We start from the raw sequence: 57671 nt of genomic DNA on the forward strand, positions 1-57671 counted from the left end.
CGTCCGTAACCCGTCCGATTGGTTCGTTTCCGAACCCTTTTCTATCAAAACGCCACTGTAGAATAAAAATCTACTGGTCGGACATTTAACTGCTCGAGACCGCACGATCGGTGGTGACGCCTCGAGCGCGGTTCACGGGCGCACAACGCTACCGCTGTCCACGCGAAGCATCGTCTCAGCGACTCGGTCGAATCAACCGTTCGGACGGCTCAGAGCTCGTCCGCCGCTTTCAATTCGGCGATCAGGTCGTCGACGAGGGAGTCGACGTCCTCGTAGGGAAAATCCCCACCGGCAGTCTTGGTGTTGAGTTCCATCGCGGTCATCGAGAAGTCACCGGACTCGAATCTCGTACTCGGACCGTCGGGGAGCGCCGGCACGAGATCCATCGGACCGGAGACCGGGTAGTCGGCGTTCTCGAACGCATCGATCATCTGCTCACGGAGTTCGGCTTCGTCTGCCATGAGTTCGTGTTTTCGTGCGAACACCAATAACTCTACAGGGATCTGATGGGGCGAGAGTGAATGCCGGTGACTACAGTCGTCGCATGAATTCGGGGAGGATCCCTCGCTCGCTCGAGGCGGTTGCCGCGGCCGGTTCGGCCCCGGGCGGATCGAGCTCCGCATCGCCGGGATTGTCGAACGAGTCGGAATTCGAATCACCGACACTCGAGGAGCCGGTCGACGCGCCGTCGGTTTCAGTTGCGGTCGTGCCAGCTGACCCCGCCGTCGCGGCATCGTTCGATACGCTACCATCGGATTCGGTGTCGGACTCGGCGTCGATGACTGCGTCGAACGCTTCCTCGGACGCCGGACCGAAGTAGTAAGGATCGCCGGGAAGCACGGTCCGAAGCTGGATGTTCGCATAGGCAGCCAGCGCCAGTGCGGGGACGAACAACGGCTCGATTCCGAACAGCGTCGGCCCGGCCGTCAAGATGACGAGAAAGACCGACAGCGGCGAGTAGAGGAAAAAGGCGACGAGTCGGAAGGCGTTACCGACGTAGCCGTCGACGACGTAGGCGTAGAGACCGTACGCGCCGACCAGGAGACCGACATCGGCGTAGAGCCCGACGAGAAGGCCAACGTCGCCGGCGACGAATCCGTGGATGAGGACGGCGAGCGCTCCCGTCAACACCGTCGTTCTGTTGACGTAGGTCTCGTCGAGCGCCATCCCGAATACGAGTACCGCGAGCTGGATCAGCGGTGCTGCCAGCCACCACGGGAGGGAACTGAGGAGAACGCCGAAATACACGTCGATTACACCCACGTATCCGAGTGGAGTCGGGCCCGTACCTTTAACGTTCGTTCCGTTTCGAGACTCGATACGAACCTCACCGGTCGACGGGGAGTGAACGCATGCGTCAGCGGTCGCAGGCAGCGACTTCGTGTCGGCGCTCGGCCCGTCGCTCGTCGCGGCCATCGCTATTCGGCGGAGACGCCTCACCGCTGAATGCCGTTCAGCGGGTGGTCGAAACAGTAATTAGTCAGCGGCGAACAGTATGCTGATATGGCAAAGGATACCGTCAGGTACCCCGACGACGTGGTCACGGAGATCGACGCGCTCGTCGAAGACGGTATGTTCGAGAGTAAATCCGAGTTCTATCGGTTCTCCGCGGAGTACGTTCTCGGTCTGATCGATTCGGACCACGAGGTCAAGACGTTCAACTTCGACGAAATCAAGTCCGAACTCGATATCAGCGACCGCGACCACGCCAAAGCGCTCGGAACCGACGGTGGCACCTTCTTCCTCGACGCCGTGATAAATGTCCGGAAACACGGCCTGCGCGGCAACTACGAGGCCGCCGAACGATTCATCGACACCCACTACGACGAGACCGATCAGGAGTGTATCATCCTCGAGGAACTGCTCGGAACCTACCGCGACAAATCGGTATAGAACGGACTCCTCCCAGATACCAGACCGTACTGCAATCGAGTAGCGGAACCGATCACACGCATCGACTGCCGACTGTTATTTCGTCTGCCGAAACGGCTCGCCGAGCGCCGCCAGATCGACGTGGTCGCGAACGAGCCGAGCCGCGTTATCGTAAGGGGTCTCGCCGGTTGCATCAGTCGCTGCTATCGACGCTGCTGTGACAGCATCCCCGGGCGTCGGCCGATCGACGCCCGCTTCGGCCGCGACGTGATCGAGAAACGCCGTTCGAACCGACTCGTTGTCGAACAGACCGTGCAGATAAGTTCCCAGCACCTGCCCGCGGGCGGCGCTCGAGTCCCCGAGCGGCCGATTCACGTCCTCGAGCGCCCGCGTCCGGCCGGCGTGGATCTCGTAGCCCGACGCGGGACCCGTGGCACCCTCGAGTAGCGGCGATGCGTCCCCGTCGGCGGAAAGCGTCGTCTGCTCGAGGTGTTTGTCACCCTCGAAGCGTGTCTCGACCGGCAGCAGACCCAGTCCCTCGACGACGTCGTCCTCGCCGGTCCCCTCGAGCGCGGCGTTGGTGATCCGCTCGCCGAGCAGTTGGTAGCCGCCGCAGACGCCGACGATCGGCCCGTCGAACCCCGCGAGCGCGTCGGCGAAGCCGGCGTCGTGGAGCGCCAGCAGGTCGTCGACCGTATTCTTCGTCCCCGGAAGGACGACCGCGTCGGCGTCGACGCCCTCGAGCGGATCGGATGTATTGCCGCCGACCGGCACGTAAACCACCGAAACGCCGGGTTCGGCCGCCAGCGCCTCGAAGTCGGTCGCGTTCGAAATTCGAGGCAGTCGGGGCACTGCGATCCGCACTCGGTGGTCCGCTGGGACGCCGTCGTCGTCACCGATAACGCCTCGCTCTTCGGTATCGGGGAGGCCGACGCTGTCCTCCTCGGGAAGCCCGGGGTCGTCGTAGGGGAGCACGCCCAGAATCGGAACGCCGGTCTTCGACTCGATTTCTTCGATTCCGGGCTCGAGCAGCGAGGGATCGCCCCGGAATTTCGTGATGAGCGCGCCGACGATGCGCTCGCGGAGGGCGTCGGGGACGAGTTCGATCGTGCCGTAGAGGCTGGCGAAGGCCCCGCCGCGTTCGATGTCGACCAGCAGGAGGATGTCGGCGTCGGCGAACCGGGCGGTCTCGACGTTCGCGAGATCCCGATCGTGCAGGTTGATCTCGCCGATGCTGCCCGCGCCCTCGGCGACGATCACGTCGTTGTCGGCCGCGAGTCTGTGATACGACTCCTCGGCCGCCTCGCGCGCCCGCTCCCAGTACTCGTCGTAGTAGGTGCCGGCGGGCACGTGGTCGTGGGCCTCCCCCTGAACCACCAGTTGGCTCTCCCCGTCGCCGCGGGGCTTGAGGAGCACTGGATTGCAGTCCGTGGTAGGGGTCGTGCGGGCCGCTCGAGCCTGGACGAACTGGGAGACGCCGATTTCGCCCCACTGATCGTCGGTGGTATCGCTGTCGCCTTCGTCACCGTCGCTGTCGGAGTCACCGCGTTCCCGGCCGTTCGCGTCCGGCCGAACGACGACTCGAGCGTTGTTGCTCATGTTCTGGCCCTTGAACGGCGCGACATCGACTCCGCGATCGGCGAGCAGCCTGCAGAGGCCGGCGGCGACCGTCGACTTGCCGACGTGGCTCGCGGTTCCGGCGACGAGGAGAGTTCTGGTCATCCGCGTTGGGTGGGACTCGAGTAGCGGGGAGTATCGGCCTATCGGTTCAGGTTCAGTACTTCAATTCACCGACCGAGTTTCCAAACACATCGTATCTAACCGATTCGCATTTGAGCGAAACGCTTTTTCACGTACCGGCTGAATTGACGGGTATGGGCACGCCGGATCGAACGTCGACGGGCCTTGAACGCGTTCGAGAGCGATTGAACGTTGTCACCCAGGAGACGCGGTTCGCCCTCGTACAAGACCTTCTGGGCCATCCTGAGGGACTGCCGACGCTGAAAGAACTCGATTACGTGAACCCGAGCAAGAGCCAAACGACGATCCGGCAGCACCTCCAGCAGCTCATCGAAGCCGGAATCGTCGAAGAGGTGACCCTCCCGAAAGATTGTCGGCAAAACGACCTCCCGTACAAGTTCTACGGTATCAGCGAGGAGGGACGGCAGTTCCTCGAGGCGCACGACCTCCTGCGAGCGGAGGAAACGCTCCGCGACATCTATACGCGGGTAGAGAAGACCGACGAGATCGAACGATACGAGACCGCACCGCGACCTGAACGCTAAGTTCGAGCCGAGATCGCAGCGTCTCCGAACCGACTATTCTGCCCGGTACCGCGCGTCCCAGCGCGGTCCGGCGCGACTCGAGAGCACGAGCCCGACGATCCCCAGTCCGATTCCGGCGAGCCCGAGAACAATAGCGAGCTCCATGGACGGCGGGACGACGACGAAACCGGCGACAAGCGTCGGGACGAGCGCGACGGCGACGCCGACGGTAAACGTCATGAACCGGACGGCATCGAAGAGGAACTCGTTGGGATCGAAGCCAGCGATGAAGACGGTCAGACCGTAGTAGTACAGCGCGTAGCCGGCCAGCAGTATGGCCCCGACGACGGCGTCGACGAGCGTCGCGTCGAACCAGAGAACCGCTGTGAGGTAGGGCACCGCGACCGTCGGCGCGCCGACCAGAACGAACGCGATTCGCTTCGCCCGGAAGACATCCGCGATCGAGACGGGGTAGGTGAGGTAGTCCTCGAGCGAGTCGAACTGCGTCAGCCAGTTGTAGGTCGTAAAGGCCGAGAGGCCGAGGACGCCGCCGAAGAAGATCCCGGGTGAGGGCGCGATGCCGGTGATCGAATCGACGACGCCGACGAGCGCGGCCACCAGCGCGAGCAGAATGCTCGCGGAGACGAACGGCTTCCAGACGCCGCCGGAGGAGCGCGCGAGGTCGAGCAGCGTCTTCGTGACGAGGGGTGCGTTATCGATGGGGAGCACGTCACTGAGTCGTGCGAAGCGATCGGTCGCAGTCCGCGAGGGCCGCCCGTAGGTCGGATCGTAGATCGCGAGCGACCCCATCGCGATGACGAGGGTTCCGACGGCCAGCCCGCCCGCGGTGATCGCGGATCCACGCAGCGGAACGAGAACGGACCCGACGAGACCGAGTCCGCCCATCGCCCAGCCGCCGACGACGGCGAGGCCGATCGCCAGCCCGATGGTCCACGTCGGCGTGCCGCGCGTGCGAACGGCGATCAGCGCGACGGTGGCGGCCATTCCGACGGCGAAGACGAGGAAGAGCGAGAGCCAGAACAGCCCGACGTCGAGCAGCGTCGCGGCCGACAGTCCGTCCAGGGCCGCGCTCCCCAGCGCCATCGGCAGTACGAACGCGACACCGTAGAACAGCGCGTCCTTCAGCAGGAACGCACCCAGCAACCGTCGTCTCGAGAGCGGCAGCGTCGTCGACGAGGAGAGCAGTAAGGAGAGCCGGCCGAAGACGTTCTCGAGCATGTCGGAGCCGGCGAAGCCGGCGGTGCCGCTATAGAGCCCGAAGGCGAGGGCGAGGACGTGAAGGCCGCTCACGATCATCCCCGGCGCGGTGCCGGTTTCGACGAGGGCAAACGTCGCACCCACGGTGAGCAGCGCGATCATGAACGGAAAGAGCGCGAAGCGCCAGCCCCCGAACAGCTGGGTGTGCATGCGCCACTCCTCGCGGAAGAGAATCGCGAGCAGCCGTCGGAACGAAAGCCCCGAGTTGGCGTGATTCGAACCCCCTCGAGCCGCGGGCTCGGCTCCGGTTCCGGTCATGCGTCCAGCCCGTCCATCTCCTCGAGCGTCGGCACGTCCCGTGCGTTAGCCCCGTTGACGCGGTCGAGGAAGAGTTCGAGCAGCGATTCGTCGCCCGCGTCGCCGTCGCTGATCGACCGTTCCGTGACGAGCCGGCCATCGGCGACGATGCCGACGCGGGTGCAGATGTCCTCGGCGACGTCGATGTTGTGCGTCGAGACGAAGACGGCGTTGTCGCCGGCCGCGTAGGAGACGAGGAACCGCTTGACTTGCTCCTGGACAAGCGGATCGAGGTTCGCCAGCGGCTCGTCGATGAAGACCACGTCCGGCTCGTGGATGAACGCCTGCGCGATCATCACCTTCTGTTGTTGGCCCCGGGAGAGATCGGTGTGCAGCGTGTCGAGCTTGCTCTCGAATCCCAAACGCTCGGCCCACGATGCAGTCTGGTCGGCGACCCGGTCGGGCGACAGATCGCGGACCTCGCCGACGAATTCGAGGTACTCGCGCGGCGTGAGAAAGCTCGGCGGCGACCCCTGTTCCGGCAGGATGCCGACCCGCCGACGCGTCTCGATCGGCTCCGTCGTCGGATCGGTCTCGAGGACGCGTACCGTGCCGGCGTCCGGTCGGATCTGTCCCGTCAGCGTCCGGATCGTCGTCGTCTTGCCGGCACCGTTCGGTCCGAGAAAGCCGTACAGTTCCCCGCGATCGACGGAAAACTCCATCCCGGCCACCGCTTCGACGGATCCGTAGGACTTCCGCAGCCCGTCTACACGAATTGCAACCATTGAATGAGAAACTATTCTCACGAATTGATAATAACAATGCTGGTAGCGGAACCGACGAGTTGTTGATCCGAACGCGGGTCGCGCGGAATTCCGATCCGAACGCGGGTCGCGCGGAATTCCGATCCGAACGCGGGCCGGCCAGAACTCGCTCGAGGCCGAACACTGCCCAGCCCGCTGTCCGCAATCTTCAACGGTCGGCCGGTCGAACCCTTGCGTATGATCACAGGCGAGCGAATGGCCGCCGTCGATGCGAACGCCGCGGCACTCGGCGTGCCGCGAAAGCAGCTGATGGAATCGAGCGGACACGCGGTCGCCCGGGCGGTTCGGGCGGTCGCGGATCCGGGCGCTCGAGTCGTCGTCGTCGCCGGCCGCGGGAACAACGGCGGGGACGCGTTCGTCGCCGCCCGGTTTCTGGACGAGTACGACGTGACGACGCTGCTGCTCGGTCGCGCGGACCAGATCGGCACCGAAATCGCTCGCGAGAACTGGGACGCCCTGCAGCGGTCCGACTACGACACGCGATCGGTGACCGACTCGAGCGAGTTCGCGTCCGACGCAACTGCGCTCGATCTCGATGAAGCGGACGTAATCGTCGACGCGATGCTCGGAACGGGGATCAGCGGCGACCTTCGGGAACCGGCGGCCACCGCGGCCCGGGCGATCAACGACGCCGCTACGACCGTCGTCGCGGTCGACGTGCCCTCCGGTTTCGACGCCGACGGGGGCGACCACGCGGACAACGCCGTGGAGGCCGACCGCGTCGTCACCTTCCACGACACGAAACCGGGATTGGACGAACTCGCGGCCGACGTCACCGTCGCGGACATCGGCATTCCGGACGCCGCCGAGCGATTCGTCGGCCCCGGCGATATCGACCTCGCGCGACCCGACGGCCGCGCGGGGCGACCCTACATCATCGGCGGCGGTCCCTACACCGGAGCACCGGCGCTCGCGGCACAGGCCGCGCTTCGCGCCAGCGCGGAACTCTCCTTCGTCGCCGCTCCCGAGTCCGTCGCCGGCGAGATCCAGGGCTACAGCGAGGACCTCATCGTCCAGTCGTACGAGAGCGACGTTCTCACGCCCGAGCGGGCCGAGGACCTGCTCGAGACCGCGGAACAGTACGACAACGTGGTCGTGCTGGGCCCGGGGCTCGGAACCGCAGACGAGACGCTCGAGGCGGCCCGGCAATTCCTCGAGTCGTACACCGGTCGCGTCGTCGTCGACGCGGACGCGCTCGAAGTCGTCCCCGACCTCGAGACCGAGGCGACGCTGGTGTGTACGCCCAACCGACGGGAGCTCGCGGGAATGGGCGGGCCGGACGTCGACGATCTGGCCGACGCGGCCGACGAGATCGAAGCGTTCGCGGCCGAGCTGGGTCACGTCGTGCTCGCGAAGGGGGCGAACGACGTCATCACCGACGGCGAGCGAACGCGGATCAGTCGCTCGGGAACTGTGGGGATGAAAGTCGGCGGCACCGGCGACACGCTCGCCGGAATCGTCGCAGCGCTGCTGGAACACGCCGAACCGCTCGACGCCGCCGCAGCGGGGGCCCACGTCAACGGCGTCGCGGGCGAACGGCTGGCGGAAACACAGGCGTTCGGTTTTCTCGCGTCCGATATGCTCGAGGAACTTCCCGCGGTCCTCTGGGGTGGTGCGGATGAGTGAGACCCCCGACGAGCAGCCGACGACAGAGGAGTCCGCGGACGCCGACGATCTCACGCACACCACCGACGATGGCGACGTCCAGATGGTCGACGTCGGCGACAAACCCGACAGCGATCGACGCGCGGTCGCAGTCGGTGAGATCCGCCTTCAGCCGTCGACGATCGAAGCCATCCGAGACGACGGCATCGGCAAGGGCGATGTCCTCGCGACCGCTCGCGTCGGCGCGATCCAGGCCGTCAAGCACACGTGGGAGACGATCCCGATGTGCCACCAGATTCCGATCACCAATGTCGACACCGACTTCTCGCTCGCCGAGGACCGGATCGAACTCCAAGTCGCCGTCGAGACCACCGGGAAGACGGGCTGCGAGATGGAGGCCCTCGAGGGCGTCACGACCGGACTCAACGTCGTCTGGGACATGGTGAAGGCCGTCGAGAAGGACGAGGACGGGCAGTATCCCGACACGGGTATCGAGAACGTGCGGGTACTCGCGAAGGAGAAACAGCGAGCGTGAGCGAATGCGTGGTGCCGACGAAATGGGTTGCAGACGCCGTGCTGTGACCGGCACGAGATCGAGTATCCGATCGTGCAGGCACCGATCGGGAGCGCGACGACCCCCGAACTCGAGAAGGGGCTTCGAACGATATTCAGCTAAAACGATGTCCAGTTGGCGACGGAAACGTCGTCCATCCGCTCGAAGTGGTCGACGTTCGCGGTTAGTAGTGGGAGTCGTTCGACCGCTACAGTTGCTCCGACATAGATATCGTGGAGAGCACGAACGTCGGCGGCCCGATCGTTGCCGGCGGGCAACTCACCGCGGACAGTGAGTACGGCGGCGTCCATGGGTGTGGAAATGGCGGAAGAATGCGGCGCGTACGGGACCGAAAAGCGACCGCACGTCGGCTACAGCAACCGACGGAGTGCGCGCAGCGGGAACGTAATAATTGCGATGACGAGGCTAATCGCTTCTTTGAGTATCGACCGTATTGCGTTGATCATACTCAGGATAACGAGAACGAACGGGTTGTCGATGCGGCCTGCCGACGCAAGCGACGGGGTCGTCCGCAGTTTAATTCCAACTGACACCGGTACGCTCGGCGCACTTGTCGCTGGCTGGCGGGCGACACGGTACGCCTGCATCGACGTTCTCACCGCCTGATCTGTTTCATATGTAAACTACTCGAATATCGCGATGAGAGCATGCGTCGGCGAGAAGGACTTTCGACCACAAGAACAATAATAGTGTATTACTCTCACCCACGACATGGAAATCCGGTCCGCAGTCGTTCTCGCAGCGGGGGAAGGCGCTCGCCTCCGGCCACTGACGGAACATCGGCCGAAGCCGATGCTTCCCGCGGCGACCAAGCCCATTCTCGAGCACGTCTTCGATGCCCTCGTCGACGCCGGTATCACGGAGATTACGGTCGTCGTCGGCTACGGCCGCACCCACGTGCAGTCGCACTTCGGCTCGACGTACCGTGACGCGTCGATCGACTACGTCGTCCAGGACAAGCAACTCGGAAGCGGCCACGCCCTCCTGGAAACCGAATCCATCGTTTCGGGCCCGCAACTCATCCTCAACGGCGATCAACTCGTCGAGCGCGGGGTCATCGAGGACGTCCGCGAGGCACACGACAGCGAGGCCGTCGCGACGCTCGGCCTCGTCCGGGACGCGGACGTCGCCAACTACGGCGGCGTGATCCTCGCGGACGACGGCCGTATCACAGAGATCGTCGAACGACCCCATGACGACCGAAGTTACCACCTCAACGCGGGCGTCTATGCGTTCGAGCCCGAGCTATTCGAGTACCTCCACGGGCCGGAACCGCAGTTCAACGAGTACTCGCTCGTCGACGGGATTACGAACGCGATCGACGCCGACGAAATCGTCCGCGGCGTCAACTCCGACGGGTTCTGGATCGACGCGACGTATCCGTGGGACTTGCTCGAGGTGACGGAGACGCTCCTCGAGAGCGCGGACGGCGTCGAAAGCACGGTATCAGCCGACGCCCGGATCCACGACTCCGCGACGGTCGTCGAGCCGGTCGTTATTTCGGCGGACTGCGTCGTCGGTCCGGGGAGCGTCGTCGGGCCGAACGTCGCGCTCGGCGAGAACGCGACGGTGGGGACGAACGCCGTCGTCGAGAACAGCGTCGTCGACGTCGACGCGCGTATCGGGTCGAACGCGACGCTGATCGATTGCGTTACCGGCCGCCGCGTCCGGATCGGCGCGGGCTCGACCATTGTCGGCGGGCCCGGCGACGTCCGAGTCGGCGATCGCGTCCACGAGAACGAGCGCCTGGGCGCGTTGCTCGCGGATCGCGTTCGCGACGAGGGCGGCGTGACCTACGCGCCGGGAACGATCGTCGGCTCCGACGCCGTTATCGCCGCCGGCGCGTCAGTCCGCGGGACGATCGGCAGTGAAACGGAGGTGCAGTGACGATGTGCGGAATCGTCGGGTACGCGGGGACGGCCGACGGCGCCGACGCCGTCGATGTCATCCTCGACGGACTGTCGCGCCTCGAGTATCGCGGGTACGACTCGGCCGGTCTCGCCGTGCCGACGCCGTCGATGAGGATCCATAAGGCCGAGGGCGAGCTGTCGGCACTCGAGGACGCGGTTCCAAGGGCCGACCTCGAGGGTACGGTGACCGGGATCGGGCACACGCGCTGGAGCACACACGGTCCGCCGTCCGACGTCAACGCTCATCCGCACAGCGACGAGGGGAATCGCGTTGCCGTCGTTCATAACGGCATCATCGAGAACTACCAGCAGCTGCGCGACGACCTCGTCGACGCCGGCGTCACGTTCCGGAGCGAGACCGACACCGAAGTCGTCCCGCACCTGATCGGCCGCGCCCTCGACCGCGGCGCAGAGCCCGAGGAAGCATTTCGGTTGGCGATCGACCAGCTCGAGGGCAGTTACGCGATCGCCGCCGTCTTCGACGGCTCCGAAACGGTGTACGCGGCCCGGCAGGACTCCCCGCTCGTCGTCGGCCTCGGCGAGACCGGCACGTTCCTCGCGAGCGACGTCCCCGCGTTCGTCGAACACACCGACCGCGTCCAGTACGTCGAAGACGGCGATTTCGTTCGGCTGACCGCCGACGGTGCGGTCATCACCGACGCGGCGGGACGCCCCGTCGACCGCGCGACGGAGACGGTCGCGTGGGATCCCGAAGACGCGGAGAAGAGCGGCTACGACCACTTCATGCTCAAGGAGATCAACGAGCAGCCGACGGCCCTGCGGCAGTGTCTCCGGGGCCGCATCGACGAACTCGACGGGACGATCGACCTCGACGATATCGCCGATCTCGACCACGACGGACCGATCCAGTTCGTCGCCTGCGGAACCTCATACCACGCGGCGCTGTTCGGGGCGGAGCGGCTCCGGACGGCCGGCGTCCAGGCACACGCGTATCTCGCCAGCGAGTACGCGAGCGAGCGCGTCCCCGTCGACGAGGGGACCCTCGTCGTCGGCGTCACCCAGAGCGGCGAGACGGCCGACACGCTGCGCGCCCTGCGGGAGGCCGCCCGCGCCGGCGCAACGACGCTCGCGGTGACCAACACGGTCGCCAGTTCCGCCGCTCGAGAGTGCGATCACGCCCTCTACATCAGAGCCGGTCCCGAGATCGGCGTCGCCGCGACGAAGACGTTCGCGAGCCAGCAACTCGCGCTCGCCCTCCTCGCGTTCGCGCTCAGCGACGGCCCGACGCGCGAGGAACTCGAGGCGCTCCGGGATATTCCCGGCCAGGTCCAGACCATCCTCGACACGACGGACGCACGGGCCGTGGCCGAGGCGTACGCCGACGCCGACGCGTACTTCTTCATCGGACGGGGGTATCACTACCCGGTCGCGCTCGAGGGCGCGCTGAAGATGAAGGAGATCACCTACCGACACGCGGAAGGGTTCGCCGCCGGCGAGCTAAAACACGGCCCGCTCGCGCTCGTGACCCAGAACACGCCGGTGTTCGCCATCGTCACCGGCAACGGCGAGACCGCCCGGAAGACCATCGGGAACGTCAAAGAGGTCGAGGCTCGCGACGCCCCGATCGTGGCGATCACCGACGGCGAATCCGACGTAACGCGCTACGCCGATCACGTCCTCGAGATCCCCGCCGTCGGCGATCTCGGCGGCTCGGTGCTCGCGAACGTCCAGTTGCAACTGGTCGCCTACTGGGTCGCGAACCTGCTGGGCCGATCGATCGACAAACCGCGCAATCTGGCCAAGAGCGTGACGGTCGAGTGATCGAGGTTCGATTCGGCCGACCGAGGTGCGATTTGTCTCCCAACTCGAGCGCGGACTCGAATCGGGCTCATTTAAGTAGCCACACCCTCGCACCATCACCGTGAGCCGAATCGACCTCGTCGTCGCAATCCTCGCCGGGATCGTTCAGGGGATCGTCGAGTGGTTGCCCGTCTCGAGCCAGGGCAACCTCGCGCTGTTCCTGACGTTCGTCGGGACGGAAACCGACGTGGCGCTCCAACTGGCGCTCTTTCTACAACTCGGCACGACCCTCTCGGCGACGGTCTACTACCGCGACGACATCGCGACGGTCGTCCGCGCGGTGCCCGGTTGGCGACCCGCGACTGCCTACAGCGCTGAGAACGCCGTCGCGTCGTACGTCGTCGTCGCGACGCTGCTGACCGGGATCGTCGGGATCCCGCTGTACGTGTACGCGGTCGACCTCGCCGGCCAACTCACCGGCGGCGTCTTCATCTCGATCATCGGCGTCCTCCTGATCCTCACGGGAGCTCTCCAGCTCGCCTCGGAGTCGGTGTCGATGGGGATCCGCGACGCGCCGACGCTGCCGGATTCGATCCTGGTCGGGGCCGTTCAAGGCATTGCAATCCTACCTGGAATTTCCCGATCGGGAATCACGACGAGCGCATTGCTGTTCCGGAGCTACGATCCGCCGGCGGCGTTCCGCCTGTCCTTTCTGCTGTCGATCCCCGCGAGTCTCGGGGCGGCCGCTCTCACCGTCACGGGCGCCGGTGGTCTCCCCGGTATCGAACCGGTGCCCGCGCTGGCGGCACTCGGCGTCAGTGCGCTCGTCGGGTATCTCACCATCGACACACTCATGCGGGTCGTTGACCGCGTCCCGTTCTGGGTCGTCTGTTTCGGCCTCGGTGGGCTCGCGATCGTCGGTGGCGGGGTCGTCTCCGTCGTCGTGTGAGAGACGACGCTCCGGCTTGGACCGACATATTCTGATAAGAAGTCCGTATTTTGACGAAGAATGGCCAGAGACGGAAAGTGACTGATGGCAACTGTTAACCCAGATCCTCACACAAGGTAGTAGTGGAGATGACTGAGGATAACGAGAAACAACGGGCAGCAGCAGTCTGTGATAACTGCGGGACTGCCCACGCAGTTCACCTCGGTCCTGACGGTGAAATACGGCCGATCGGAACCGGAAAGGGGCCAGCCTGTACGTGTGGAGATGGCGACCTTCGTATCATGAGCGACGATACGACTGTTCTCGAAGATGTAGACATGTAGTCGCTGTACGGATCGGCTCAGAGGATTGTTCTGCGAGTTGGTTGTACTGACCGGTAACTACGTGTGCGAAGTAACTGCTGAGGTTCTACCAGTTTTAGACTATGTTCGGCGAGTCGTGCTGAAGAGAGGGCACGAATGCAGCACAGATAGAGAGCCGATCTGCGAACTGTTGCACGGTGACGTCGACGACGAGACCGAACGCTCGAAACGCGAACTCGAGGCCGAAGCAGTTGCCTACATCGCCGGACGGTACTTCGGGCTGGATACGAGCGGTTCGGTGTTTCGTCGACGAGATAGTCGAGGATAACTGATTGGAACTCTTAACTGGTGACAGGTTTAGCACCCTCAGCGATAAGGACGGGAGATAGAACGGTCGGCCGGCACAGAGTTCTGCGTGTTCGCTTGGGCACTCAACGGTACCCACTGACGATGAGGAAGAGTCCATAGAGGACACCGAGTACGATAAACACACCACCGCTTACCCCATAGAGCTCTCCTGAGGTATACTCGAATTGATCGCCATATCTCATTATCCCTGCAGATACCAAGAGTGTCAGCCCCGACCCGGTGAGAACTGTTGCAACGTCGAACCCGAACGGGTTCCCAATGTCAGTCATACATGATATAACGCATTGGCTATAAATAGGACTGCTGCTTGAAGGACTACTGAAGCAGACAAGAAGCACGTGTAGTGAGCAGTTGACCCTCGAACCGTCCCCTCCCGGATAGTCTTCTGGCGTCGTCACACGGAGTTCACCGTCGACCTCGTAGAAGTAGCCCCGCTCGAGGAGGCGATCAACGGCCATTTTGAACTGAAGATCGGTGAAGACATCATCGAGAACGGAATCCAGGTCAACAGTGTCAAACGGATCCCCTTGTGTTTCGATCCGCAATGAGAGTTCTATAATGAAGTGCTGGCTTTGAATGAATATATTCGTAATATTCAATCAATTTAGTCTCGACGGTCGTGTTTAGTTTGTAGAATTCTGCCGGACGACGAAGGCTTGGAGCCACGATTCTGCGGTTGATGGTCTGACGTGACTAAAACAGTTTGGGAACGAAGAGGTCCATTATTTTATATTTCTAATGATATGTTCAACAGGGTTCCGATTTCCATGTATTTCATATCGAAATCGGAGCCTGCATCGCCGGAGTGCTATCTGGAGATGTTGTGCTCCATTGAGGAGAAACACAGTGTCTTCGATGTCGTGTTTCTCGGTTAGTTCTCGAAAAAAGAGTTCAGTCAATGCGGTCGTAGTCGTCGAAAGCAGCCGTATATGGAGGACTCTGTTTGTTTCAGGATCGACTGCAGCGTACAGCCAATACTGTTGATTGTCGATCCGAACCACGGTTTCGTCGATCGCAACGTGATTCGGATTCGCGTCAGTTGCTGGCTGTAGATCAGCTTTCTGTACCCAATCGTGAACAGCCTTCCGTTATCGGTTGACTCCGAACTCCTCGAGTTCTCGAATAGTATTCGAAAGCGACAATACAGCAAGATGGAGTCGAATACTCAACTCCATCAGCTGGCGCGGTGCCCGCTCTCGCTCCACAAAACTCAAATCAATCCAGTCGCTACACCCGCTGAGGCGGTCGATTTTTGGCATGGACGCAACAAAACCGTGCCACCTCACTTTTCACGCGTAACGGAACAGTGCCCTCTGGTTCGTCCTCGATAGTGTCATGGTCATTCGATATAGATCGTCCCAAACGGGGCCGGAATTCGAGTACGTGTCCGGCCTTAATGACAAGACGGGTGCGGGTGAGATGACGCTCTGACTCCAGACGTTGAACATTGTGTATCTGACGCTAGAAGAGGCCCCAAGCCGCAAACAGCCGCAGAGATTGCGATCGGTTGTGACCTCACCGAATCACGCGTCGAAAGTGATCTTGGGTATCTGAAAAATAAGGGTCGTGTTGAGCATGTAAGGGACCAGTATCGTGCGGAGCCACCCCGATTGGAGAAAGTAACTCCTATCGTTGAGTTCCTCTTGTGGGTCCCGCGTCGGATTTCTCGTCCGTTCCACCGGGTAGCCGCGAACGCTTAACTCTATACTGAACAGCCAGTTCAATCGGAATGAGGTGAAAATAAGCAATGCACAGATTTTGGCATTCGGAACTACTGTTCAGGGGGGAGGATGTCAAAGGAGTAACGGCGTTTAGTTGTCTCCCAGGTCCCGTTTCAGCGGCCGGGACGATCGTAGATCGTGATTTATGGTCTCTTTGTCCCGCTGGAGATGCACGACCGGCACGAGGGCGTCGTCACGTGGCAGTCACGAACCTGGGAGCGGGAACGGCTCTCTCTTGTGTCCGCTCGTAATCGGGTGTACGATGTCCATACCCTACTTCGATGGCGTTCGCCGAGCGCGAACAGAACGCATAGCTATGTACCGGTAGGGTGAACGCACGGCCGTGACCGACCTGCGTGCGAGTAGCACCGTCTTCGTCGTCGCCGTACTCGTCCTTGCGAGCGGACCCGGCGGCGGCATTACAACCGCGACCGCCGCCGGGTTCGAGTCCGATTCAGTCGTCCAGACGGTACAGCCACCGCTCGCCGTTCAGGCCGACGAGAACAATGACAGCAACGTGACCACCCGGCACGCGAATCCGAGTGAGTACGACGAGTCCGGCGACCTCACGGCGCTGGAACATCGGCTGGCGACTCGCATGACCGACACGCTCGACGAGGGCGCGATCCGACTCAGAGAGGGTGAGTACGATCGCGCCGCCCGCTCCCTCGACGGTTCATACTCTGAGTTGATCGATCAGTACGACGAGATAGCGGCGGAGACCCCGAACGAAAGCCGCAGCGAACTGTTCGAACTTGCGGGCGAGAACCAACGAACCGTGATCAACACGGTCCGGGAGTACCACGAGGTCAAAGATGCGTATGAGGAGGCGCGGGCAGCCGGCAACGAAGAACGGGCGCGATCACTCGCGCGCGAACTCGAGAACCTCGCCGCGACCGCCAACGAGTCGAGCGGCGAGTTGCGCGAGAACTACGACGAACTCGAGGCCGAGACCGACCGGAACCTCTCGGAGGCCGACACCTCGATCGAGGAGGTAAACGAGGAAATTCAGGCTCAACAGACGACGATCCGCGAGACGGAGTTCGTACCGACATCGCTCACGGTCGATGCCGAGCGCGAGGAGATTTCGTTCCGCGAGCCGTTGACCGGCGTCGGACGGATACGGACGGCCGACGGGCGGCCGATCGGGGACGAGACGATCCGACTCGAGGTCGGGAACGAGTCGCTCAGGACGATGACGGACGCCGACGGGTCGTTCACGTTCGAGTACCGCCCGACCGACGATCGGTTATCGACGGAGCAACTCACCGTCGAGTACGTTCCGACCAACGGCTCGGTCTTCCTCGGGAGCGAGACGACCGTCGACATCTCGATCGAGCAGGCCGAACCGACCGTCTCGAACCTCGAGACGACGGACGAGGTCGCCTACGGCGAGACCGCGACAGTCAGCGGTGACCTCCACGTTGACGAGGTCCCTGTCGACGGCGTTTCGCTCGCGGTGACCCTCGGCGACGAGCGGCTCGGGACCGTCGAGACGACGAACGGATCGTTCGAGACGGACGTTCAGGTCCCCGCCTCGGTCGCCGCCGGCGAGCGGGAGTTGGGCGTCCGACTGAACTACGAAGACCGCGCACTCGCCCCGGTGACGGCGACGAACGACGTGACGGTCCGCGAAACCGATGCCGTGATGGACGTTTCGGCCAGTCGCCTGACCGACGAGGGACGAACGGTCGCGGTCAACGGCACCCTCGAGACGGTCGATGGGACGGGGATCGCCGGGCAACCGGTATCTCTCAGCGCGGACGGAACCACGCTCGAGACCGTGACGTCGGACCCCGACGGCTCCGTCTCCGCGACGGTGGAGATCCCCGAGGAGGCCGCGGTCGGTGACGTTCGGATCGTCGCGACGCACGACGGCTCCGGGTCGAACCTCGCGTCCGCCACCGCGGCGTCGACCGTGTCGTTCTCGGCTGCGAACCAATCGTGGATGGGGCTCCCCGCATGGGCGGTACTCGGACTGGGAGTCGGACTGCTCGCCGCGCTCGGACTCGCCGCGTTCGCATGGCGGTCACGCGCTCGCTCCTCGCAGTCGGGCGACCAGCGCGATCCCGAAGTGACGGCGGACAGGCCCGACAACCCGGACTCGAGATCCGAGCGATCGCGGACCGCGACCGCCGAATCGCTGCTCGCGCGCGGACACGACTCGCTCGCACGCGGTCGTCCCGACCGAGCCGTCGAAATGGGGTACGCGGCCGTGCGTCACGCCCTGTCCGGTCGCGTCGATACCGGCGACGCCACCGACGCGCTGACCCACTGGGAGTTCTACCGCCGCTCGGCCGATCGCGGGATCGGCGGGTCCGACGGCGACCGAGACAGCGAGTCCGGCGACTCGGAGCGCGCCCTCCTCCGCCGCGTGACCGAACACTACGAGCGAGCGACGTTCGACGTCGCGGACGTCTCGCCCGAGGAGGCCGAACACGTCCTCGAGACCGGGCGTCGGTTGTGCGATCTCACCGCGACTGACGACCGCGACCCCTCAACTGAGTCGGCCGATCGATAACGGTGTCGCGTATCGCTGTCCTTACCGCCGCGGGCGACCGGGGTTCGGACTGGCTAACTTTCAAAGTCCCCCGTCGCTAGTCGATATCGATGACAGTGTCCGGTACACTGTGGAAGTTGCTCCCGCGATCGGTCCGCGAAACGCCAGCCGACCTCGTCGCCGTCGTCGGCGTGATCGTCGCGACGAACGTGGCCGTCTTCGCACCGATCGTGAGAGAGACCGCCGTCCGAATCCCGCTCGGGCTCGCGTTCGTGCTGTTCGTTCCGGGATACGCGCTCGTCGCAGCACTCTTTCCCGAAGCCGACGATTCAGCCGGCCCCGACAGCGCGACGGACGCCGCTGAGGGTCGCGATCGGTTTCGTACCGAATCGCCGCCAACTGCGATCGGCGGACCCGAACGCGCCGTCCTCTCGCTCGGCTCGAGCGTCGCGATCGTCACACTGGCGGGGCTCGCGCTGAATTACACGCCGTGGGGAGTTCGCCTCGGCCCGGTACTGCTCGCCGTGAGCGGAGCGGCGGTCGGTGCGACGGCGATCGCCGCGGCCCGTCGGCGGGAACTCCCGCCACGAAATCGGTTTCGAGTCCCGTATCGACGGTGGATCGCCGCGAGTCGGACGGTACTACGTGGCCCCGATTCGAGAGCTGATGCAGCGTTGAACGTCTTGCTCGTCGTCACGGTCCTGTTCGCCGTCGGCGGCGTCGGATACTCGGTGGCGACGCCGTCGGGCGGCGAGCGGTTCTCCGAAGTGGCCGTTCTGACCGAGGACGACGGCGAACTCGTCACCGGCGACTACCCCTCGACTATCGGTCTCAACGAGTCCCAGGAACTCGTTTTCGAGATCGACAACGACGAACGACGGCCCGTCGACTACACCGTCGTCGTCGCTCAACAGAATCTCGACGGCGACGGGAACGAAACGGTCGTCGAACAACGCGAACTCACTCGGTTCGAGGCCCAGCTCAATCACGGCCAGACGTGGCGTTACTCTCATAACATCACGCCGGCTGCGACCGGTGATGCCGTCAGGTTCGTCTGGCTCGTGTATCTCGACGGTGACGTGCCGGCGAATCCGTCGCTCGAGAACGCCGATTACTCGACGTACCTGTGGATCGATGTCGATGACGGGGCGGTGTCGTCCGCATAGAGCGGGCTGGCTTCGCACGACCGGTTTCGGTTTCACCGTCTCATACGGGAGCCGTTGTGCTGTTTCGCACCGCTCGCGGACGCTCACGTCCGGTAGCCGAGTTCTTGTAACCGTTCTTCGACGACTGCGGAATCGCCTCGGTCGCGTGAATCGGGCGTCGAATCGGCGCAGTACTCCTTTCGGTCACCGTTTTCCCACACGAACCAGGGAACCTTCACGGTCTCTTCCATGTACACTCCCTGCGGATGCCCCCACTCCCGAATCGGGATCGGAAACGACCGCTCGCCGATAGCGTTGCCGTGGTCCGCGGTGACGACCGTCTTTCCTCGCAGTTCGGCGAGTAACTCTTCGACGGACGGGAGCGTCAAGCGAAGGTTCTCGTCGTACAACGGTCGGATATCCTCGGCGGTGAGATCCAGTTGGCCGGTGAAGACCTCGTTCCAGAACGCGGGTCGCTCGTCGTCACTGTGAAGTTGTCGCTTATCGAACGACGTCTTCGAGCCGATAAACGGATAGTGCGGCTGAATGAAGTGAACGAGGAGACGCTTTTGCGGATACTCTTCGGCGGCCGAGAGCGCGTATTCCGCGACCGTCTCGGGCAGGACGGTCTTGTACTCTTCGTCCCACCCGTCGTCCTTCCAGACGTCGATACGAGCGTGGAACTCCGCTTCCAGTTCGTCTCGATGGCGGTGAAACTGCGGGTTCGCAGTGACGTATACGGTATCGTTCAGGGTCTCGTTCGCAACGTTCGCCCGGAGAAATTCGACAGTGCTCGAGCCGCGCGAGTACCGAGAGTCGAGAGCGCCGTCCCAGTCGACGTGTCGAGCGAACGTGTCGTACCGGCACCCGTCGAGGAGTATCAGATTGTCCCAGTCTTCTCCCAATACCGCGACCCCGTTCCGATAGTGCTCGTCCCCGTGAACGAGGGTGTGATACAGCCGATTCAGGTATCTGGCAGCGTGCTCCGGAGAATCGAGAGCGCGCTGCATCATCGCGAGCGGACGCATACTCCCGTGATGACCGAAATGGGGCAAAAAATCACAGGTCCGTCCGTCGAGTACGGCACCCCTACGAACACGCTCCCATGAGCAGAACACCGTGTACCCGATGCGAGGCGAACTGGCCGAACCGGGACACCGTCACTGACGATCGGCCGGGTCAATCACCCAGAGTTCCGTCTCCCCGTTCTCGTAGACTTTGTTCGCTGCTCGATCGTCCGCTAACCGGGCGTGCTCGGATTCGGTGTACGCGCTTTCGGACCCGTTGTACGGGGCTCGTCGGTCGTGTTCCGTCAGGAACAGGTACTGGGGATACGTTTCGAAGGCGTCCCCCAACCGGTCGTCGTCGTCACCGTACCCAAGCGACGGCGGTGGCTCCGTTTCGGTCCCGCCGCCTCGGAACGGCTGAACGTCTCGTTCGGTCGCGCTACGGTAGCCGAGCGAGTACCAAGCGATATCTCGAGACGTGCTATACGACGCGGTCTCGTACTTGCCGGTCGCCGTCTCGATGGTGTGTGCCGCTCCCGATGCTTCGGAGTGCGTGAGGTGGTTGTGATCCGTGTAGAGACCGCCGACCGCGAGGAACGTGACCAGCAACACGAGGAGAACGCCGATAGCGCCGACGTGTGCGAACCCGCGGCGCTGTTCCCGTCCGTACCGCCGCGATAGGAGAAGGCCGACCGCGAGCGTCATCGCGAGTATCAGATATCGGAACCCCCGAGTCGGGCTCATCGTGAAGTAAAAAACCAATACGATGGCGATCCCGCCGCCGGCGATCAACTGGACGGCGATGTCCAGGTCGCGTCGCTTCGCAGTTCGGTTCGCGACGGCGACGGTGACGGCGACGAAGAACAGACCCGAGAGGAGCGCGTAGACGGCTATCGAACCGTACATCTCGAGGAATTGCACGACCAGTTCGGTCGGCTTCAGCCCCATCGCTTCGGCTTGCTGTGCCTCGGCCGCCGATTTCCGCGTGCGGAGCGCCGGAGCGATAAACTGGACCAAATTGGTCCCGAGCCGCTCGAACCGTGTATACCACGCCGAAAACCCGACGAGAACGAAGAGGAATACCGTCGCGGTCCGTCGATCCGTCGTCGGTGTCGTGCGACGAACCATCCGCGTAAGCCGCGGTGAGACCGTATACGCAACGATGAGGACGGCGACTAACAGGGTCGTGATCGGATGGAAAAAGAGAACGAACGAGGCGAAGACGAGCGAGAGGGCGGTAAATCGCCGCTGCTCTCTCGCACCGCGATGTGACTCCAGCAGATAGAGGAATACCGGAGCAACGAAAAACGAGAGGACGGACGGATGGAGGCTCAGATGGAATCGTCCGAACAGCAACGGGAGCGCACAACCGATCAGGACGATCGATTCCGTTGAGTCGGACGCGACGCGGTCGGCGTAGAGCGACACGAAGCCGAGATACATGCCGAAAAAGAGGAGCGGGACGAGATACCTGCCCTGCTCGAGGGAGATTCCGAACTGCTCGAGAACGGCGAGCAGGATGTGAATCACGGGATACCAGTTATCAGGGCTTATGAACCCAGTGTTCACGATCGTTCGCGCTTCACCGAGATGAAACAGGACGTCCGAGTTGCCGCGGCCGTAGAGCGCGTAGCCGCGGAACAGCGGCAAGCAGAACAGGAGGAGATACGAAACGAAGAGCGGGATCAGGAACTTCCACCAGTAGCGTTTGCGCTCGGAGGTGGCGTCCACGAATATCCCGAGCAACGAACTGACGGCGACGGCTCCGAAGAGTTCCATCGAGTACGCCGAAGTGACTGACGTCTCGTACCCCGATGCCGGTGGCGTCGAGAGGACGTGGATAACCGAGGCGAGCGAGAGGACGAGTGAGAGTCCGAGCAGGAGCCGCTGGAGCCGCCCCTCTCGGATCGCGCTATACCCGCGCATGGATCTCTCCAATCGCGTCGACGAGTTCCGTGGCGATCGCTTCTGCGGTGTTCTCCCGACGAACGCGTTCGATCGACTGCGTGCCGATCCGTCTGCTCACGTCCGGCCGTTCGAAGAGGTGTTCGAGTGGCTCCCGTATCGAGCCCTCGGTAGACGGGTCAACCAGGAACCCGGTCTCACCGTGGTCGATCTGCATCGGCATCCCGTGGGCCGGGTTCGAGATGACCGGCAGGCCCGCCGCCTGCGCTTCCAGAACGACGTTCGGGTAGCCGTCGATGTACGAGATGTACACGAACGCGTCCGAGAGTTCGTACAGCGCTTCGATATCGTTGACGTGGCCCGGCGTGTGAATGCGGTCCCTGACCGGGGGAGATGATACCTCCTCGACGTACCGTACGAGTTCGTCGTAGTACAACCCGCCTCCCGCGATGATATATGCGGTGTCGGGGTCCTCCCGGAGGAGACCGGTTATTTCGTCGACGCAGTCTCGAGCCCCTCGAAACTTCCCCTGGTATCGCAGGTTCGTGACCGTAAGGACGACGTTTTCGGCGTCGGGCGTGCACGCTGCCGTTCGCTGCTCGCCGGGCTCGAACCGGTCGACCTCGATATGCGGTGGAACGACCTTGATCCGGGATCGCGGACACGAGGTGTTCTCGTGCGTTATCTCTCGTAACTCTTCGGAGACGACGATATACCCGTCTGCCAGACGATACGTGATCGCGTTCAGAACCGTGAGACCGCGGAAACTGAGATAGCCGAAATAATCCCGCCGCCGTAACTGCTCTCGTCGCTTCTCGGTGCGTTGTCGCCACAGGTCCCCTCCGTGACGGATCACGACGGGCGTATCGTAGACCATCCCGAGAAGGATCGCGACGAATCCGACGAGGTCCGCTCCGTTCGCCAAGAGGACGTCCGGCCGCTCGCGTCTGATCGTGTGAGCACCCGTGAGCAGCATCGTCTTGTACCGGTCGAACCCGTTTCGGTCCGCGACGGAGATGTAGTCACACCTCCCGCCGAGGGTTTCGAACGGTTGTCGGAACTTCTCTGCTCGGTGGGCCGTAAATCCCAGTACGTTCATGTGTTTCGCTCCAGATTCCGCACCGGATGTCGCCACTTCGGAACCACTTGAGTACGCCGAGAGACGAGACAATTACGTTTAGTGTTTTCCCCGCATCATTCCGCGAGTACGAGTTACGGACATGATTCGATTTCGGTAGGAACGGCTTTCCGTATCAGCAGTCATCTCTATCGGCCATTTCCTTTATACCGGCGTTGCGTTACGGCCGACAGCAAAATGCCATTCCTTCGCGACCCTGTTCGGGCACCTCCCTTTGACGTCGGTAGAATGGGTATCCGGTGAACGATGAAGATCGGTCAAACCTCGCTCGTCTACTACGGGACGACGGTCGCGGCCACGGTGATCGGGTTCCTCTCGACGGTGTACTTCGCTCGAGTGCTCGGTGCGGAGAGATACGGCGTCTACACGCTGGCGATAGCGGTCGTCCTCTGGTTGAAGATAGGGGGACAGTTCGGGATCACGACCGCGGTCACGAAACGCCTTAGCGAAGGGGACGAACGGGGGGCATTCGTCGTCGCCGGTGCAGTGATGCTCGCGGTTCCGATCGCGGCGCTGTCCGCGGCGATACTCCTGTTCAGAGAACAGCTGAACGCATACGTCGGCGTGCAGGCCGCGAGCCTGATCGTGTTGCTCTTTTTCGCCAGTCTGTTCTTCGAGTTCGCTATCGCCGTGCTGAACGGGTACCGCCTCGTTCACGTCTCGGGTTTCGTCTCTCTGGGTCGAAAACTCGGTCAGGCCCTGCTACAGGTCGGACTCGTCGCCGTCGGATACGGGCTGATCGGCATGTTCGTCGGCTACGCGGTCGCCGGTCTCTGTGCCGGCGCGATCACGTTCGTTCTGTTCTCCGTGAACTACGGCATTCCGAGGCGACGTCACTTCGTCAGCGTCTTCGACTTCGCCAAATTCTCGTGGCTCGGTTCGCTCCGGGCGCGCTCGTTCAGCAACGCCGACATCCTCGTACTGGGTGCGTTCGTGCCGTCCGGGTTGATCGGTATTTACTCCGTGGCGTGGTCGATCGCCAAACTCCTCGATATCTTCGGCTCCTCGATCAAGGCCACGCTCTTCCCGGAGATGAGCAAACTCTCGGCCGAGGACGAGACGGGGACGATAGCCGACCTGGTCAACGTCTCGATCGCGTATACGGGTCTCTTTCTGATCCCCGGGCTCTGTGGAAGCGTCTTACTCGGTGATCGGATCCTAGGGATCTACGGTGACGAGTTCGCCGCCGGAGCGACCGTTATGTGGATCCTCGTCGCGGCCGTTCTCATTTACAGTTATCAGCGCCAACTGGTAAACGCCCTCAACGCCATCGACCGCCCCGACCTCTCGTTCCGAACGAACATTGCGTTCGTAGCGAGCAATATCGTACTCAACGTCGTGCTGATCTCTCTCTACGGCTGGACCGGTGCCGCGGTCGCGACCGCGCTCTCGGCCGTGATCGGGTTCGCGTTGGCAGCACATTACCTCAACGCGGAACTCCCGCTGACGATCCCGGGACGGGAAATAGCGTATCAGTGGCTGTCCGCCGGCGTGATGTCCGCCGTCGTCTACGCGGGGACCCGTCTCGAAACGAGCCGCGGGCCGTTGCTCAACGAATACGTGTCCCTCGCCGTGCTCGTCGCCGTCGGCGCTGGCGTTTATTTCCTCTGTCTGTTCGTTCAATCGTCCCGGTTCCGATCGACTGTGCGGCGGAACGTTCCGCTGGATACGAGCGGAATACCGCTCTAGGACCGGTTTCCTCCGGTGTCCGTGTCGCGGCCTCCGACCGAGTATTCAGTCAGATACCCATACAACCGATTTCCAATGGAGATAAGGGACACATTTCACCGAAGCTTTCGTTACGGAGCGGATGATACGGGGCGATGATGTCATCCAGCCGTACGCTCGAGCGGGCCCTCGAGTCGCTCGATGTCGAGAACGTATTCGTCTACGTCGGCGATGCCGTGCGATGGGACGCCGTGCCCGATCGGGTGACCGACCGGGCGGCCACGGTGCGGTCGGTAAGCGCCTCGACGCACAGCCCGAGTTCGTTCGCCTCGCTCGCGACCGGCCGCTACCCGACGACTCACGGGGTCGTGACGTTCAACCACCGACTGTCGGCCGACGCCTTCCGACTGTTCGACGTTCCGGGACGCGAGACGCGCTTCGTTAACTCGATCTTCGCGTACGCCGAACGGGAACACGGCAACGCCGTCGACCCGATCCACACCGTCCTCGGCGTCGAGCCGCCGGCCGTCGACGACCCGCTCGAGGGCCTCGAGTCGCCGTTCGTCGCGATGGAGCGGGGGCCTGGCGGCCACGCGCCGTACGGCGACTTCTCGGGGACCGCATCGGACTACTTCCGGCGGCGGCGAGCGGCCGACACGGCGACCCTCCGGGAGGAGTATCGGCGGAGCGTCGAACTGGACGCGGAACTCTTCTCCGAGCGGCTGCGTCGCCTCGAGAAGACGGGGCGTCTCGATGACACGCTCGTCGTCTACACCTCGGACCACGGCGAGTTGCTCGGCGAAGGCGGCGAACTCGGGCACAGCTCGCCGATGCGGCCCGAACTTGTCTACGTGCCGACGGCGCTGTTCCATCCGGACCTGCCGACGACCGCGGTCGACGATGCCGTGTTCCACCACGCCGACCTGCTCCCGACGGTCCTCGACGTGCTCGGCGTCGAGGAGCCGAGCGACCGGGCGCAGTTCGACGGCAGATCGGCGGTGCGGTCGCTCACGAACGAGCCCCGACCCTGCACGTACGAGAACCGGGTGCTGCCGTCGTCGCTGCCGTTCGGCTCCGGATCGCTCCACTACGAGGGCCTCTGGGACGCCGACGGGGGCTACGCGTTCGCCCGGACGTCGCTTCCCGAGCGGCTGCTCGTCCTCGCCGGGAAGACGGTCGCGAGCGCGAAGCGGGGGTACGTCCGCCGGAACCTCCCGACTGCGGTCGGCGCGTACGCCGACGGCGGCGCGAGTCGCTACGGCGAGCCGTCGTTCTCCGAACGCGAGGCGGAGCAACGGCTCGAGCGGCTGGCGGAAGGCGCCGTCGCCGGTGAACAGGTGTCGCTCTCGGACGGGGCCGAACAGCGGCTCCGCGATCTCGGATATACGTAAGCCGTCCGCCTCGAGTCGGCATAGCGTCGCCTTACGGCCGTCTCTCGTGGCGTCGACTGGACGTAGGTGCCGAGTTCTCTCGCGGCCCGTCGGTACGTTTTATGCTGGTTCGGATCGAACGCACCGAGCACGAATGCGGGTTCTCAATAGCCTCGCCGACCCTCGCGTGGGCGGTCCCCAGCGCCGGTCGCTGGCCGTCGCGGAGGGACTGCGCGACCGCGGTATCGAGACGGTGTTTCACCTGCCGGACGGCGACGACGCGTTCGAACGAATGGCAGCCGACCGCGGCTTCGAGGTCGTCCGACCCGGTCCGCCGCAGTTACGGCCACCCCGGAACGTGCTCGCGAACGCGCGCTTTGCCGCCCGGCTGCTCCCGTCGATCGCCCGGCTCGCGGCGGCGATCGAGCGCCGGGATATCGACGTGGTCCACGCGAGCATGACGCTCTCGTTCCCGGCCGCCATCGCCGCCCGACGCACGGACACGCCGCTGGCTTGGTTCTTCAACGATACCGGTACCCCGCGACCGCTCGCCCGCGGGATGGCCTGCCTCGCTCGAGCCACCGCGGACGAGATCGCGCTCGCCGCGGACGCGGTCGGCGACTACTTCTTCGACGGGCAGGTCCGGTCGCGGACGGTGTACCCGCCGGTCGACGTGGCCGAGTTCGATCCGACGACGGTGGCGGCCGGCGAGCGGTCGCTCCGCGAGGAGTTGGGAGTCGCCGAGAGCGTGCCGATCGTCGGCACCGTCGGCAACGTCAACCCGGTCAAGGGCCACGAGTACTTGCTTCGGGCGATCGCGCGCGTTCGCGATCGAATCGGCCCGGTCGTCGTACCCATCGTCGGGAAGGTACTCGAGTCGCGACGGGGGTACGCCGAGCGATTGGGGCGGCTCCGGTCCCGGCTGGACCTCGAGGAGACCGTGCGATTCCTCGGGCACCGATCGGACGTGCCGCGACTCCTCTCGTCGTTCGACGTGTTCGTCCTGCCCTCGGTGACGGAGGCGTGCCCGATCGCCGTACTGGAGGCCATGGCGATGGAGTCGGGAATCGTCGCGACGCGCGTCGGCGGCGTTCCGGAGCAACTCGAGGACGGGACGCACGGATGGGTCGTTCCCCCGGCCGATCCGGCGGCGCTCGCGGGCGCGATCTGCGACGCGCTCGACGCTCCCGCGGAACGGCGTCGACGGGGCGAGGCGGCTCGAAACCGCGCCGAAACGCTGTTTTCAGTGGATCACTGTGTCGACCGCCACCGCGAGATGTACGAGGCGGCCCGCGGGAGCGAGACCGCTCCCACGGTCAGTCGAGCGGTAGGGACTCGGTAGGGACGTTCGATAGAGCGGGAGCGCGGCGAAGCACCTCATTACTCACTGAGGATTCTTTACGGTCGACGTGATACCGCGGCAACACATGGCTGCCCCCAGAATCGCGTTCGTGCTGGGAACGCGTCCGGAGATCATCAAACTCTCGCCGCTCATTCGGGCGTGCGACGATCGAGACGTTCCGTACGTCGTCGTCCACACCGGACAACACTACTCGGACTCGCTCGATACCGTCTTCTTCGAGCAACTCGAGTTACCGACGCCGACGCACAACCTCGAGGTCGGCTCGGACGATCACGGCGCACAGACGGCCGAGATGATCCGCGGTATCGAATCGATCCTCACCGAGACGCGGCCGGACCACGTGATCGTCCACGGTGACACGAACTCGGCGCTGGCCGGCGCGATCGCGGCGAGCAAACTCGAGCCCTCGCTCGCCCACATCGAGGCAGGGCTGCGGAGCTTCGACCGGTCCATGCCCGAGGAGATCAATCGGGTGTTAGCCGATCACGTGTCGAACTACCGCTTCGCGCCGACCGACGAGTCGGCCCGGCTGCTCGCGGCGGAGGGGATCGACGACGAGCGCGTCGTCGTCACCGGGAACACGATCGTCGACGCCGTCTCGCAGCACCGCGACCTCGCGACCCGGAAGAGCACGGTCCTCGAGGACCGCGACCTCGAGTCCGGCGAGTTCTACCTGCTCACTGCCCACCGGGCGGAGAACGTCGACGATCCTGACCGCTTCACGGGCATCCTCGCGGGCGTCGGCGAGTTTGCGGACCGGACCGACCGCGAGGTCGTCTACCCGATTCACCCGCGAGCGCGAGAGAACCTCGAGGAACTCGGCCGATCGGTCCCCGATCCGATCCGGCTCGTCCCCCCGCTCGATTTCCTCGACTTCCTGACCCTCGAAGATCACGCGCGGCTCGCGATCACGGACTCCGGCGGCGTCCAGGAGGAGACGTGTATCCTGGGGACGCCGTGTCTCACGGTCCGCGACAACACCGAACGGCCGGAGACGATCGATATCGGCGCGAACCGCTTGGTCGGTACCGACCGGACAGCGATCGTCGAGGGAGCCGAGGCGATGGTCGATCGCGACGGGGCGTGGCCGAACCCGTTCGGGGACGGCACCGCCGCGGACCGGATTTTGGAGACCCTACTGTAACATATCGGCCCGTTTCGCCACGCCAACCGCCGCAAGGTAATTACCACCGCTTGTAGAGCGTGAGAACATGGCATCAGTGCTCGTAATCGGAGGACTGGGAGCGATCGGCGCACCGTTGACAGACGAACTCGAAAGACGCGGTCACGACGTCTGGGTGGCCGACCTCCCCTGGAACGAACGCGACCGGTACTATCGCTGTGACGTCAGCGAGTACCGCCAACTCGAGCGGGTCTTCGAGGATCGCGAGTTCGACTACGTCTACCACCTCGGCGCGGAGTTCGGCCGGAAGAACGGCGAGGACTTCTACGAGACCATGTGGCAGTCGAACGCGGTCGGCACGAAGAACGTGTGTCGGCTGCAGGCCGAACACGACTTCCGACTGATCTTCTCCTCGAGCAGCGAGGTGTACGGCGATTACGACGACGTGATGGAGGAGTCCGTTCCGCTCGAGGAGGGCCCGCGCCAGTTGAACGACTACGCGATCTCGAAGTGGGTCAACGAGCAACAGATCATGAACGCGGCCGACCGGCACGGCACCGAGTCCGTCCGGGTCCGGTTTTTCAATACGTACGGGCCGGGCGAGAAGTACAGTGAGTATCGGAGCGTCGTCTGCAAGTTCTGCTACCGGGCGCTGCACGACCTGCCGTACCACGTCTACGAGGATCACCACCGCTCGTTCACGTACATCGACGACACCGTACGCACGCTCGCGAACGTCATCGACTCCTTCCGCCCCGGGGAGGTGTACAACATTGCCGGCGAGGAGTACTACGATATCAAGGAGCTCTCGGACATGGTGCTGGGCTACCTCGGCAAGGACGACGAGCAGGTCGAGTACCGAGGGACCGAGACGCACAACACGCTCAACAAGAAAGCCAGCGTCGAGAAGGCGAAACGCGACCTCGATCACGAACAGCGCGTCTCCCTCGAGGAAGGGATTCCGCGGACGATCGACTGGATGCGTGAGTACTATGACCTCAAGTGAGCCGCGGCCCGAGCGGACGCGGTCGGCGCGATCCGCAGACAGTGGCAGTGGCGGTAGCGACGGAGATCGTGGCAATCGCGGTGACCGCGATACCCGCAACGCCTGCGACGACCCGGCGATCGAGCCGATCGAGGACGTGGTCGTCGTCGGCACCGGGTTCGTCGGCCTGCCGCTGGCGCTGTTGCTCGCGAACAACGGCAAGCGAGTCGTCGGGGTCGACATCGACGGGGGCCTCGTCCGGGAGATCAACGACGGGACCCTGAACCTCGACGAGGACGAATTGCAAGCGCTGCTGGCGACCGACGCGGTCGAGCGAAACCTCGAGGCGCGGACCGAGCCGACCGACGGCGACGCGTTCGTCATCTCGGTCCCGACGCCGCTGACCGAGCCGAACAAGAGCCCAGACCTCTCGGCGCTCGAGGCGGCCCTCGAGTCGATCCGGCCGTATCTCGAGCCGGGCGACATCGTGAACGTGGAGTCGACGGTGCCACCGCTAACCTGCGAGGAGACAGTCGTGCCTTTCCTCGAGGACGCCGGGCTCGAGCCGGGCGAGGATATTCAGCTCGCACACTCACCGGAGCGGATCCTCCCGGGAAACGTCTTCGATGAACTCGTCACTAACGACCGCATCATCGGCGGGATCGACGAGCGGAGCCGGCGACGCGCCGCGGCGATCTACGAGCCGTTCCTCGAGGGTGACGTCTACTATACCGACCTGCTGTCGGCCGAACTCTGCAAGCTCATGGAGAACACGTACCGGGATGTCAACGTCGCGCTCGCGAACGAGTTCGCGCTGATCGGGGAGGAACTCGACGTCGCCATGAGCGAAGTGATCGACCTCGCGAACAACCACCCGCGGGTCGACATCCTCCGGCCGGGGATCGGCGTCGGCGGTCACTGCCTCCCGATCGATCCGTGGTTCCTGAACGAGGTCGATCCGGAGCACACGAACCTCATCACGACCGCGCGCCGGATCAACGACAAGATGCCGGCCGTCGCCGCGCGCAAGATCCGCCGGGCGCTCGCCCCGCTCGCGGACCCGACGGTCGTCGCGCTCGGGGCCGCGTACAAACCGGGCGTCGACGACCGTCGAAATAGCCCCGCGACGCAGATCGTGACCGACGTTCGCGAGGACGGCTACCGCGTTCGCCACTACGACCGTCACGTCGACGCGCTGGCCTACGACGAATTACGCTCGGTCCTCGAGCGCGAGTCGCCCGACGTGGTCGTCCAACTGGTCCCCCACGAGGAGACGGTGGCCGCCCTCGAGGAGCACCGCTCGTGGTTCGACGACGCGGGCGTCGAGCTGCTTCAGTTCGGCGTCGAGAACCCGATCGAACCCTGATTCACTACGCATGTCAGCATCAACAGCATCCTCGAGTCGGAGCCGCGCCCGCGACGAGAGCGCCGCGGACGCAGACGCCGAGGGCGATACCGACGAGTCGTCCGTCTTGGTCGTCTCGCAACTGTTCCCGCCGGAGTCGATGGCCGGCGCACACCGGTGGGAGAAGCTCCTCCGGAACACGCCCGAGGCCATCGAATCCCGCGTCGTCTGTCCCCAGCCGTCCGTCCCCGTCGGGGAGTTCGAGCGCCGCTATCGCCCGTGGTCGACCGATCGGATCGGCGGCGTTCCCGTCACGCGCCTGTTCACCTATCAGCCCGTCGACGATCGGACGGACCTCGAGCGGATCCTGAACCACGTCATCTTCTCGGTGCTCGCGACCGTCTACGTGCTCGTCCACGGCCGCAAGTACGATTGCGTGGTCGTCCAGATCGGCCCGCACACGACGCTCGTTCCCGGCCTCGCGGCGCTGGCGACCGGGCGCGGGCTCGTCGTCGACGTCTACGACCGCTGGCTCAAGAATGCGGTCGATTTCGGGTTCACCGACGAACGGTCGCTCGTCTACCGGCTGCTGCGGTGGATGGAGTGGGTCGCTATCGAGCGGTGCGACCGACTCATCGCCCTCACGCCGACGATGGCAGCACAGTACCGGTCAGAGTACGATATCGACGAGGACAGGATCGAGACGGTTCCGTTCGGCGTCGACGACGACCTCTTCGACCCGTCGATCGCGACCGACGAGGAGCCGCGGATCATTTACACGGGGAAGTTAGGCGAGGGGCAGGCCTTCGAGCCGTTTCTGCGCGGATTTCGACGCGCCGAGATCGAGCACGACCTCGTCGTCTACGGCTTCGGCGAACGCCGGGAGGAACTCGAGGCGCTCAGTTCGCGGTTGGATAGCGACGACCGCGTCCGGATCAACGGGCCGGTCCCTCGCGAGGAGATTCCGGGGCTGGTCGCGTCGTCGGCGATTAGTCTGGTGCCGCTGAAGACCGAACATGCGCTCGATTACGCGCGACCGACGAAATTCCTCGAGACGATGGCCGTTGGGACGCCGTACGTCGCGAGCGCCGTCGCGGAAATCGAGTCCGTCACCGAAGAATCCAGTGCCGGACTCGCCGTCGAGAACGATCCGGACGCCGTCGCGACGGCGCTCCGCGAGCTCGCCGCCGACCCGGACCGGCGCCGATCGATGGGCGAACGGGGCGTCGCGTTCGTCGACCGGCAGCACCGGTGGGACGAACTCGGCGACCGGGTCGGGGACCTCCTCTCGGACGTCGCCCGCGAGCGCGAGGTCGCGGGGTCCGGGCTCCGCGCCCGGTTCGGTCGGCTCGCAACGGCCGCCGGCTTCCGTCGGTAACCGGCTCGGATTCGGCCTCCGTGTCTGCAGCGACGACCGATCTGACCCGGCCGAGAAGACGCCACAACTCGGACAGCGACGACCCGTCTCACTGTACCGCTTGTTGCTCTCTGGCACTCACTACGAGTTACGACACCCCGCTCACGGGGACGGTCAGCGATGCCTCCGCTCGAGGAGAGGCGGGCAGCGACCGTTCGAGAACGGACAGGTGTGAAATACACGGCCGAAAACGAGTGGAATCGGCTACCGTCGGCGATCGGTTCTCCGAAGCGGCCGGTTACTCGCCGCTGCGGGTGGCGACAACGGCGAGCGTGCTCTTCCCGACGCGGTCGGGCAGGAGGCGCTCGCACAGCCAGCCGCCGGCCTGCAGCGGATCCTCGGGCGTGAGTCGACAGTCACCGACGTACGTGACCTCGGTCGGCTCGAAGCCGTATCGCTCGAGTAGCTGGGTCAGCGTGGTCGCGTCGAACCAGCACGTGTGATCGGTGTTGACGAACTCCTGGTCCAGCAGGCGTAGCGCGACCCAGTGGACCGCCATCGCGTTCGGCGTCGTAATGACGAGCTTGCCGCTCTCGGCAAGGTGGTCGTCGATCGATTGCAACAGCCCATCGAAGTCGACGAGGTGCTCGATTAGTTCGCCGATAACGATCACGTCGAACGTCTTCTCGAGCGCGAGTGCCTGTGCGTCGCCATGAACGACATCGTAGCCGGCGTCGTCGAGTACCTCGAGTTCGTCCTCAAGGATGTCGACGCCGACCGCGTCGTCGGCCGTCCGAACGACGAGTTCGTGTAACCACGCCTCGTCGTGGCGTTTGTCGGAGTCGTGTGCGACACAGCCGATGTCGAGGACGGACGCGTCCCTGACGTAGTCTTCGATACAGCGTTCGAACGTCTTTTCCACGTTTCGTTTGCGCGTTTCGTTTACTCTCATGGTATCCGAAGGGGTGTTCGCTGCGGCCGCGGGCGCTGGACCGGTACCCGCCGGTCGAGATCGGCGGAGCAGTGCGGTGTCATCGCAGCCACGCGACGAAGATGATGCGCGTCAGGCCGATCGCAAAGCCCAACTTGGGTTTCTTCGTGTCGCCGTCTTTCCGATCCTCGATCCGGATCGGGATCTCCTCGAGTCGGAGGCCGTTCTTCCGCGCTTCGATGATCAGTTCGGGCGCGTTGAATCGCTCTTCGGTCAGCGTGAGCCGCTCGAGCATCGAGCCGCGGATCGCGCGGTAGCCATTCGTACAGTCGGTGATCCCGGTGTTCATCAGGACGTTGATCACGCCGGTGAAAAACCGGATACCGGTCCGACGGACGACCCCGTTTCCGGAGCGATCGACGCCGAGATAGCGCGACCCCATGACGTAATCGGCCTCGGCGTCGACGATCGGTGCGACGAGTCGCTCGAGTTCGTCCGGCGGATGCTGTCCGTCACCGTCGAGAGTGACGACGATGGCCGCATCGTTCTCGAGCGCGATCTCGAACCCCGTTTTCAGGGCCCCTCCCTGTCCCTGATTGATCGGGTGTTCGACGACCATTGCGCCGTTTTCCGCGGCGTTGGCGGCGGTCTCGTCGGCAGAACCGTCCGATACGACCAGCGGTTGGACCTCGTAGCCGCGGACCGAGTCCGGCAGCGACGAAACGACGGTGCTGATGGTGTCGCCCTCGTTGTACGCGGGGATCACGACGAACACCGTTTCGACGCCGCCGTCGGTCGTCGGGGCCTGATCGACGGACAGCGATCGCGTCAGCGCCGATACCTCGTCGTTGGCGCGTCGGGCGAGACTCAACACGTGGAAGACGAACCCGAGCAGGACGACGTTCGCGAGCAGCAAGACGACGATGTATCGCCGCTCGATGTCGAGGACGCCCCCGACGACGTCGAATGTTTCGGGGACGAACACGAACGACAGCACGCCGCTTGCGAGCGCGACTGCGATCAGGAGGTCGCTCCGCTCGAATCGGCGGCGGTACCGGTCGAATCCCCAGTAGAGGATCCCGACGGTGAGCACGAGCAACGCTGCGTCGAGCGGGTCGAATAGAACCGGAATCATGGGTCCCGTCTGAGCTGCTTTCGGATCGTGTCTTCGACCGTGTGTGTCGAGTCCCAGCCGAGGATGTCGCGGGTCCGCGTCGTCTCCACGGGGAAGGCGTCGACGCCGGTCGGTCCGGTGTCGGCCGCGCTCATCGGTACTCACCGTCCGAGACCGGTTGCCGCGGCGACGCCGCCACTGCCCGTCCGACCTCCCTCGATCGGGAGAACCGGTCGGCCAGCGAACGGATGCCCTCTCGCAGCGTCCACTCCGGCTCGAACCCGGTCTCCGAGAGCCGGTCGAACTCGACGTGGTAGGACGGCCTCGGCTGTTCGCCCTCAAGATAGACGATCTCGAGGTCGCAGTCGAGTTCCCGCCTGACGATGCGGACGATATCCCCGATACGGAAGTTTTGCTCGGTGCGTCCGACGTTGTACAGGTCTTGCGGCCATCGCTCGGGGAATACTGCCGCGTGTTCGTACGCTCGGGCGGCGTCCTGGACGTGGATGAACGGCCGCCAGTTCTCGCCGTCACTGTAGACCGTCAGTGGTCGGCCGGTTAGGCCCCGAAAGACGAAGTGATTGACGACGAGGTTGAACCGAATGCCGGGCGCGTAGCCGTAGTTCGTACTCATTCGCAGCGACGTCGCCGAGAAGCCGTGCTCGGCCGCCGCCTCGCGGACCACCCGTTCGGCCTCGACTTTCGCCTCCCCGTATGGATTGAGCGGGGCCGGTGTCGTCGTCTCATCGAGGTTCGTACTCGCCGCGCGGCCGTAGCTGTTACACGAGGAGGCGAACACGACCGAGTCGACGCCCGCCTCTCCGGCCGCTGCCGCGACGGTCTCGGTGCCGCCGACGATAACGTCACGCGTCTCCTCGGGTCGGCCGTGCGTGCTCGTAGCGCCGGTGATCGATGCGAGGTGAATCACGCGGTCGACACCGCACATCGCACTCCCGACATCGTCCTCGTCCCGAACGTCGCCTTGCCGGAACTCGAGGCCGTCGACCACGCCCAGCAGCGAGCGCGGCGAACCGGTCGCGAGCGAGTCGAGAACGACGATGTCGGACACCGCCTCGTTCTCCGAGAGGCGACGGACGAGCGCGCTTCCGATGTACCCACAGCCGCCGGTGACCAGTACCCGCATGGGTCAGCCCTCGCTCAGTATGTCGGGAAGGAACCGGTCCTCGTGGGCGACAATGGTCGACTCGTTCTCGAGCAGCGTCTCGATGATCGAGCGGACGCTTTCCTCGAACGTTACCGATTGGCCGCCGATCAAGGCGTCGTACCGGTCGTTTTCGATCTCCATCTCGTGTGTCTCGTCCTCTTCACGGGGGTTCTCGAAGTGTTCGACTTCGACGCCGAGCCCGTATTCGTTGGCCACGTCGGCGATCGTTTCCGCGACTTCGACGATGCTGATCGCGCGGGTGACCTGATTGTAGACGGTGTGGTTGTCGGGCCGGTCGTCCGGATCGGACAGCGCGAGCCGGGCCAGTCCCTCGACGGCGTCTTCGAGCGCGATGAAGGGCTTGCGCTGCTGGCCGCGGCCGTAGACGGTCATGGGATAGCCGGCGACGGCCTGTGCACAGAACCGGTGAGCGACGACGCCGAAGTAGTAGTCGAAGTCGAACCGTGTCCCGAGCCGGGGATCCGCGGCCGTCTCCGTCGTATCGGTGCCGTACGTAATCGCCGTCCGAACATCGGAAACGGGTATTCCGAACTGCTCGTGGGCCAGCCGCATGTTCGCCGCGTCGTGAGATTTCGTCAGGTGGTACCAGCTCCCGGCCATCGCGGGGAACGGGACGTCGTCGCGCTCGCCCTGATTCTCCATCGTCGCGCCGCCTTCGGGGACGGTGAACGAGGGGGCTCCGTAGACGCCGGTCGTCGTGGTCTCGACGAAGTGCGTGTCCTCGAGGCCGTTTTCGTGAAGCGACCAGAGGAGGTTCCGTGTCGACTGGAGATTGTTGTGCTGGGTGTAGTTTGCTCGCTCGCGGCCGATCTGCGAGTATGGTGCGGAGGGCTGTGCCGCGGTGTGGACGATCGTCTCAGGCTCGTGGACGCGGAGCAACTGGTCGACGAAGTCGCCGTCGGTGAGGTCGCCCTCGACGAACGAGAGGTTCCGGACGCCGTGGACCTCTTCGAGCGCCTCGAGGCGGTCGTCCATGGACGCCACGGGAGTGGCGCTTGTCGAGCCGACGGTCTCGACCCAGCCCCGTCGCGCGAAGTTGTCTACGAGGACGACGTGGTCGTCGGTCCGAGATGCGATCCGAACTGCCGTCGGCCATCCGAGATAGCCGTCTCCTCCGGTGAGCAGTACTGACATGATGCTATCATTAGTGTTCCAAGCGGGGCCAAAAGTGTATCTATTGGTAAGCACCGAGAACAATCAAATAGGCGGTGTCTACCGGATAGTTACGCCGTTTCACCGTTCCAATCTCGTGAAAGTATCAGGGTCCAATAGTGCAAACTTATTACCACCGGTGACTCAAGATCGGTTCGTATGGCCGACACGAGCGATACGAAGGAGGAGACCGAACCGACCGACCAAGCCGACGAGGCGGACGACGAACTGGTCAGCGATTTGCGGGACGGTGCGGGATGCGTCGAAATCTGGAAGCACCTCAGCGAGCAGCGCGACGACGAGTGACGGTCGGTTCGCGCGCGACACGCGTCCAACGATCACACGACGCCACGGTATGGAATTGCACCAATCGCCGATGACCAGTACCTTCAAACCCATTCCGGTGGGACGACCAATATGCGCGTGACACGTCACCTGTGGGGTTGTGTCTCTCTCGCCGGCTTTCTGGCCGCGCTCGCGGTCGTCCTCGAGCGTCCCCTCCTCTTGGCCGGTGTGGTGCTGATCGGCGCGTGGCTCCTCGCAGCCCAGTCCGCGTTTCTCGCCGCCCTCGAGCGGACGCGGCGAGGGCTCTCTGTCACCCGGTCGATGCCGTCCTCGAGCGTCCGCACCGACGAATCGGTTCCGGTGACGCTCGCCGCGACGCTCGAAGACCCGGCCCCGCTGCATCTCGATGTCGACGCGGGACTACCGACGGCGACGAAGACGGCCGACGGTGACGCGACGACCGTCTCCGTCGAACCGGAGGCGACCGGTGCGGAGCGGACCGCGGTCGCGAGTTGGCCCGTCGTGGGGACTCACACGTTCGATCCAGCGCGGGTAACCGCGACCGACGGCCGCTTCCGCGAGACGTTCGCCGCGGGCGGTTCGCCGACGGTCTCGGTCGAGTCTCGAGGGCCGCAGGCGATCCACGTCGGCGAGGGCGGCGATCGGCTCACGAGCGTGTACGGCGAGCACGCGCTACGGCGATCGGGCCGCGGCCTCGAGCCGTCCGAACTCCGAGAACACGTTCCTGGCGACGCGGCCAAGCAGATCGACTGGAAAGCGACCGCGCGGCTCGCGACGCCGTACGTCCGCGAGTACGAGACCGAGACGACCCGCCGGACGCTCCTCGTGGTCGACCACCGACGGCCCCTCGCGTCCGGCCCGCCGGCGGAGACGAAACTTGACTACCTCCGCGAAGTGATGCTCGCGACGGCCGAGAGCGCCCGCGACCGCAACGATCCGCTCGGGCTCCGCTGTGTGGGCGATCGCGGCGTGACGATCGATCTCGAGCCGGCCGCGACGGCAGAGGCGTACGCGACGATCCGGCGGGAACTCCTCGACATCGAGCCGACGCCCGCGGCGTCGTCACCGCAGGCCTCGGCCGCCCGTATGCGATCGCAGGCAACCGACGGCGGGCGCTCCGAGACGCCTCGAGCGTCGCGGGAAGACGCCGGCCCTTCCCCCTCGATCCACGGCGGCCCGACGCGACGGACGGCCCGTCACTCGGTCCGGGACCTCGAGGGCGACACCGATCCGTTCGCCGAGACGCTTCGCCCGTTCTACGCGGAATCGCGGCGCGATCGCCGCCGGGCTCGAGACCGCCCGCTCTCCGACGCGGTCCGGACGTCGCTGACGTCGTCCCTGTCCGCGACGCGGACGATCGTCTTCACCGACGATGCCGATCCGGCCGAGGTCCGCGAAACGGCCTCGCTGGCCAGACGGAACGACAGTGACGTCATGGTATTTCTCGCGCCGAGCGTCCTCTACGAGCCCGGCGGACTCGACGATATCGAGCAGGCCTACGAGCGCTACCGGGAGTTCGAGTCGCTCCGCCGTGACCTCAGCCGACTCGAGGGCGTCAGGGCGTTCGAGGTCGGACCCGCCGATCGACTCGGAACTGTCCTCGAAGCGGCGCGCGATCGAGGTGGTCGCCGGTGAGTGAGCAGCCGACCGTGGCCGCCGAGTCGGCCGGAACCCGCGAGACGGACGCGAGCGTTCGGGCCACCGTCGGCGGCCGGGCGACCGAACTCGACGCGCCGGCGATCGTCGCGCTTGCAGCGCTCGTCGGGGCGTTCTGGGTCGTCGCCGGATGGCCGGGGCTGATCGGTGGCGTCGCGACCGCCGCCGTCTGGTACGCGCTCGGGCCGCCGTACGCGGTGGCACTCGGCCACGTCGCGCTCGTCGTCTGCGTTCCCGCCGCGATCGATCCGATGTCGTTCGCGATCGTCGAGGCGGGGTTCGTGGCGCTCGTGCTCGCGTCGGCCCCCCGAACGGCGGCGACAGTGCCGATCCGGTACGTCGCGACCGCGCTCGCCAGCGCCGGTGCGCTCGCCGGGCTCGCCCGACTCGCGTTGGGTCCGGCGGGACAACCGCTGTGGGTGGCCGCCGCCGCGCTGCTCGCCGCAGTAGCCGGCGGCATGTACGGGCTCCACCGGTACGGGCTCGTCGTCGTCCTCGAGCGAGGAGCGATCGATCGCGGCGAGTCACACCGGCGGACGACCGACGAATCGACGACCTTCGGCATGACCGACGGCGAGCGGTCAGTGCCAGACGGAACGACGTCCGACACAGACACTGAACGATGAGCATGACAACCGACGATCCCGATCGAACCGACTCCCAGTCCTCGCCGACCGACGACACCGCTGTGCAGTCGTCTCAGGATCGAGCCGAGCTGGCCGCCAGAGCCGAACTCCTCGCCGAGGAGAACGCTCGGCTCCGGGACGAGTACGCCCGCGCCACCCGGGCGACGTACCGCCGCACCGCGCGGTGGCTCGCCGTCGTCGGCGCGCTCGCCGTCGTCGGCGGTTTCCTGTTCCCCGACGGGCGGGAGGTACTGTTTGCCCTCGGCGGCACCGGTCTGTTCGGCGGGATACTCACCGCGTATCTCACCCCCGGGCGATTCGTCGCCGCCGACGTCGGCGAGTGCGTCTACGCCGCCGCCGCGACGAACGCGGCGGCCCTGATCGACGACCTCGCCCTCCGCGACGAGCGCCTCTATCTCCCAGGGAGCGACGGCGCGTCCGTCCGGATGTTCGTCCCACAGCGAGCGGAATACGAACTTCCCGACGACCGATCGGGGCCGATCGTCACCCAAGCGGCCGAGCGGGGGCTCGTCCTCGAGCCGACCGGTGGGCGACTCTTCGCCGAGTTCGAGCGCACGCTCGGCGAGCCGCTTCCGGCCGAGCCGTCGGCCGCCGCGACGGCTCTCGCCGACGCGGTCGTCGAACAGTTCGAGCTCGCGCGGCGCGCGGAGCCGGCGGTCGACGCTGACGACGGTCGCCTCACGGTCGCGATCGACTCGAGCGCGTTCGGCGACGTCGACAGAGTCGACCATCCCGTCGCCTCGTTTCTCGCGGTCGGCGTCGCCGAGGCCCTCGATCAGCCGATCGAACTCGCGATCGACGCGGGCGAGACGCCCGACGAGTGGCTGATCACCTGCCGCTGGGACCGAGCGGACGAGAGAACGGAGTGAACACGGTCCGAATACTAATCGATACTCGCGATCCGACCCGCGATGCAGCGCGGGTTACGGTTGCTCAGAACTGTCGACGCCATCACGGCCGTCGCTGACCGCTTTCTGTTTGTTTGCATTGTCGATCACCGGAACATCGACCGACTCGAGGATGTCCGCGATGACGTCGTCCGCGGTGACGTCACCGAGTTCGGCGTCGGCGGACAGCACGAGCCGATGGATCAGCGTCGGTTCGGCTAGCGCTTTCACGTCGTCGGGAATGACGTACTCGCGGCCGTGGATCGCGGCCCGCGCTTTCGAGACGTCGAGGTACGCGAGCGTCGCCCGCGGCGAGGCACCGTGAGCGACGTCGGGGTGATCCCGCGTCGCGCCGACGAGATCGACGAGATACTCCTTGACGGGTGCGGCGACGTGGACGGACGCGGTACGCTCGCGAGCCGCGAGGAGGTCCTCGCGGCTGACGACCTGCTCGACCGCGCCCGGTCCGAGCGTCGGCTCGTCATCGAAGCGATCGACGAGTTTCAGTTCGTCGTCTTCGTCGGGGAGCTCCATTCGGTGTTTCAACTGGAATCGATCGCGTTGGGCCTCCGGCAGTTCGAAGACCCCTTCCATCTCGATCGGGTTCTGCGTCGCGATCACCATGAACGGCGTCGGCAGTTCGAGCGTCTTCCCGCCGATAGTGACGTGGCGCTCCTGCATGGCCTCGAGCAGGGCGCTCTGGGTCTTCGGCGTCGCGCGGTTGATCTCGTCGGCGACGATCACGTTCGCGAAGACCGGGCCGCGCTGGAGTTCGAACGTCTCCTTGTTCTCGCGGTAGATCTCCGTCCCCGTAATGTCCGCTGGGAGGATGTCCGGCGTCATCTGGACGCGGTTGTGCTCAAGCCCGCTTGCTCGCACGAAGAGGTCCGCGAGCGTCGTCTTCGCCACGCCGGGGACCCCCTCGAGGAGGAGGTGTCCTCGCGTCAACATGGCGATCGTGAGTAGTTCGACCGCGTCGTCGTTGCCGACGAGGACGCGGTCGATCTCCGCGCACAGTGCGTCGTGAATCGTCGCCGGATCGACTGGACTAGCGTCGTCGGATCGTGGATCGTTTTCGTTCATTCGTCGTGTCATGGGTTGGTGGTGACTCGGTCAGTCGCTATCGTCGCGGTTCCTGCCCCCTATCACGCGCCGAATCTGATCGTCATCCCAATCGGGATGGCGCTGTCGGAGGATCGCCACCCGCTCTTCGTCGGACAGGAGCGAGTCCGAACGGTGTCGCTCTCGAGGAGCGTCCCCGGAGCGGTCGCCCGAGCCCAGTCGCCGGACGCGGGCTCCAATCGAGCGAACGCGTTGGCTGGACAGCGCCGCGATCGCAGCGATGCCGCCGGCCCCGATCAGCGCCTGAAGGGGTCGGACGGAACGGACCGTCAGGACCGCCGCAGCCAGCGGCGGAATATCGGAAACGTGCGAGACGTCCAGCAGGACGCGATCGTTGCCCTCGTACAGTTCACGGACGAACCGCTCGTTGTCCGAGCGGGTATACATCGAGTTGATCACGATGCTCGGATCTCCAATCACGACGACCTCCCCGCTGCTGACGTTTTCGACGGTCGCGACCGGGTACGAACCGAGTTCGGCCTCCTGTCCGAGACGCTCGTCGTCTTCTGTGAGGTAGGAGACGTTACTCGTTTCGGCGAGTACCGTCGTGTTCTCCGAACCCGGCTCGACCGCCGTCGCGTAGTTGAGCGTCAACCGGTCGACGCCGGTGGTCATCGAGTGGTTCTCGACGCCGGTCGCGACCGGCATCGCTGGCCCGCCGTCGTGGTTGTACTCGTCGCGCACCAGTCTCCCGTCCACACGGGCATCGGCACCGACGTCCGCGAGCAGCGAGTTGCCGTTCTCACCGAAGCTCTCGAGGACGACAAGCGTGCCTCCGCTCTCGACATACTCCCTGATCCGCGCCGCGTCCTCGTCCGCGTACGGTTCGTCCGGCGCGACGACGAACGCGACGGTTCCGTTGGCGGCGGACTCGTTCGCGAACGCCTCGTACCTGGCCGCGTCCCGGACGAGTTCGCTCTCGACGGCGGGATCGTCCTCGAGCGAATCGCTGAGGTCGGTCGTCCCGTCCCACGAGGGATTGTACGGACTGAACGCCGCCGCGGACGTGGCCGCGAGGACGCCCAGCGCGACGACGGTCGCCACGGCGAGCGCGACCAGCAACGCGCGAGGCCAGACGACCTCCCCGTCTTTCAGGACGCCGGCGTGCCAAGTCACGGGATCAACCCCGATCGCGTCGATAGTCGTGTGACACCGGCAGGAAACCAGACGAACGCCGCTCGAGCGTCGGTCACCACGGGATCACCTCTGGCGGGAGCAGCCCCATGATTCGATGGAGTGTGAGGGCGGCGAACCCGACCAACCCGAGTAGTGTGAGCCACCGCAGGCGGACCCGCCACTCCGGCGTCACGTTGACCGGTGCCGTGAGCTCGGTGACGACGAGCAGTCCGAGCAGTGAGAGGACGAAAAAGAACTCGTACGAGAGCGAACCGAGCAGCGAGAGGACGAGCACCGTCGCTACCATCCACGCGAGTTGGCTGTGGACGAATCGCATCCGTCGCGAGGTCGCCATCCACCGTCCGTACCCCGATTGGGTATATAAACATACAGCAAGTAATTCGGGATACGGAACTCGTATCGATTCGCCGTTCCCGTTCCTGGTACTGCAATCGTTACGTTCGTTAGGATCGCTGTTCCAATCGGAATTCCCCATAGTTATTGCCACCGTTACTTTTCACATACGATGCGTAGCAGACCCCTTCAGCCTCGAAACGATCGATGGGTAGAGGGCCACCGCAGATGAGTCGTCGATTCGGCTGTTCGAAACTCTGGGCCAGTGAATTACATTCATATAGGTGTAATATAACGTGGTGTCTGATTCCACACCGCACTGAGAGAGTTACATGAATTCGGTACGGCAGGCCACGAATGAAATGAGTGCTCGAGTGAGTATTCAATTCTATGTGACACACCTCCACGAGCGACGGAAGCGAAACGGCATCAATCGTCGCAACGGTCAATACGCAGGACGCCTGTCCTTGACGGGCCGCCGGTTTCGGTCGGCGCTTGTCAGATTCGGTGAGTGGAGATGTCCGGTTTGGGGTCTCCCGTACGACACTGCACCCGCTGTCCCAAGACATGGTCACCTATCCATGATTGATGAACGATAACCATTGAGGTCGACTACCGGCGATGGCTTGGTATTCAGACACCTTTCCGTCGTATAACTGGTCTTCAGCGAACATAGGCCTCAATCTCACTGGAGATGTCTTTTATCGATTCCTATTCTTACAGCCATATGGATGTAATGTACCGGACGTTATTATGAGACCCCACCGCACTTTGTTCAGTATTACATAACAGATGGATTTTCTCGAAAAACGTGAGACAGGTCCCTGTTCGAGTGGAAACGGAAAATTCGATCCCGGCGAATCGGTCGTCAGTTCGGTTCGATCGCCGACGTAGAACCGGTACTCTCCCGCTTCGAGGACGTGTCCCTGGCCGGGAACAGAGTAGCCGAACGTAGACGGGGCAATCTCGACTTCTGAGGTGTCGCCGATTCGCGTGCGTTAGTTTGGCCCGCTCGAACCCGACGAGTAACCGTTCGGGCCTGACGCGCAAGGCGTGCGTCTGCGTCGCGTACACCTGTACGGTCTCCTGATCGGACGCGAATCGCCTGGCGTCGGTCGTTAGACACCGACGATACAGGTTATATTTACTATATGTGTAGTTGGATAGCTTTTATTACTAATAACCATATACTATGGGTCGTGGTATCAAATTACCATGAATAACGAAATGCGGTAGATCGACTGCTGATGAACCAGCTAACGACGGGTAGGATGCCGACCTGGACCGTCGAAAATCGAGGAGAATCGGCTCGAATAACAACGTGACTACATAACGATCACCACAGAACGATGACGAACGACGATACACGCGACACGGGAGTACTGACGGACGAACTGAACGATATCGAAGCACTCGAGGACTCGACGGACGCCAACGGGCCGAACGAGACCGAAGTGGTCGGCGAGGAAGACAGCGGCCTGCGCGAGATCGACCGGCGCAATTACATGAAAGCGGTCTCGGCCACCGCAGTAGCTGGCCTCGGCGTTGGAGCCGTGGCGTCCCCGGCCGCCGCCGCCCGGGACGTCACTTCGAACGAGACCGGTACCCACGACGGGTACTACTACTCGTTCTGGACCGACTCCGAGGGGACGGTCACCATGACGCTGGAATCCGGCGGTGACTACAGCGTCGAGTGGAACGACACGGGCAACTTCGTCTGCGGCAAGGGCTGGGAGACCGGCGCGCGCAGGACCGTGGACTACTCGGCCAACTACAACCCGTCCGGCAACTCGTATCTGTGCCTGTACGGGTGGACGACGGATCCGCTGGTGGAGTACTACGTCATCGAGAACCACGGAAGCTACCGGCCCGAGCACGACTACAAGGGCACGGTCAACACCGATGGCGGTACCTACGACATCTACGAGTCCCTGCGCGAGAACAAGCCCTCCATCGAGGGCGAGGCGACGTTCCCGCAGTACTGGAGCGTCCGCCAGAACACGCGGTCGAGCGGGACCATCACCGCCGGTAACCACTTCGACGCGTGGGAGAGCAACGGCATGAACATGGGTAGCCACGACTACCAGATCCTGGCGACCGAGGGCTACCAGAGCAGCGGGAGCGCCAGCGTCACGGTCGGAAGCTCCGGCGGTGGCGGTGGAGGCGGTGGCGGAGACGACGGCGGCGACAGCGGCGGTTCCACCGGCTCCGTCGCGACCGGCACCTACCGAATTACCAACGTCAACAGCGGCAAGGTGTTCGACGTCGCGAACTCCTCCACCGAGGATGGCGCCAACGTCCAGCAGTACTCCTACGGCGGGGGGTCGAACCAGCAGTGGAACGTCGAGGACACCGGCAACGGCGTCTACCGCATCGAGAACGTCAACAGCGGCAAAGTGCTTGATGTCGCGAACTCCTCCACCGAGGACGGCGCCAACGTCCAGCAGTACTCGGACGGCAGCGGTGACAACCAACGCTTCTATCTGCACGACCAGGGCAGCGGCGAGTACCACGTTCAGCCGGTTCACAGCGAGAAGGCGATCAACATCGCGGACTCGTCGACCGAAGACGGCGCCAACGTCCAGCAGTACGATTGGCATGGCGGCGACAACCAGCTCTGGACCTTCGATTCGGTGTAGACGGAAAACGCCCTCTGCGTCCGGCTTTTCGCCGGGTCCTCGAGATGTTTTCTTTCAGTTCGACCGTAACGATCCCGGCCTTGAGTATTCGACCGTTCGCCGTGAACGCTACTGGAGGACGCCCAGAATGGGCCGTCGATGCCGATAGATAGTCTCGAATGCCGCTTCCTATACTCACCACAGACCCCTCGAGATCGAGGGGCGAGACGTTGAATACCGGCGCGATCAACGCCGGCAACGAGAACAATAGCCATTCGGAAGAGTTGATTTCGTAGCGGAATTCGGGACGAAAACCGGACTGTTCGCGATGTGTCCAATCGATCAACCGTGAGGACATTGACTTCTGGCAAGGCCGTCGTTATACTTGTGGATGAACTACAGTAGTTTCAAATTATACGAGGTATTTAATGCAAATAATAAGGCATAGGGGTCGTATAGTTAGCGTGGTTTGAGAAGTGAGCAGGTCGTAGAGCTAGTTTGGACCAATGCTCGCAGACCTGCTCAGCGAGTGCTATGCGGCGGAATTTGATTATCCTTGGGAACGGAGCAGACGGAGACGCCCGTCAGGGCGTTCGGCGTCCATCTCCCCGCGACCGGTTGTTCGGCTTCGAGAGACACAAGCAATTCTTCGCTTGCTCGGCGTTGAACGCTCTCATCACGCAATCTGGAACTGGGTACATCGGCTGGCTGACAGCGTATCAGATCCGCCGACGTTCACAAGAGCGAAGATTTCGTGCGGCCCATCAGAACGCTTCGCGTTCTGAGGACGGCGAAGCCGTCGCGGGTTGCTATTGATAAGAATACTGCTAAGACCAGCGGCAAATGGCCTTGTGTATATGTTGCAATAAAACTCGACTCACGGCTGATTCTCGATGTCGCAGTCTTCGGACGACAAGACACCGACCCAGCCGCTGCGTTCTGCATAAATTGACCGAGAAACACGATCGCTCCGACACTGTGCTTCTCGTTGGTGACTACGGCTATCTGACTGCACTCTCTCGATTAGAGTTGAGCAGTCAGCTCGACTATATCGACCGAAAACCATATCGAAAAGTGATTTCACACCCTCAAATGCATGTCAACCGCTTCCATAACTTGTGGATGGCCAGTCGGGCGAGCGTCAGAGAATAGATTGAGAAGACCGTACACTACTATAACACTCAACGGCAGTACTAGTCAATCAACTGATGCACGCCAGCGGAGGTGCTAAACTAGACAGTGCCGGCAGAAGAATCGATTCACAGTCTGGAGGCAAATACCAGTAAGACTATTCCGATGAGAACCACAATCGTTCCAATCGTCTCACTACCGAAAGCGGCCTGCTGAGTGCCACCGACGAGTAATCCGAAGCCAAGTAACTCGGTTATTACTTGTGTGACGCTATTTACCAGAGTATCTACGACCCCCATATTACATAGCTTGACTTTTAGTTATTTGTGCATATATAGGGCCAAGGTGGCGAAACCACGCCGTTAACGACGAAAGACGTCAGGTCGACACCCCATCCGTAAGAGACAGTCTCGTCGGTTAGTCTGGAGAGCATGGGAGTGGTCCGGATTATCCCTACCCATTTACCAGTCGGTTGGCCTCGGGGAGCGACCGCAGCCACAGCATTGCACCCGTGCCCACGGGCGGGCCGACAACGAGTGAGATGAATGTCCACCGCCAACATATAGGATCTGAAGCGGGAAACCGTGAGATACTACATCCGAAATCTCTCGCCTCGTCACGGCGATGCGCGGGCTGGTACACGGGAGCGCGACGGCCGGTGAGATCGGTATCGGGCTCCTCATGTCCGCGGTGCTTGTCGCCATATTCTGACCGCTCACCGTGTTCCTCTTTCGCCACGAGCAGTAGCGGGCTTCACGCTACGCCGGGGTAACGGTCCATCCGTCGACCACTCGGTCGTTCAGTCGGCCGTCAATCCCCTAGCGAGCGTCGTGATTAGCAGTTCCTGAACTTGCTCGTAGTAGTCCTCGTCGTACTCTTCGTAATCCTCCCTGTGGAGAGCTAGCAGTTCGATCATTCCGACCAATCCGAGAATCGTCACCGGATCGCGTTCCGCGAGCAACCCGTCGCTGCGCTCTTGAAAGAATTCGATGTACGGAACGATTTCGGCGACGCCCTCCTGTTCGATCTCCGCGAGTCGCTCCGGTGGAACGGTATCGCGAAACATCCGGTAGTCATCTTCGCGGAACAGCTGTTGGACGAGCGGATTATTTTCGACGAACGCCTTGTAGCACCAGCACAACCGTTCGAACCCCTCGCGCGGGTCGTCGACGCCGTCGAGTTCGTTATCGAGGTTCTCGGTGAACTCGTCGACCTCGTGTCGCATGATCTCGAGGTAGAGTTCGGCTTTCGAGTCGAAAAACAGGTAGAACGAACTTTTGGCGATTCCAATGGGCTCGGTGATGTCCGCGACGTTCGTCTTCTTCAATCCGAACGCGAGGACCTTCTCGCGTCCGACCTCTAGGAGTTCTTCCCGGATTCGATCCCGCTCTTCGTCGCTAAAGCCGTGCATGGCCAGTTTTAGCGCTGAAACTTGATAACTAACTCGGTCATCGGTCATGACTTCATGACCGCAAAAGATATCTATTCATGGAGTCAAGGTAAAGATATGGCAGTCATCGAAGTGACCGATCTGACGAAGGACTACGGGAGCGTCCTCGGTGCCGATTCCCTCTCGTTCACCGTCGAAGAGGGGGAGGTGTTCGGGTTTTTAGGACCGAACGGAGCCGGGAAGACGACGACGATTCGTACGCTACTCGGACTGCTCTCACCCACCTCGGGAACCGCGACCGTGCTCGGGGCCGACGTTCGAGACGAAGCCGCGCTGCTCGAGGCGAAACGCCGGATCGGTTACCTGCCGGCTCACCTCGGATTCGACGAGGACGTGACCGGCAAGCGGGTCCTCGACTATCACGCGTCGGTCAAGGGCGACGGACGCCGGGATGAACTCCTCGAGATTTTCACGCCGCCCGTCGAGCGCCCGATCAGGGAGTACTCGACCGGGAACGAGCGAATGCTCGGGATCGTTCAGGCGTTCATGCACGATCCCGACCTCGTCATCATGGACGAGCCGACGTCGGGGCTCGACCCGCTCAAACAGGAGGCGTTCAACGAGTTCATCAGGGAAGAACGCGAGCGCGGAACGACGGTTTTCTTTTCGTCACACGTGCTGAGCGAGGTTCGGCGCATCTGCGACCGCGTCGGCATTCTCCGCGAGGGGCGGCTCGTCGGCCTCGAGGACGTCGAGACGCTGCTCGATCAGGGCGGCAAGCGTGTTCGCGTCCAGACGGCCGACGGGACCAGTACGGGGCTTGCGACCCTCGACGGCGTCATCAACGTGAGCACGTTCGCCGACGGCGTTCAGTTCATCTACACCGGTGACTACAACATGCTGCTCCGCGAGCTTGCATCCCACGACGTCCGCGAGGTGGAGATCAGCGAGCCGCCGCTCGAGGACGTCTTCATGCACTACTACGGGACGGACGAGCCGGAGCCGTCCGGTCAGGAGGTTAAGTCCAATGTTTGAGACCACCCGGTACGAGGCGATCCGTCGCGTTCGAGGAACGGCGGTTCTGACGGTCGCACTGAGCCTCTACGTGGCGTTTATCGTCTGGTACTTCACCGTCCTGGAGGGCGTCGATTACGATCAGATGCTCGAATCGATGCCGCCCGCGTTGATGGATGCGTTCGGCATCGAGACGATGGCGACGATCGAGGGCTTCCTCGGCTCACAGATCTACAACTTCGTGTGGCTGCTCGCGCTGGGACTGTACTTCGCGTACACGGCTGCTGGACTCGTCGCGAAGGACGTCGAGCGAGAGCGAATGGATCTGTTGCTCTCGTTCCCGGTCTCCCGGTCACGGCTGCTCGTCGAGAAGGTCGCTTCGCTACTGCTGCCTCTCGTCACGCTCAACGTCGTCATTGGCGTCGTCACCTACGTGCTGGTGCTGGCGGTCGGCGAGACGATCGATCCGGTGAATCTCGCGTTGGTTCACCTGCTGTCGATTCCGTACCTGCTCGTCTGTGCGGGGATCGGCGTGGTCTGCTCGGTACTCGTCGATCGAACCGCCGTCGCAGAGCGAGCCGCGATCGGCCTCGTATTCGCGCTCTTCCTCGTGGAGTCGGTTGTCGGTGGCGCGAGCGATTTCGAGTGGATTCAGTACATCAGCCCGACGTACTACTACGAGCCGACACCTGTTCTCATCGACGGCACGTACAACCTCGCCAACACCGGAATCCTACTTGCGCTCTTCGTGGTCTTGCTGCTCGTCAGCCAGTTCCTCTTCCGACGGCGGGATATCTAACTCCGCTCCGTCTGCGTTTTCTCCTCGTTTCGTCGGCGGACGCGGCCGTCCGCTGAGCCGAAACAATAGCACTGCCCCACTCGAGAGAAGGTATGTGACACTCGCTGCCGCCGCGGCGACGACGCCGGGCTCCCTTCGGCTCGTCACAATCCCCGTCTTCGCCTGAGTCGTGATTCGCGATATCAAGACTATCTTGAATCCGTTAATTACGTCCCGGATCCCTTGTACGCTCCGCTCGCCTTTCGGGGACGGTTCGAACGGGATGAAGAGGTTGCCCGTCGCGTAGCCATGCCGGTGCCGAGGGTGATCGCGGGGAACATGAGATGGGCGAGCGTGCCGCTGCCGGAGACCGGCGTCAGCCCGAGCCAGAGCGAACACACGAGGATCAGCACGTACCCGAGCCAGAAGTTCGGCATCGAGACGCCGATTAGCGCGGCGAACTGGCTGGTGCGGTCGATCCAAGTGTCCTGGTAAACGGCACTCAAAACGCCCGTCGGGACGGCAAGCAGCAACGAGATGACGATCGCCGCCAGCGCGAGTTCGAGCGTGTTCGGCAGGTACTCGAGCAACAGCGACGTGACGGGTTGGACCGGTAGTACGACGTCCCGAGATCGCACGTGACGAGATCAGTAGCGCCGCTCGGTGTTCCCGAGGACAACTGGAGTGTGCATACACCGCAATGAACACCGAACTCGAGTTACCGATACCCGTCCCACGTCCGCAGAACGTTCTGCCTCGACTTGCAACGACGCTCGAGGTTCCAAACGAAGTGCGATATCGAGCGCTCGAGGTAGCTGATTTAGCAGAGAAAACCAGAATCACGATCGGCCGACACCCTCACGGAGTCGCTGCGGCGTGTCTCTATATCGCAGCACAAGAACTCGGACAGCAGCTTACGCAACGAGTGATTGCCGATGTCGCTGGTATATCGGCAACAACACTTCGAACCCATCGAACTGTCCTTCTCGAGGCACTCAACGATCGCGAAGTGGAACACTGACTATTGATACCACACGAGAACCAATTTTTCGTGGATCCGCCTCAAGGTCAGTGACGAGACGCTCGAGTCCGATCCCACTCGACTCATCGGTGGTCATTTCTTCACTCATGTGCTCCTCTGTCAATCGCCGACTCCGTGGAGACGGTATCTCGTTCCACATCGTCACCGAGCCTTTCTGCGACAAGGACACCCACCTGATCATGCACGCGCTCAGCTGCCGTGACGACGAATCCTACGTCAGTGAGTACGTCCACGAGCATCCCGACGGTAGCCGCATCGACCCCGTGGTCGAATAGCGGTTCTTCAGGGTCGGACGACCCGAAGAACATTGCATCACCGAGGACGAACCGACGCGGGCCGAGGTTGGCAATGGCCTCGATAGCCTCGCGCTTTTTCTCGTTGGGGAGATGATGCAGGGCGAAATTCGAGACCACGATGTCTACTTCGCCGTCGTAGTGCGGGTCGCGGAACTCGCCGTAGCCGAACTCCACGTTCTCGAGACCGCTGTCGGCAGCCTTCGACCGCGCCTGCTCGATCATTCCGTCACTGATATCGCGACCGACGACGTGGCCGGCATCCTCGGCCAACGCGAGCGCGATTAAGCCTGTCCCCGTTCCGAGATCGAGAACGACGTCATCGGGACGAGGGTCGGCGTGTTCGATAACGAGTGTGGCGCATGCGTTGTAGACCGGCTTCTCTTCACTGCCGTGTTTGTCGTCGTACTGATCGGCGATCTGCGAGAAGCGATTGGCGAGATCCTCGAGGGGTTCGTCCATTATTGCCACCCCCGTTCGAAGTCTTCTTTGGACAGTTCCATATTCACGGTCGTGCCGACTGCGTATCCATCGGCGACAGCGGACGGGATGGACGGAGGAGCACCACTAGAGGCGTCGCCAGCAATGAACAGCCCCCCGACCGATGTAAATCCGATTCCACGCTGGGAGCGCGTTGCATCGACGAGTCCAGCCTGATTCACTTCGAGACCGAGTCGTTCTGGAAGCTCGCTGTGTTGCTCCATCGGCGGTGGGTAGAACAGAGCGTGGCGAGCTATATCGCGGCCATCCGCGAGAGAGATGCTTTCGAGATCTCCATCGGAGCCGGTGAGTGCGGTAATCGGTTCGTCTTTGATTTCGATTCCTCGTTCGACAAACATCGACCGTGATTCATCATCGAAGACGTCCTGCCCATCGGTGAATACGACGAGGTCCTCACTCAGGTTGTAGATGAGCTTCGCGTAGTCGACCATGTGTTGGTTCGTGACCATCACGCCGAGGGGTTCACCACGAACTTCGTAGCCATGACAGTAGGGACAGTGATGCACGCCACTCCCCCAGAACTCCTCGAACCCGTCGGTATCAGGAAGGTCGTCCCTGACACCAGTCGCTAGTACGACCTTCCGACTCGTGACGGTCTCGCCGGAATCCAAGGAACTGGTGAATCCGTTGGTGTCCCTACTGACATTCATTACTTTCGTGTCGCGGAACTCGCCTCCATATTTCATAACTTCCTCACGACCGAGACGGCGAAGTTCCTCCGGTGGGATGCTGTCCCTCGTCAGGTAACCATGGGCTTCAGTTGCTGGACCATTACGGGGTTCGCCGTTATCGCAGACCAAGACGCTGCGGAGCGAGCGCCCCAACTGGAGAGCTGCACTCAAGCCCGCAGGCCCGCCCCCGATGATGAGAACGTCATACTCCAAATCACTTCCACCAGTTGTTTGCATATCTACTGCAATGAGGATGCCAGTCATAAGGCTGTCGCTCACGGAGACGAAAACCACCAAACGGATTAGAGAGCAATAGTACGGCCCGAATGGGCAGATTTCTTCATCAAATGGATTCGACTGGGTCTAATCAACTGCTCGACAACCATTTTGAGCCTGTGAGAAGGTTGCACTAATATTGCAAACCTTATGGGGGAGCAGTACCAATCCTCGATAACAATGCCAGATGCCATACAAAAGCAACTCCAGAGCGAACGGGAGTGGGAAGATCTTCTTGACTGTATGTTTGGGCTGAATAAGCTCGACAGAGGTGTCTTTAGACTGCTAGCAGAATCCTCTGAGCCCCTTACCGTAGATCATATTGCGAAATTCATCGAAAAAGAGCGGACCACCGCGTACCGTTCAGTCAAGCGGCTCGAGGAAGCTGGAATTGCTGTGCAAGAACAAGAAACCTGTCCGAAGGGAGGCTATCATCACGTGTATCGAGTCTCCGACCCGGACGAGATAGCGGATAACCTCCAACGAATGCTCAACCGGTGGTACGCTGAAACTGGACAACTCATTCAGGAGTTCCGGGATATGTCTGGCGAGGATCCTTCTTCTGAAATAGATCGATAGCTTCCCACTTTTGATATTTGATAGCAGGACAAGCTTCGTCACTGGGAACGAGACTCGAGATCGATGACTGAGGAGACCGTTTCTGCTGACCGACTCAACCGAATTCTGAACGCCGTCGATACGATCGAAGCGAGTCTGGGTATCTTCGCTCGGAAGCAATCGCTGAGCCGCGAACGCACCGCACTGATTCGGACAGTCGTGATATCGTCGAGCGGCGGTTCGTGAAGATGACCGAGACAGCCATCGACATCGGTGAGGAACTGGTCAAGCACGAGCGTGGCTCGCCACCGAGGAGTAATCCGGAATCGATGCGGGCTCTCGGGAAGCTTGGTATCCTGTCCGATTCGACAGCCGAGGAAATGGCTCAGGGTGCTCAGTTTCAGAACGTTCTAGCACACACCTACGGCGACATCATCAATCACGATGTGGTCTACAACGCACTGCAGGACCTCGAGCGGTATCGTCAGTTCGTCATTGAGGTTCGTGACTATCTCGAGTCCACTGGGTCTCTTGAGGAGTGATAGTCTTCACATGCCCACGGATTGCTACAATTCTTTTCTCGATGATACCGAAGCGCTTACTCATCCGGCTCAGTTGGTTCAGCTCGGCGGCGGAGCCACTCGAGACCGAGTGCGCCACTGAATACACTCGCACCAGTAGTGAAACCAGGGACACCATCAGCATCGATCTCAACGGAGATATCTCCCTCGTCGTCTTGACTGCTGTTCTGATTCTGGTCCTGACCGTCGTCGAGGTCGTCGCGATCGGTACTATTGTCGGAGCCGTTGTCCTGGTCTCCACTACCCCTGTCATCGCTACCGGAGTCTGCATCGCTATCAGACTCGTCACCGTTCATTCCGTCGGACGAATCTCCGTTACTGCCACCGGCATCGTCGCCGGCGCTATCGTCACTATCGGAGTTATCACCACTACCGGGATCACTCTCATCATCGTTGCCGGACGAATCGTCATCATCGTTGCTGGAGTCATCGCCAGGATCGTCACTGGCATCGTCGTCTGAACTGTCCTGCTGGGAGGACTGAACGGCGACGAGACGCTCGTCTCTCTGAACGTAAAGGCCGTTTTCACCAGCGGTGAACGTCTGCGAAACGCTCAACTCGTCGAAGGTGTCATCAGTGATCGCCCATTTCTCTGCCCCATCGTGGATATCGAAACCGGTGATCGAGTTCTCGATAAAGGAAGGTCTGGCGTAGACGATCACAGTTTCATTGGCGATCTGTAGGTTGTGGTACGGGTCAATTCCACCAGGCTGGTGGGACCATCCGTCGCCTGATATGGTATATCGCCCGCCGCCAATCGTGATGTCGCCTGTACTGGCAGGAGTGATACCTTCGTAGATCCCGCGGAACGTCCTGAGGCTCTCGTCTGGACCAAACGTTAAGTCGGGGGTATTGCAGCGAACGTAGACGGTATCGTCGGTAACGATGATCGGTCCCCCATACTGGGTCCCCCTATCCAGGCCGACCCAATGTGTTTCTCCGGAATGAGCGTTGAGCACGACGAAGGCCTCGAAATCCTCACCCATGGTAGTCGCGTAAATACGCTCATCTTCGATTGCCACCGGCGTCGGTTGGAACTCGTACTCTCTCGTGACGTAATTTCCTGGTGGCTGGTCGGCGTCTCGTACGTCCACTCCGACAGTCTCTTGCTTCCACTCGAGGTCGCCGGTATCGGCATTGAACGCGTAGAGCCCGCCGTCAGCAATGACGTAGACGGTCCCATATGCAATCGTCGGGCTGGTCATCTCCGGGTCAGTCTCGAATTCGGCCTCCCAGACGAGTGAATTATCGTCGACATCGAGCGCGGTCAGCTGATCACCGGCGACATAGACGATCCCATCTGAGACAGCGGGCGTTCCAGTCGGATTAAACTCCTCGTCTTTCTCCTGAAAACGGCTCCGTTGCCACTCAAGCATCCCATCTTCAGCGTCAAGGACGCGGAGATCGTCCGCAGTTCGCAGGAATACGCGACCGTTCGAGACTGCGAGCTCGCCGGTCGCATCATGTGTCCAGGCGACGGTATCGGGTTCAGGGAAGCTGTCCGTGGCACTATATGCGCTGTTGGCGGCATTTCCACGATAGGACGACCAGCCTGGCGTTTCCGCAACTGGCGTTGGACTCTCATCGGTCGTTTCATCCCCTGTCCCAACAGAGGCAAATACCCCACCAGCTGCGAGTGCTGCACCACTTGCAATGAAAGAACGTCTCTGCCAATTGGACATGTTTCCTACTAGTCAGACCGGCCATATTCCTATCAAGTTCTTAGCGTTCCCTTGCACAGCGCGGGACAGTTTCGAAGCAGAAAGCGTAGTTGTGGATCGATATTTGATCACACAGCTGGTGATAAGGATCTGGTTCAAAACGGCAGCATCCACGTGTTAGCACCGTTATCGCAATCAATTATGAACTCGGACAGCATAGTGTTACTCAGCGGCTTTTCGGCTGATCGCATTTTTGAACGTAATCACTTCAATGCCGAACTCGTCACACCACTTGAGCGTTTCCGCAATACGTTCTTGAGTCACCACCTCGAGGTGAGTGTGGGCGCCAACGATACCATATAGATTCTCTTCGGCAATCTGTCGGAGGTCGTTGTACACTGTCTCTCGATTGACTCGCTCGGCAAAGTACGAACGGTTCGTGTCGAACGGATCGAACGGGAGCTCGTTCACTGGTGTGCCAAAATTCACATTAAACACACCGTCGTAGTACTCACGCACGAGATTGAGGTGTCGATCGTCGATGACATCGTACGGGGCTAAAAGCGTCGTTGGACTGAATTCTGATAGCGCGTTCTGCGACTCGAAGAGTTCATGGCGGACGAACGATTCCGGATATCTCTCGACTGTCTCTTCAGCGGTGAACGGGTCAGTAATCGGCTCGGCAAGCTCTAAGTACTTCCCAATATCGTCGGTATTCGAGTCGACGACCGTCCGCTGCACGGACTTCTCTCCGTCAGTGACTTCAATTGGATCCCCATACGAGAATCCGTGATTCCCTCTTCCTTCGGGGTAGATACGACTATCGCCCGGTAATATGTCCTCAACGAGTTCAAACGAAGTTAGCGCTACATGAGAAGCTGTGTGTGACGCAATCTCCCAGCCAGCATCAACGAGTCTTTTGATGTCGTTAAAACCCATCCAGTTCCCGTCGTCCCGGTCTATCCAGTTAGAGACAATGCCGACCGAAGCTGGCGCATCGTACGTCTCATGTGCTGGAAATGCCTGTTGGATATCCTCGAGCGGACCATCATCATAGATAAATGTGACTGCGCCGTTCTCGAACCAGTCATCTTTACTCGCGACTTTCGACGCGTTATCACCATCGCTACCCATAGTAGTATCAGAACGGAAACACCCGGCTAGACTGGCAATTCCAAGTGTCGCAGTCTGCTTCAGAACCGATCTCCGCCCCTCCTGATTAGAATCCCCCATGTGGCACTAGGATATGCTTTCATCTCGTGGTAAGTTTTTTGAATAAGTCTTGTCGACTTAATAATATCTAATGGTGAGGGGCAACGGCTACTGCCTAAAGTACTAATAAGCCACTCTCGGACGCTGGCCCGACTACCAACCCACGAGTTGTGGAAGCGGTCGATCCGAATTTTGAGGGTGTGAACCCACGTTTCGATCAGGTTTCGGTCGGTATATTCGACCCGACCGCTCAACCCTACTCGAGAAAGGAGTCCGATAGCCGAAGAGGCAGAAATTCGGGAGCTTGTGTACGATGAGAGTGCGGATGTTTGCTGACGAGGTTCCAGGCCAAGACTATCTACTGTGCGTGGAGACGATTCAGTATCGGACCATCGGCTCCATTACGACGGCGACCCGGCTGAACCGTCCCTGCGGTGGTCGGCGACGCCGACGTACCCACTGTCGTCCGTGACGAGGATGGATTGTACGTTACCGATAGAATCGACGACAGAGACGTCGTGACCAGCGGCGTTCAGTTCGTCGACGACGTCGTTGGGTACACCACCTTCGGCCTGGACCCACGTGCCGGTCGCGGAGTACACACGCGGTTCCGCGACAGCTTCGTCGATGTCCATGCCGAACTCGGCGACGTTGAGGATGATCTGGGCGACGGTGTGGATGATCGACCAGCCGCCGGGTGATCCGACCGTCAGGAAGGGGTCACCGTCGCGCGTAACAATCGTCGGACTCGTGCTGCTGAGCGGACGCTTCTCCGGCTGGACCTCGTTCGGTCCTCCGGGGGTGGAATCGAAGTCTGTAAGCTCGTTGTTTAGCATGAACCCCCGCCCGGGAACCATGATTCCCGATCCGAACAACTGTTCGATGGTGCTGGTCCAGGAGAC

General features: G+C 62.6%; 52 protein-coding genes and 5 pseudogenes (1 of these 57 only partly in view). 30 read left to right on the forward strand and 27 right to left on the reverse strand.

All coding sequences use genetic code 11. The annotated features are described in order from the left end of the window. Nucleotides 1–209: 209 nt before the first annotated feature. Both HYG81_RS22540 and HYG81_RS22545 read right to left on the reverse strand, forming a co-directional pair. Complete coding sequence (locus HYG81_RS22540) at nt 210–461, reverse strand: MTH865 family protein (RefSeq protein WP_180841932.1); 252 nt, start codon at nt 459–461, stop codon at nt 210–212. 70 nt (nt 462–531) lie between these two features. Further along, on the reverse strand, nt 532–1263 hold the full coding sequence (locus HYG81_RS22545; RefSeq protein ID WP_226376018.1) for a hypothetical protein: 732 nt from the start codon (nt 1261–1263) through the stop codon (nt 532–534). A gap of 240 nt (nt 1264–1503) precedes the next feature. On the opposite strand from HYG81_RS22545, the gene HYG81_RS22550 reads away from it, so the two are divergent. Next, the gene (locus HYG81_RS22550) at nt 1504–1893 is read left to right on the forward strand and encodes a CopG family transcriptional regulator (protein ID WP_180841933.1); all 390 of its coding nucleotides are present in this window, start codon (nt 1504–1506) and stop codon (nt 1891–1893) included. A gap of 75 nt (nt 1894–1968) precedes the next feature. Here the strand turns inward: HYG81_RS22550 and HYG81_RS22555 are convergent, their stop codons facing one another. Beyond that, nucleotides 1969–3594: a cobyric acid synthase gene (locus HYG81_RS22555; RefSeq protein WP_180841934.1), complete on the reverse strand. Its 1626-nt coding sequence runs from the start codon at nt 3592–3594 to the stop codon at nt 1969–1971. A gap of 152 nt (nt 3595–3746) precedes the next feature. On the opposite strand from HYG81_RS22555, the gene HYG81_RS22560 reads away from it, so the two are divergent. Next, nucleotides 3747–4157 carry a helix-turn-helix domain-containing protein gene (locus HYG81_RS22560; RefSeq protein ID WP_180841935.1) on the forward strand — a complete coding sequence of 137 codons (411 nt, stop codon included), beginning with the start codon at nt 3747–3749 and terminating at the stop codon, nt 4155–4157. A gap of 33 nt (nt 4158–4190) precedes the next feature. Here the strand turns inward: HYG81_RS22560 and HYG81_RS22565 are convergent, their stop codons facing one another. Continuing rightward, nucleotides 4191–5672, reverse strand: coding sequence for a hypothetical protein (locus HYG81_RS22565; RefSeq protein ID WP_180841936.1), 1482 nt, complete (start codon nt 5670–5672; stop codon nt 4191–4193). Next, entirely contained in the window at nt 5669–6436 is a 768-nt protein-coding gene (locus tag HYG81_RS22570) for an ABC transporter ATP-binding protein (RefSeq protein ID WP_180841937.1), read from the reverse strand. Before HYG81_RS22570 ends, HYG81_RS22565 begins: the two co-directional genes overlap by 4 nt. A 216-nt stretch (nt 6437–6652) precedes the next feature. On the opposite strand from HYG81_RS22570, the gene HYG81_RS22575 reads away from it, so the two are divergent. Together HYG81_RS22575 and moaC are read left to right on the forward strand one after the other, a co-directional pair. Continuing rightward, on the forward strand, nt 6653–8101 hold the full coding sequence (locus tag HYG81_RS22575; protein ID WP_180841938.1) for an NAD(P)H-hydrate dehydratase: 1449 nt from the start codon (nt 6653–6655) through the stop codon (nt 8099–8101). Then, nucleotides 8094–8615, forward strand: coding sequence for a cyclic pyranopterin monophosphate synthase MoaC (moaC, locus tag HYG81_RS22580; RefSeq protein ID WP_180841939.1), 522 nt, complete (start codon nt 8094–8096; stop codon nt 8613–8615). Before HYG81_RS22575 ends, moaC begins: the two co-directional genes overlap by 8 nt. A gap of 137 nt (nt 8616–8752) precedes the next feature. Here moaC and HYG81_RS22585 read toward each other — a convergent pair whose 3' ends face one another. Next, on the reverse strand, nt 8753–8944 hold the full coding sequence (locus tag HYG81_RS22585) for a type II toxin-antitoxin system VapC family toxin (protein ID WP_226376019.1): 192 nt from the start codon (nt 8942–8944) through the stop codon (nt 8753–8755). 421 nt (nt 8945–9365) lie between these two features. Here HYG81_RS22585 and HYG81_RS22590 point away from each other — a divergent pair, with 421 nt between their 5' ends. From HYG81_RS22590 to HYG81_RS22610, 5 genes and pseudogenes are all read left to right on the forward strand, one after another. Continuing rightward, complete coding sequence (locus HYG81_RS22590) at nt 9366–10541, forward strand: sugar phosphate nucleotidyltransferase (RefSeq protein ID WP_180841940.1); 1176 nt, start codon at nt 9366–9368, stop codon at nt 10539–10541. 2 nt (nt 10542–10543) lie between these two features. Beyond that, on the forward strand, nt 10544–12346 hold the full coding sequence (glmS, locus tag HYG81_RS22595; RefSeq protein ID WP_180841941.1) for a glutamine--fructose-6-phosphate transaminase (isomerizing): 1803 nt from the start codon (nt 10544–10546) through the stop codon (nt 12344–12346). A gap of 100 nt (nt 12347–12446) precedes the next feature. Next, the gene (locus HYG81_RS22600; RefSeq protein ID WP_180841942.1) at nt 12447–13274 is read left to right on the forward strand and encodes an undecaprenyl-diphosphate phosphatase; all 828 of its coding nucleotides are present in this window, start codon (nt 12447–12449) and stop codon (nt 13272–13274) included. Nucleotides 13275–13402: 128 nt separating this feature from the next. After that, entirely contained in the window at nt 13403–13597 is a 195-nt protein-coding gene (locus HYG81_RS22605) for a hypothetical protein (RefSeq protein WP_226777513.1), read from the forward strand. Between the two features lie 166 nt (nt 13598–13763). Then, nucleotides 13764–13880, forward strand: a pseudogene (locus tag HYG81_RS22610) (DUF955 domain-containing protein); the annotation flags it as partial. 127 nt (nt 13881–14007) lie between these two features. Here HYG81_RS22610 and HYG81_RS22615 read toward each other — a convergent pair. Continuing rightward, nucleotides 14008–14544 carry a hypothetical protein gene (locus HYG81_RS22615; protein ID WP_226777514.1) on the reverse strand — a complete coding sequence of 179 codons (537 nt, stop codon included), beginning with the start codon at nt 14542–14544 and terminating at the stop codon, nt 14008–14010. A 24-nt stretch (nt 14545–14568) separates the two neighbouring features. Then, a pseudogene (locus HYG81_RS22620) lies at nt 14569–15204 on the reverse strand (IS6 family transposase). Between the two features lie 805 nt (nt 15205–16009). On the opposite strand from HYG81_RS22620, the gene HYG81_RS22625 reads away from it, so the two are divergent. Then, the gene (locus HYG81_RS22625) at nt 16010–18187 is read left to right on the forward strand and encodes an Ig-like domain repeat protein (protein ID WP_226376020.1); all 2178 of its coding nucleotides are present in this window, start codon (nt 16010–16012) and stop codon (nt 18185–18187) included. An 89-nt stretch (nt 18188–18276) separates the two neighbouring features. Continuing rightward, entirely contained in the window at nt 18277–19332 is a 1056-nt protein-coding gene (locus HYG81_RS22630; protein ID WP_180841944.1) for a DUF1616 domain-containing protein, read from the forward strand. Nucleotides 19333–19415: 83 nt separating this feature from the next. Here the strand turns inward: HYG81_RS22630 and HYG81_RS22635 are convergent, their stop codons facing one another. From HYG81_RS22635 to HYG81_RS22645, 3 genes are all read right to left on the reverse strand, one after another. Continuing rightward, the gene (locus tag HYG81_RS22635) at nt 19416–20339 is read right to left on the reverse strand and encodes an alkaline phosphatase family protein (protein ID WP_180841945.1); all 924 of its coding nucleotides are present in this window, start codon (nt 20337–20339) and stop codon (nt 19416–19418) included. Between the two features lie 132 nt (nt 20340–20471). Continuing rightward, a complete protein-coding gene (locus HYG81_RS22640; protein ID WP_180841946.1) occupies nt 20472–22244 on the reverse strand; it encodes a hypothetical protein in 1773 nt (590 codons plus the stop codon). Continuing rightward, a complete protein-coding gene (locus HYG81_RS22645; protein ID WP_180841947.1) occupies nt 22231–23322 on the reverse strand; it encodes a glycosyltransferase family 4 protein in 1092 nt (363 codons plus the stop codon). The genes HYG81_RS22640 and HYG81_RS22645 overlap by 14 nt, the downstream gene beginning before the upstream one ends. Nucleotides 23323–23607: 285 nt before the next feature. Between HYG81_RS22645 and HYG81_RS22650 the strand changes: the two genes are divergently transcribed. From HYG81_RS22650 to HYG81_RS22680, 7 genes are all read left to right on the forward strand, one after another. Next, nucleotides 23608–25050 (forward strand): oligosaccharide flippase family protein, encoded by a 1443-nt coding sequence (locus HYG81_RS22650; protein ID WP_180841948.1) that lies wholly within the window; start codon nt 23608–23610, stop codon nt 25048–25050. Between the two features lie 134 nt (nt 25051–25184). After that, nucleotides 25185–26420: a sulfatase-like hydrolase/transferase gene (locus tag HYG81_RS22655; RefSeq protein ID WP_219628710.1), complete on the forward strand. Its 1236-nt coding sequence runs from the start codon at nt 25185–25187 to the stop codon at nt 26418–26420. Nucleotides 26421–26553: 133 nt separating this feature from the next. Beyond that, nucleotides 26554–27741 carry a glycosyltransferase gene (locus HYG81_RS22660; protein ID WP_180841950.1) on the forward strand — a complete coding sequence of 396 codons (1188 nt, stop codon included), beginning with the start codon at nt 26554–26556 and terminating at the stop codon, nt 27739–27741. Nucleotides 27742–27826: 85 nt separating this feature from the next. Further along, on the forward strand, nt 27827–28906 hold the full coding sequence (wecB, locus tag HYG81_RS22665) for a non-hydrolyzing UDP-N-acetylglucosamine 2-epimerase (RefSeq protein ID WP_180841951.1): 1080 nt from the start codon (nt 27827–27829) through the stop codon (nt 28904–28906). 67 nt (nt 28907–28973) lie between these two features. Continuing rightward, complete coding sequence (locus HYG81_RS22670; RefSeq protein WP_180841952.1) at nt 28974–29891, forward strand: NAD-dependent epimerase/dehydratase family protein; 918 nt, start codon at nt 28974–28976, stop codon at nt 29889–29891. Continuing rightward, nucleotides 29878–31236, forward strand: coding sequence for a nucleotide sugar dehydrogenase (locus HYG81_RS22675; protein ID WP_180841953.1), 1359 nt, complete (start codon nt 29878–29880; stop codon nt 31234–31236). The genes HYG81_RS22670 and HYG81_RS22675 overlap by 14 nt, the downstream gene beginning before the upstream one ends. A 10-nt stretch (nt 31237–31246) precedes the next feature. Then, nucleotides 31247–32593, forward strand: coding sequence for a glycosyltransferase family 4 protein (locus HYG81_RS22680; RefSeq protein ID WP_180841954.1), 1347 nt, complete (start codon nt 31247–31249; stop codon nt 32591–32593). A 277-nt stretch (nt 32594–32870) separates the two neighbouring features. Here the strand turns inward: HYG81_RS22680 and HYG81_RS22685 are convergent, their stop codons facing one another. From HYG81_RS22685 to HYG81_RS22705, 5 genes are all read right to left on the reverse strand, one after another. Further along, a complete protein-coding gene (locus tag HYG81_RS22685; RefSeq protein ID WP_233289908.1) occupies nt 32871–33494 on the reverse strand; it encodes a class I SAM-dependent methyltransferase in 624 nt (207 codons plus the stop codon). A 109-nt stretch (nt 33495–33603) separates the two neighbouring features. Continuing rightward, nucleotides 33604–34638, reverse strand: coding sequence for a glycosyltransferase family 2 protein (locus HYG81_RS22690; RefSeq protein WP_180841956.1), 1035 nt, complete (start codon nt 34636–34638; stop codon nt 33604–33606). Beyond that, nucleotides 34635–34772 carry a hypothetical protein gene (locus tag HYG81_RS22695; RefSeq protein WP_226376021.1) on the reverse strand — a complete coding sequence of 46 codons (138 nt, stop codon included), beginning with the start codon at nt 34770–34772 and terminating at the stop codon, nt 34635–34637. The genes HYG81_RS22690 and HYG81_RS22695 overlap by 4 nt, the downstream gene beginning before the upstream one ends. After that, nucleotides 34769–35761 carry an NAD-dependent epimerase/dehydratase family protein gene (locus HYG81_RS22700; RefSeq protein ID WP_180841957.1) on the reverse strand — a complete coding sequence of 331 codons (993 nt, stop codon included), beginning with the start codon at nt 35759–35761 and terminating at the stop codon, nt 34769–34771. Before HYG81_RS22700 ends, HYG81_RS22695 begins: the two co-directional genes overlap by 4 nt. A gap of 3 nt (nt 35762–35764) precedes the next feature. Next, entirely contained in the window at nt 35765–36937 is a 1173-nt protein-coding gene (locus tag HYG81_RS22705) for an NAD-dependent epimerase/dehydratase family protein (RefSeq protein ID WP_180841958.1), read from the reverse strand. A 177-nt stretch (nt 36938–37114) separates the two neighbouring features. Between HYG81_RS22705 and HYG81_RS22710 the strand changes: the two genes are divergently transcribed. From HYG81_RS22710 to HYG81_RS22725, 4 genes are all read left to right on the forward strand, one after another. After that, the gene (locus HYG81_RS22710; RefSeq protein ID WP_180841959.1) at nt 37115–37261 is read left to right on the forward strand and encodes a hypothetical protein; all 147 of its coding nucleotides are present in this window, start codon (nt 37115–37117) and stop codon (nt 37259–37261) included. 111 nt (nt 37262–37372) lie between these two features. Further along, a complete protein-coding gene (locus tag HYG81_RS22715; protein WP_180841960.1) occupies nt 37373–38896 on the forward strand; it encodes a DUF58 domain-containing protein in 1524 nt (507 codons plus the stop codon). Continuing rightward, nucleotides 38893–39543 (forward strand): DUF8163 family membrane protein, encoded by a 651-nt coding sequence (locus HYG81_RS22720; protein ID WP_180841961.1) that lies wholly within the window; start codon nt 38893–38895, stop codon nt 39541–39543. The genes HYG81_RS22715 and HYG81_RS22720 overlap by 4 nt, the downstream gene beginning before the upstream one ends. Continuing rightward, nucleotides 39540–40433: a DUF7982 domain-containing protein gene (locus HYG81_RS22725; RefSeq protein ID WP_180841962.1), complete on the forward strand. Its 894-nt coding sequence runs from the start codon at nt 39540–39542 to the stop codon at nt 40431–40433. The genes HYG81_RS22720 and HYG81_RS22725 overlap by 4 nt, the downstream gene beginning before the upstream one ends. A 54-nt stretch (nt 40434–40487) precedes the next feature. On the opposite strand, the gene HYG81_RS22730 is transcribed toward HYG81_RS22725, so the two are convergent. The 3 genes from HYG81_RS22730 to HYG81_RS22740 all read right to left on the reverse strand — a co-directional run bounded on the left by HYG81_RS22730 (nt 40488) and on the right by HYG81_RS22740 (nt 43044). Then, a complete protein-coding gene (locus HYG81_RS22730) occupies nt 40488–41534 on the reverse strand; it encodes an AAA family ATPase (RefSeq protein WP_180842961.1) in 1047 nt (348 codons plus the stop codon). Nucleotides 41535–41564: 30 nt separating this feature from the next. Beyond that, nucleotides 41565–42689 carry a DUF4350 domain-containing protein gene (locus HYG81_RS22735; RefSeq protein ID WP_180841963.1) on the reverse strand — a complete coding sequence of 375 codons (1125 nt, stop codon included), beginning with the start codon at nt 42687–42689 and terminating at the stop codon, nt 41565–41567. A 73-nt stretch (nt 42690–42762) separates the two neighbouring features. Then, a complete protein-coding gene (locus tag HYG81_RS22740; RefSeq protein ID WP_180841964.1) occupies nt 42763–43044 on the reverse strand; it encodes a DUF8044 family membrane protein in 282 nt (93 codons plus the stop codon). Between the two features lie 1348 nt (nt 43045–44392). Between HYG81_RS22740 and HYG81_RS45525 the strand changes: the two genes are divergently transcribed. Further along, the gene (locus HYG81_RS45525) at nt 44393–45682 is read left to right on the forward strand and encodes a glycoside hydrolase family 11 protein (RefSeq protein ID WP_180841965.1); all 1290 of its coding nucleotides are present in this window, start codon (nt 44393–44395) and stop codon (nt 45680–45682) included. Nucleotides 45683–46167: 485 nt separating this feature from the next. After that, nucleotides 46168–46810, forward strand: a pseudogene (locus HYG81_RS22755) (transposase domain-containing protein); the annotation flags it as partial. A gap of 781 nt (nt 46811–47591) precedes the next feature. Here HYG81_RS22755 and HYG81_RS22760 read toward each other — a convergent pair. Beyond that, a complete protein-coding gene (locus HYG81_RS22760) occupies nt 47592–48203 on the reverse strand; it encodes a TetR/AcrR family transcriptional regulator (RefSeq protein ID WP_180841966.1) in 612 nt (203 codons plus the stop codon). Nucleotides 48204–48299: 96 nt separating this feature from the next. Between HYG81_RS22760 and HYG81_RS22765 the strand changes: the two genes are divergently transcribed. Both HYG81_RS22765 and HYG81_RS22770 read left to right on the forward strand, forming a co-directional pair. Further along, complete coding sequence (locus HYG81_RS22765) at nt 48300–49217, forward strand: ABC transporter ATP-binding protein (RefSeq protein ID WP_180841967.1); 918 nt, start codon at nt 48300–48302, stop codon at nt 49215–49217. Continuing rightward, nucleotides 49210–49995: an ABC transporter permease subunit gene (locus HYG81_RS22770; RefSeq protein ID WP_180841968.1), complete on the forward strand. Its 786-nt coding sequence runs from the start codon at nt 49210–49212 to the stop codon at nt 49993–49995. The genes HYG81_RS22765 and HYG81_RS22770 overlap by 8 nt, the downstream gene beginning before the upstream one ends. Before the next feature lie 284 nt (nt 49996–50279). Here HYG81_RS22770 and HYG81_RS22775 read toward each other — a convergent pair. Continuing rightward, a pseudogene (locus HYG81_RS22775) lies at nt 50280–50626 on the reverse strand (ABC transporter permease subunit); the annotation flags it as partial. A gap of 48 nt (nt 50627–50674) precedes the next feature. Here HYG81_RS22775 and HYG81_RS22780 point away from each other — a divergent pair. Next, on the forward strand, nt 50675–50995 hold the full coding sequence (locus tag HYG81_RS22780; RefSeq protein ID WP_180841969.1) for a transcription initiation factor IIB family protein: 321 nt from the start codon (nt 50675–50677) through the stop codon (nt 50993–50995). Between the two features lie 101 nt (nt 50996–51096). Here HYG81_RS22780 and HYG81_RS22785 read toward each other — a convergent pair whose 3' ends face one another. Further along, nucleotides 51097–51771 carry a class I SAM-dependent methyltransferase gene (locus HYG81_RS22785; protein ID WP_180841970.1) on the reverse strand — a complete coding sequence of 225 codons (675 nt, stop codon included), beginning with the start codon at nt 51769–51771 and terminating at the stop codon, nt 51097–51099. Then, entirely contained in the window at nt 51771–52775 is a 1005-nt protein-coding gene (locus tag HYG81_RS22790; protein WP_226777538.1) for an NAD(P)/FAD-dependent oxidoreductase, read from the reverse strand. Before HYG81_RS22790 ends, HYG81_RS22785 begins: the two co-directional genes overlap by 1 nt. A 162-nt stretch (nt 52776–52937) precedes the next feature. On the opposite strand from HYG81_RS22790, the gene HYG81_RS22795 reads away from it, so the two are divergent. The 3 genes from HYG81_RS22795 (at nt 52938) to hepT (ending at nt 53857) form a co-directional block, all read left to right on the forward strand. Continuing rightward, entirely contained in the window at nt 52938–53336 is a 399-nt protein-coding gene (locus HYG81_RS22795) for a helix-turn-helix domain-containing protein (RefSeq protein WP_180841972.1), read from the forward strand. Nucleotides 53337–53399: 63 nt separating this feature from the next. Then, a complete protein-coding gene (locus HYG81_RS22800; RefSeq protein ID WP_226777515.1) occupies nt 53400–53561 on the forward strand; it encodes a hypothetical protein in 162 nt (53 codons plus the stop codon). After that, the gene (hepT, locus tag HYG81_RS22805; RefSeq protein ID WP_425607543.1) at nt 53540–53857 is read left to right on the forward strand and encodes a type VII toxin-antitoxin system HepT family RNase toxin; all 318 of its coding nucleotides are present in this window, start codon (nt 53540–53542) and stop codon (nt 53855–53857) included. The genes HYG81_RS22800 and hepT overlap by 22 nt, the downstream gene beginning before the upstream one ends. Nucleotides 53858–53913: 56 nt before the next feature. Here the strand turns inward: hepT and HYG81_RS22810 are convergent, their stop codons facing one another. From HYG81_RS22810 to ggt, 4 genes and pseudogenes are all read right to left on the reverse strand, one after another. Beyond that, complete coding sequence (locus HYG81_RS22810; RefSeq protein WP_180841973.1) at nt 53914–55272, reverse strand: outer membrane protein assembly factor BamB family protein; 1359 nt, start codon at nt 55270–55272, stop codon at nt 53914–53916. A gap of 507 nt (nt 55273–55779) precedes the next feature. Beyond that, nucleotides 55780–56691: a polysaccharide deacetylase family protein gene (locus HYG81_RS22815; protein WP_226376023.1), complete on the reverse strand. Its 912-nt coding sequence runs from the start codon at nt 56689–56691 to the stop codon at nt 55780–55782. 59 nt (nt 56692–56750) lie between these two features. Next, a pseudogene (locus tag HYG81_RS22820) lies at nt 56751–57038 on the reverse strand (hypothetical protein); the annotation flags it as partial. A gap of 132 nt (nt 57039–57170) precedes the next feature. Then, nucleotides 57171–57671, reverse strand: the 3' portion of a protein-coding gene (gene ggt, locus HYG81_RS22825) for a gamma-glutamyltransferase (protein WP_219628711.1). 1305 nt of this gene lie beyond the right edge of the window; 501 of the gene's 1806 nt are visible here — the last part of the coding sequence; its start codon lies off the right edge, out of view — the gene reads right to left on this strand; the stop codon is at nt 57171–57173.

Source organism: Natrinema zhouii (genome assembly GCF_013456555.2).
Lineage (GTDB): Archaea > Halobacteriota > Halobacteria > Halobacteriales > Natrialbaceae > Natrinema > Natrinema zhouii.

Coding starts and splice junctions, on each gene's coding strand:
- HYG81_RS22765 (WP_180841967.1), top strand. CDS start 48,300: ATGGCAGTCATCGAAGTGACCGATCTGACGAAGGACTACGGGAGCGTC.
- HYG81_RS22550 (WP_180841933.1), top strand. CDS start 1,504: ATGGCAAAGGATACCGTCAGGTACCCCGACGACGTGGTCACGGAGATC.
- HYG81_RS22690 (WP_180841956.1), bottom strand. CDS start 34,638: ATGATTCCGGTTCTATTCGACCCGCTCGACGCAGCGTTGCTCGTGCTC.
- HYG81_RS22585 (WP_226376019.1), bottom strand. CDS start 8,944: ATGGACGCCGCCGTACTCACTGTCCGCGGTGAGTTGCCCGCCGGCAAC.
- HYG81_RS22670 (WP_180841952.1), top strand. CDS start 28,974: ATGGCATCAGTGCTCGTAATCGGAGGACTGGGAGCGATCGGCGCACCG.
- wecB (WP_180841951.1), top strand. CDS start 27,827: ATGGCTGCCCCCAGAATCGCGTTCGTGCTGGGAACGCGTCCGGAGATC.
- HYG81_RS22740 (WP_180841964.1), bottom strand. CDS start 43,044: ATGGCGACCTCGCGACGGATGCGATTCGTCCACAGCCAACTCGCGTGG.
- HYG81_RS22570 (WP_180841937.1), bottom strand. CDS start 6,436: ATGGTTGCAATTCGTGTAGACGGGCTGCGGAAGTCCTACGGATCCGTC.
- HYG81_RS22800 (WP_226777515.1), top strand. CDS start 53,400: ATGACTGAGGAGACCGTTTCTGCTGACCGACTCAACCGAATTCTGAAC.
- HYG81_RS22655 (WP_219628710.1), top strand. CDS start 25,185: ATGATGTCATCCAGCCGTACGCTCGAGCGGGCCCTCGAGTCGCTCGAT.
- HYG81_RS22660 (WP_180841950.1), top strand. CDS start 26,554: ATGCGGGTTCTCAATAGCCTCGCCGACCCTCGCGTGGGCGGTCCCCAG.
- HYG81_RS22780 (WP_180841969.1), top strand. CDS start 50,675: ATGAACACCGAACTCGAGTTACCGATACCCGTCCCACGTCCGCAGAAC.
- moaC (WP_180841939.1), top strand. CDS start 8,094: ATGAGTGAGACCCCCGACGAGCAGCCGACGACAGAGGAGTCCGCGGAC.
- HYG81_RS45525 (WP_180841965.1), top strand. CDS start 44,393: ATGACGAACGACGATACACGCGACACGGGAGTACTGACGGACGAACTG.
- HYG81_RS22555 (WP_180841934.1), bottom strand. CDS start 3,594: ATGACCAGAACTCTCCTCGTCGCCGGAACCGCGAGCCACGTCGGCAAG.
- HYG81_RS22560 (WP_180841935.1), top strand. CDS start 3,747: ATGGGCACGCCGGATCGAACGTCGACGGGCCTTGAACGCGTTCGAGAG.
- HYG81_RS22815 (WP_226376023.1), bottom strand. CDS start 56,691: ATGGGTAGCGATGGTGATAACGCGTCGAAAGTCGCGAGTAAAGATGAC.
- HYG81_RS22725 (WP_180841962.1), top strand. CDS start 39,540: ATGAGCATGACAACCGACGATCCCGATCGAACCGACTCCCAGTCCTCG.
- HYG81_RS22680 (WP_180841954.1), top strand. CDS start 31,247: ATGTCAGCATCAACAGCATCCTCGAGTCGGAGCCGCGCCCGCGACGAG.
- HYG81_RS22640 (WP_180841946.1), bottom strand. CDS start 22,244: ATGCGCGGGTATAGCGCGATCCGAGAGGGGCGGCTCCAGCGGCTCCTG.
- HYG81_RS22635 (WP_180841945.1), bottom strand. CDS start 20,339: ATGCGTCCGCTCGCGATGATGCAGCGCGCTCTCGATTCTCCGGAGCAC.
- HYG81_RS22715 (WP_180841960.1), top strand. CDS start 37,373: ATGCGCGTGACACGTCACCTGTGGGGTTGTGTCTCTCTCGCCGGCTTT.
- HYG81_RS22590 (WP_180841940.1), top strand. CDS start 9,366: ATGGAAATCCGGTCCGCAGTCGTTCTCGCAGCGGGGGAAGGCGCTCGC.
- HYG81_RS22730 (WP_180842961.1), bottom strand. CDS start 41,534: ATGAACGAAAACGATCCACGATCCGACGACGCTAGTCCAGTCGATCCG.
- HYG81_RS22540 (WP_180841932.1), bottom strand. CDS start 461: ATGGCAGACGAAGCCGAACTCCGTGAGCAGATGATCGATGCGTTCGAG.
- HYG81_RS22795 (WP_180841972.1), top strand. CDS start 52,938: ATGCCAGATGCCATACAAAAGCAACTCCAGAGCGAACGGGAGTGGGAA.
- HYG81_RS22760 (WP_180841966.1), bottom strand. CDS start 48,203: ATGCACGGCTTTAGCGACGAAGAGCGGGATCGAATCCGGGAAGAACTC.
- HYG81_RS22770 (WP_180841968.1), top strand. CDS start 49,210: ATGTTTGAGACCACCCGGTACGAGGCGATCCGTCGCGTTCGAGGAACG.
- HYG81_RS22675 (WP_180841953.1), top strand. CDS start 29,878: ATGACCTCAAGTGAGCCGCGGCCCGAGCGGACGCGGTCGGCGCGATCC.
- glmS (WP_180841941.1), top strand. CDS start 10,544: ATGTGCGGAATCGTCGGGTACGCGGGGACGGCCGACGGCGCCGACGCC.
- HYG81_RS22785 (WP_180841970.1), bottom strand. CDS start 51,771: ATGGACGAACCCCTCGAGGATCTCGCCAATCGCTTCTCGCAGATCGCC.
- HYG81_RS22650 (WP_180841948.1), top strand. CDS start 23,608: ATGAAGATCGGTCAAACCTCGCTCGTCTACTACGGGACGACGGTCGCG.
- HYG81_RS22630 (WP_180841944.1), top strand. CDS start 18,277: ATGACAGTGTCCGGTACACTGTGGAAGTTGCTCCCGCGATCGGTCCGC.
- HYG81_RS22605 (WP_226777513.1), top strand. CDS start 13,403: ATGACTGAGGATAACGAGAAACAACGGGCAGCAGCAGTCTGTGATAAC.
- HYG81_RS22565 (WP_180841936.1), bottom strand. CDS start 5,672: ATGACCGGAACCGGAGCCGAGCCCGCGGCTCGAGGGGGTTCGAATCAC.
- HYG81_RS22810 (WP_180841973.1), bottom strand. CDS start 55,272: ATGCTTGAGTGGCAACGGAGCCGTTTTCAGGAGAAAGACGAGGAGTTT.
- HYG81_RS22645 (WP_180841947.1), bottom strand. CDS start 23,322: ATGAACGTACTGGGATTTACGGCCCACCGAGCAGAGAAGTTCCGACAA.
- HYG81_RS22705 (WP_180841958.1), bottom strand. CDS start 36,937: ATGTCAGTACTGCTCACCGGAGGAGACGGCTATCTCGGATGGCCGACG.
- HYG81_RS22695 (WP_226376021.1), bottom strand. CDS start 34,772: ATGAGCGCGGCCGACACCGGACCGACCGGCGTCGACGCCTTCCCCGTG.
- HYG81_RS22575 (WP_180841938.1), top strand. CDS start 6,653: ATGATCACAGGCGAGCGAATGGCCGCCGTCGATGCGAACGCCGCGGCA.
- HYG81_RS22710 (WP_180841959.1), top strand. CDS start 37,115: ATGGCCGACACGAGCGATACGAAGGAGGAGACCGAACCGACCGACCAA.
- HYG81_RS22700 (WP_180841957.1), bottom strand. CDS start 35,761: ATGCGGGTACTGGTCACCGGCGGCTGTGGGTACATCGGAAGCGCGCTC.